48 protein-coding genes, 4 tRNA genes and 1 pseudogene (1 of these 53 running past the window's edge) are annotated in these 57,671 nt (G+C 65.1%); 14 read left to right on the forward strand and 39 right to left on the reverse strand.

Features of this window, described 5'->3' with window-relative positions; all coding sequences use genetic code 11:
* The 3 genes and pseudogenes from C6A82_RS22635 to C6A82_RS22645 all read right to left on the reverse strand — a co-directional run.
* Positions 1 to 604, reverse strand: partial view of a 3-hydroxyacyl-CoA dehydrogenase NAD-binding domain-containing protein gene (locus C6A82_RS22635; RefSeq protein WP_311101484.1) — the start only. It extends 1,553 nt beyond the left edge of the window; only the first 604 of its 2,157 coding nucleotides appear in the window; it begins with the start codon at positions 602 to 604; the stop codon falls past the left edge of the window.
* A gap of 17 nt (positions 605 to 621) precedes the next feature.
* A pseudogene (locus C6A82_RS22640) lies at positions 622 to 1,832 on the reverse strand (acetyl-CoA C-acetyltransferase).
* 203 nt (positions 1,833 to 2,035) lie between these two features.
* Positions 2,036 to 3,142, reverse strand: coding sequence for an alkene reductase (locus C6A82_RS22645; protein ID WP_105344048.1), 1,107 nt, complete (start codon positions 3,140 to 3,142; stop codon positions 2,036 to 2,038).
* Positions 3,143 to 3,196: 54 nt separating this feature from the next.
* On the opposite strand from C6A82_RS22645, the gene C6A82_RS22650 reads away from it, so the two are divergent.
* Positions 3,197 to 4,357 (forward strand): pyridoxal phosphate-dependent aminotransferase, encoded by a 1,161-nt coding sequence (locus C6A82_RS22650; protein ID WP_105344050.1) that lies wholly within the window; start codon positions 3,197 to 3,199, stop codon positions 4,355 to 4,357.
* Here the strand turns inward: C6A82_RS22650 and C6A82_RS22655 are convergent.
* From C6A82_RS22655 to C6A82_RS22665, 3 genes are all read right to left on the reverse strand, one after another.
* The gene (locus tag C6A82_RS22655; protein ID WP_311101485.1) at positions 4,354 to 5,136 is read right to left on the reverse strand and encodes a DUF559 domain-containing protein; all 783 of its coding nucleotides are present in this window, start codon (positions 5,134 to 5,136) and stop codon (positions 4,354 to 4,356) included. The two genes, C6A82_RS22650 and C6A82_RS22655, sit on opposite strands and share 4 nt — an antisense overlap.
* Positions 5,137 to 5,380: 244 nt before the next feature.
* Positions 5,381 to 5,821: an SRPBCC family protein gene (locus C6A82_RS22660; protein WP_105344053.1), complete on the reverse strand. Its 441-nt coding sequence runs from the start codon at positions 5,819 to 5,821 to the stop codon at positions 5,381 to 5,383.
* A gap of 46 nt (positions 5,822 to 5,867) precedes the next feature.
* Positions 5,868 to 6,947 carry a CaiB/BaiF CoA-transferase family protein gene (locus C6A82_RS22665; protein ID WP_105344054.1) on the reverse strand — a complete coding sequence of 360 codons (1,080 nt, stop codon included), beginning with the start codon at positions 6,945 to 6,947 and terminating at the stop codon, positions 5,868 to 5,870.
* A 417-nt stretch (positions 6,948 to 7,364) separates the two neighbouring features.
* Here C6A82_RS22665 and C6A82_RS22670 point away from each other — a divergent pair, with 417 nt between their 5' ends.
* Complete coding sequence (locus C6A82_RS22670) at positions 7,365 to 10,517, forward strand: AAA family ATPase (protein ID WP_105344056.1); 3,153 nt, start codon at positions 7,365 to 7,367, stop codon at positions 10,515 to 10,517.
* Positions 10,518 to 10,670: 153 nt separating this feature from the next.
* Here C6A82_RS22670 and C6A82_RS22675 read toward each other — a convergent pair whose 3' ends face one another.
* From C6A82_RS22675 to C6A82_RS22695, 5 genes are all read right to left on the reverse strand, one after another.
* Positions 10,671 to 12,011, reverse strand: coding sequence for a hypothetical protein (locus C6A82_RS22675; protein WP_105344057.1), 1,341 nt, complete (start codon positions 12,009 to 12,011; stop codon positions 10,671 to 10,673).
* A 185-nt stretch (positions 12,012 to 12,196) separates the two neighbouring features.
* Positions 12,197 to 13,204, reverse strand: coding sequence for an acyltransferase domain-containing protein (locus C6A82_RS22680; protein WP_311101486.1), 1,008 nt, complete (start codon positions 13,202 to 13,204; stop codon positions 12,197 to 12,199).
* A gap of 104 nt (positions 13,205 to 13,308) precedes the next feature.
* The gene (locus tag C6A82_RS22685; protein ID WP_199193641.1) at positions 13,309 to 15,882 is read right to left on the reverse strand and encodes a LuxR C-terminal-related transcriptional regulator; all 2,574 of its coding nucleotides are present in this window, start codon (positions 15,880 to 15,882) and stop codon (positions 13,309 to 13,311) included.
* A gap of 95 nt (positions 15,883 to 15,977) precedes the next feature.
* Positions 15,978 to 16,421 (reverse strand): SRPBCC family protein, encoded by a 444-nt coding sequence (locus tag C6A82_RS22690; RefSeq protein ID WP_105342961.1) that lies wholly within the window; start codon positions 16,419 to 16,421, stop codon positions 15,978 to 15,980.
* Between the two features lie 43 nt (positions 16,422 to 16,464).
* Entirely contained in the window at positions 16,465 to 16,908 is a 444-nt protein-coding gene (locus tag C6A82_RS22695) for an SRPBCC family protein (RefSeq protein WP_105342959.1), read from the reverse strand.
* A 94-nt stretch (positions 16,909 to 17,002) separates the two neighbouring features.
* On the opposite strand from C6A82_RS22695, the gene C6A82_RS22700 reads away from it, so the two are divergent.
* Together C6A82_RS22700 and C6A82_RS22705 are read left to right on the forward strand one after the other, a co-directional pair.
* Positions 17,003 to 17,356: a UBP-type zinc finger domain-containing protein gene (locus tag C6A82_RS22700; protein ID WP_105342957.1), complete on the forward strand. Its 354-nt coding sequence runs from the start codon at positions 17,003 to 17,005 to the stop codon at positions 17,354 to 17,356.
* A 33-nt stretch (positions 17,357 to 17,389) separates the two neighbouring features.
* Positions 17,390 to 17,557 carry a hypothetical protein gene (locus C6A82_RS22705; protein WP_199193640.1) on the forward strand — a complete coding sequence of 56 codons (168 nt, stop codon included), beginning with the start codon at positions 17,390 to 17,392 and terminating at the stop codon, positions 17,555 to 17,557.
* On the opposite strand, the gene C6A82_RS22710 is transcribed toward C6A82_RS22705, so the two are convergent.
* The 3 genes from C6A82_RS22710 to C6A82_RS22720 are packed head-to-tail and all read right to left on the reverse strand — an operon-like array spanning position 17,558 to position 20,797.
* Positions 17,558 to 18,538, reverse strand: a complete 981-nt coding sequence (locus tag C6A82_RS22710; RefSeq protein WP_105342955.1) for an NAD-dependent epimerase/dehydratase family protein — start codon at positions 18,536 to 18,538, stop codon at positions 17,558 to 17,560. It abuts the gene before it with no gap.
* Positions 18,539 to 18,578: 40 nt separating this feature from the next.
* Positions 18,579 to 20,138: an NAD(P)/FAD-dependent oxidoreductase gene (locus tag C6A82_RS22715; RefSeq protein ID WP_105342954.1), complete on the reverse strand. Its 1,560-nt coding sequence runs from the start codon at positions 20,136 to 20,138 to the stop codon at positions 18,579 to 18,581.
* 53 nt (positions 20,139 to 20,191) lie between these two features.
* Positions 20,192 to 20,797 carry a TetR/AcrR family transcriptional regulator gene (locus tag C6A82_RS22720; RefSeq protein WP_105342952.1) on the reverse strand — a complete coding sequence of 202 codons (606 nt, stop codon included), beginning with the start codon at positions 20,795 to 20,797 and terminating at the stop codon, positions 20,192 to 20,194.
* A 69-nt stretch (positions 20,798 to 20,866) separates the two neighbouring features.
* Here C6A82_RS22720 and C6A82_RS22725 point away from each other — a divergent pair, with 69 nt between their 5' ends.
* A complete protein-coding gene (locus C6A82_RS22725) occupies positions 20,867 to 21,346 on the forward strand; it encodes a DUF2834 domain-containing protein (RefSeq protein ID WP_105342950.1) in 480 nt (159 codons plus the stop codon).
* A gap of 13 nt (positions 21,347 to 21,359) precedes the next feature.
* On the opposite strand, the gene C6A82_RS22730 is transcribed toward C6A82_RS22725, so the two are convergent.
* A complete protein-coding gene (locus C6A82_RS22730) occupies positions 21,360 to 21,572 on the reverse strand; it encodes an isochorismatase family protein (protein ID WP_311101487.1) in 213 nt (70 codons plus the stop codon).
* Between the two features lie 311 nt (positions 21,573 to 21,883).
* On the opposite strand from C6A82_RS22730, the gene C6A82_RS22735 reads away from it, so the two are divergent.
* From C6A82_RS22735 to C6A82_RS22745, 3 genes are all read left to right on the forward strand, one after another.
* Positions 21,884 to 22,360, forward strand: coding sequence for an ester cyclase (locus C6A82_RS22735; protein ID WP_105342948.1), 477 nt, complete (start codon positions 21,884 to 21,886; stop codon positions 22,358 to 22,360).
* Complete coding sequence (locus C6A82_RS22740) at positions 22,357 to 23,154, forward strand: MBL fold metallo-hydrolase (RefSeq protein ID WP_105342947.1); 798 nt, start codon at positions 22,357 to 22,359, stop codon at positions 23,152 to 23,154. The genes C6A82_RS22735 and C6A82_RS22740 overlap by 4 nt, the downstream gene beginning before the upstream one ends.
* A 65-nt stretch (positions 23,155 to 23,219) precedes the next feature.
* Positions 23,220 to 24,767: an IS1182 family transposase gene (locus C6A82_RS22745; RefSeq protein ID WP_311101844.1), complete on the forward strand. Its 1,548-nt coding sequence runs from the start codon at positions 23,220 to 23,222 to the stop codon at positions 24,765 to 24,767.
* 152 nt (positions 24,768 to 24,919) lie between these two features.
* Here C6A82_RS22745 and C6A82_RS22750 read toward each other — a convergent pair whose 3' ends face one another.
* The 4 genes from C6A82_RS22750 to C6A82_RS22765 are packed head-to-tail and all read right to left on the reverse strand — an operon-like array spanning position 24,920 to position 29,066.
* Positions 24,920 to 25,924 (reverse strand): zinc-binding dehydrogenase, encoded by a 1,005-nt coding sequence (locus C6A82_RS22750; protein WP_105342219.1) that lies wholly within the window; start codon positions 25,922 to 25,924, stop codon positions 24,920 to 24,922.
* Positions 25,925 to 25,930: 6 nt separating this feature from the next.
* On the reverse strand, positions 25,931 to 26,791 hold the full coding sequence (locus C6A82_RS22755; RefSeq protein ID WP_105342221.1) for an SDR family oxidoreductase: 861 nt from the start codon (positions 26,789 to 26,791) through the stop codon (positions 25,931 to 25,933).
* Positions 26,788 to 27,711 carry an alpha/beta fold hydrolase gene (locus C6A82_RS22760; RefSeq protein WP_105342223.1) on the reverse strand — a complete coding sequence of 308 codons (924 nt, stop codon included), beginning with the start codon at positions 27,709 to 27,711 and terminating at the stop codon, positions 26,788 to 26,790. Before C6A82_RS22760 ends, C6A82_RS22755 begins: the two co-directional genes overlap by 4 nt.
* On the reverse strand, positions 27,708 to 29,066 hold the full coding sequence (locus C6A82_RS22765) for a cytochrome P450 (protein ID WP_105342225.1): 1,359 nt from the start codon (positions 29,064 to 29,066) through the stop codon (positions 27,708 to 27,710). Before C6A82_RS22765 ends, C6A82_RS22760 begins: the two co-directional genes overlap by 4 nt.
* 148 nt (positions 29,067 to 29,214) lie before the next feature.
* Here C6A82_RS22765 and C6A82_RS22770 point away from each other — a divergent pair, with 148 nt between their 5' ends.
* Complete coding sequence (locus C6A82_RS22770) at positions 29,215 to 29,718, forward strand: SRPBCC family protein (RefSeq protein WP_105342227.1); 504 nt, start codon at positions 29,215 to 29,217, stop codon at positions 29,716 to 29,718.
* A gap of 71 nt (positions 29,719 to 29,789) precedes the next feature.
* Here C6A82_RS22770 and C6A82_RS22775 read toward each other — a convergent pair whose 3' ends face one another.
* The 4 genes from C6A82_RS22775 to C6A82_RS22790 all read right to left on the reverse strand — a co-directional run bounded on the left by C6A82_RS22775 (position 29,790) and on the right by C6A82_RS22790 (position 31,320).
* On the reverse strand, positions 29,790 to 30,683 hold the full coding sequence (locus tag C6A82_RS22775) for a cyclopropane mycolic acid synthase family methyltransferase (RefSeq protein ID WP_105342228.1): 894 nt from the start codon (positions 30,681 to 30,683) through the stop codon (positions 29,790 to 29,792).
* 319 nt (positions 30,684 to 31,002) lie between these two features.
* Positions 31,003 to 31,076, reverse strand: a tRNA-Phe gene (locus C6A82_RS22780).
* Positions 31,077 to 31,131: 55 nt separating this feature from the next.
* A tRNA-Asp gene (locus tag C6A82_RS22785) sits at positions 31,132 to 31,208 on the reverse strand.
* A gap of 39 nt (positions 31,209 to 31,247) precedes the next feature.
* A tRNA-Glu gene (locus C6A82_RS22790) sits at positions 31,248 to 31,320 on the reverse strand.
* Between the two features lie 122 nt (positions 31,321 to 31,442).
* On the opposite strand from C6A82_RS22790, the gene C6A82_RS22795 reads away from it, so the two are divergent.
* Positions 31,443 to 31,515: transfer RNA gene (locus C6A82_RS22795), tRNA-Lys, on the forward strand.
* Between the two features lie 61 nt (positions 31,516 to 31,576).
* A complete protein-coding gene (locus C6A82_RS22800) occupies positions 31,577 to 31,717 on the forward strand; it encodes a hypothetical protein (protein ID WP_158261588.1) in 141 nt (46 codons plus the stop codon).
* 252 nt (positions 31,718 to 31,969) lie between these two features.
* Here C6A82_RS22800 and C6A82_RS22805 read toward each other — a convergent pair whose 3' ends face one another.
* The 5 genes from C6A82_RS22805 to C6A82_RS22825 all read right to left on the reverse strand — a co-directional run bounded on the left by C6A82_RS22805 (position 31,970) and on the right by C6A82_RS22825 (position 42,798).
* The gene (locus C6A82_RS22805; RefSeq protein ID WP_311101844.1) at positions 31,970 to 33,517 is read right to left on the reverse strand and encodes an IS1182 family transposase; all 1,548 of its coding nucleotides are present in this window, start codon (positions 33,515 to 33,517) and stop codon (positions 31,970 to 31,972) included.
* A 65-nt stretch (positions 33,518 to 33,582) separates the two neighbouring features.
* Positions 33,583 to 34,242 (reverse strand): hypothetical protein, encoded by a 660-nt coding sequence (locus tag C6A82_RS22810; RefSeq protein WP_158261600.1) that lies wholly within the window; start codon positions 34,240 to 34,242, stop codon positions 33,583 to 33,585.
* A complete protein-coding gene (locus tag C6A82_RS22815) occupies positions 34,149 to 34,715 on the reverse strand; it encodes a hypothetical protein (protein WP_142405888.1) in 567 nt (188 codons plus the stop codon). Before C6A82_RS22815 ends, C6A82_RS22810 begins: the two co-directional genes overlap by 94 nt.
* A gap of 9 nt (positions 34,716 to 34,724) precedes the next feature.
* Positions 34,725 to 39,089: an Ig-like domain-containing protein gene (locus C6A82_RS22820; RefSeq protein WP_105342779.1), complete on the reverse strand. Its 4,365-nt coding sequence runs from the start codon at positions 39,087 to 39,089 to the stop codon at positions 34,725 to 34,727.
* A 490-nt stretch (positions 39,090 to 39,579) separates the two neighbouring features.
* Positions 39,580 to 42,798 (reverse strand): AAA family ATPase, encoded by a 3,219-nt coding sequence (locus tag C6A82_RS22825; RefSeq protein WP_233216792.1) that lies wholly within the window; start codon positions 42,796 to 42,798, stop codon positions 39,580 to 39,582.
* Positions 42,799 to 43,398: 600 nt separating this feature from the next.
* Between C6A82_RS22825 and C6A82_RS22830 the strand changes: the two genes are divergently transcribed.
* The 3 genes from C6A82_RS22830 to C6A82_RS22840 all read left to right on the forward strand — a co-directional run bounded on the left by C6A82_RS22830 (position 43,399) and on the right by C6A82_RS22840 (position 45,892).
* A complete protein-coding gene (locus C6A82_RS22830; RefSeq protein WP_158261589.1) occupies positions 43,399 to 44,088 on the forward strand; it encodes a YcnI family protein in 690 nt (229 codons plus the stop codon).
* 185 nt (positions 44,089 to 44,273) lie between these two features.
* Positions 44,274 to 44,531: a hypothetical protein gene (locus C6A82_RS22835; protein ID WP_311101488.1), complete on the forward strand. Its 258-nt coding sequence runs from the start codon at positions 44,274 to 44,276 to the stop codon at positions 44,529 to 44,531.
* Complete coding sequence (locus C6A82_RS22840) at positions 44,528 to 45,892, forward strand: hypothetical protein (RefSeq protein ID WP_105342276.1); 1,365 nt, start codon at positions 44,528 to 44,530, stop codon at positions 45,890 to 45,892. The genes C6A82_RS22835 and C6A82_RS22840 overlap by 4 nt, the downstream gene beginning before the upstream one ends.
* 391 nt (positions 45,893 to 46,283) lie before the next feature.
* On the opposite strand, the gene C6A82_RS22845 is transcribed toward C6A82_RS22840, so the two are convergent.
* From C6A82_RS22845 to C6A82_RS22895, 11 genes are all read right to left on the reverse strand, one after another.
* Positions 46,284 to 46,493, reverse strand: a complete 210-nt coding sequence (locus tag C6A82_RS22845) for a pyridoxamine 5'-phosphate oxidase family protein (RefSeq protein ID WP_233216755.1) — start codon at positions 46,491 to 46,493, stop codon at positions 46,284 to 46,286.
* The gene (locus tag C6A82_RS22850; protein WP_142405866.1) at positions 46,490 to 46,669 is read right to left on the reverse strand and encodes a hypothetical protein; all 180 of its coding nucleotides are present in this window, start codon (positions 46,667 to 46,669) and stop codon (positions 46,490 to 46,492) included. Before C6A82_RS22850 ends, C6A82_RS22845 begins: the two co-directional genes overlap by 4 nt.
* Positions 46,670 to 46,939: 270 nt before the next feature.
* Positions 46,940 to 47,620 carry a DUF4396 domain-containing protein gene (locus tag C6A82_RS22855; protein ID WP_233216756.1) on the reverse strand — a complete coding sequence of 227 codons (681 nt, stop codon included), beginning with the start codon at positions 47,618 to 47,620 and terminating at the stop codon, positions 46,940 to 46,942.
* Between the two features lie 593 nt (positions 47,621 to 48,213).
* The gene (locus tag C6A82_RS22860; protein ID WP_199193610.1) at positions 48,214 to 49,476 is read right to left on the reverse strand and encodes an MFS transporter; all 1,263 of its coding nucleotides are present in this window, start codon (positions 49,474 to 49,476) and stop codon (positions 48,214 to 48,216) included.
* Entirely contained in the window at positions 49,476 to 50,585 is a 1,110-nt protein-coding gene (locus C6A82_RS22865) for a PLP-dependent cysteine synthase family protein (RefSeq protein WP_311101489.1), read from the reverse strand. The genes C6A82_RS22860 and C6A82_RS22865 overlap by 1 nt, the downstream gene beginning before the upstream one ends.
* Before the next feature lie 957 nt (positions 50,586 to 51,542).
* Positions 51,543 to 52,463, reverse strand: a complete 921-nt coding sequence (locus tag C6A82_RS22870; RefSeq protein ID WP_105343609.1) for a M56 family metallopeptidase — start codon at positions 52,461 to 52,463, stop codon at positions 51,543 to 51,545.
* Positions 52,460 to 52,825 carry a BlaI/MecI/CopY family transcriptional regulator gene (locus C6A82_RS22875; RefSeq protein WP_105343611.1) on the reverse strand — a complete coding sequence of 122 codons (366 nt, stop codon included), beginning with the start codon at positions 52,823 to 52,825 and terminating at the stop codon, positions 52,460 to 52,462. The genes C6A82_RS22870 and C6A82_RS22875 overlap by 4 nt, the downstream gene beginning before the upstream one ends.
* Positions 52,826 to 53,437: 612 nt before the next feature.
* Positions 53,438 to 54,223 carry an ABC transporter permease gene (locus C6A82_RS22880; RefSeq protein WP_105343613.1) on the reverse strand — a complete coding sequence of 262 codons (786 nt, stop codon included), beginning with the start codon at positions 54,221 to 54,223 and terminating at the stop codon, positions 53,438 to 53,440.
* The gene (locus tag C6A82_RS22885; RefSeq protein WP_199193671.1) at positions 54,220 to 55,023 is read right to left on the reverse strand and encodes an ABC transporter permease; all 804 of its coding nucleotides are present in this window, start codon (positions 55,021 to 55,023) and stop codon (positions 54,220 to 54,222) included. The genes C6A82_RS22880 and C6A82_RS22885 overlap by 4 nt, the downstream gene beginning before the upstream one ends.
* Positions 55,020 to 56,012 (reverse strand): ATP-binding cassette domain-containing protein, encoded by a 993-nt coding sequence (locus tag C6A82_RS22890; RefSeq protein WP_105343615.1) that lies wholly within the window; start codon positions 56,010 to 56,012, stop codon positions 55,020 to 55,022. The genes C6A82_RS22885 and C6A82_RS22890 overlap by 4 nt, the downstream gene beginning before the upstream one ends.
* An 18-nt stretch (positions 56,013 to 56,030) precedes the next feature.
* Positions 56,031 to 57,383, reverse strand: coding sequence for a wax ester/triacylglycerol synthase family O-acyltransferase (locus C6A82_RS22895; protein WP_105343617.1), 1,353 nt, complete (start codon positions 57,381 to 57,383; stop codon positions 56,031 to 56,033).
* Positions 57,384 to 57,671: the final 288 nt, after the last annotated feature.

Here is a 57,671-nt window from a genome sequence, read left to right on the forward strand (position 1 = left end):
TAGCCCTCGGCACCAGTTCCTCCACGGTCGGCAGCACCTCGTCGACGAGGCCGACCTCCTTGGCCTTGCCGGGCTTGAATCGGGTGCCCTGGGAAAGCACCTCCATGAACGCCTTCTGGATGCCGAACATCCGGACGCTGCGGGTGACGCCGCCGCCGCCGGGCAGCAGGCCGAGCGTCACCTCGGGGAACCCGACGACCGCTCCTGGCACGTCGGCGATGATCCGGTGGTGGGCCGCGAGCGCGATCTCGAGGCCGCCGCCGAGAGCCGCACCGTTGATGGCGGCGACGACGGGCTTGCCAAGGGTCTCGAGCGCACGCAGATCGCGCTTGACCGACTCGACGGTGTCGAACGCCTCGCCTGCGTTCTCCGGGCCGAGCTGGATCATGCCCTTGAGGTCACCGCCCGCGAAGAAGGTCTTCTTCGCACTGGCGATGACGACGCCGCTGATCGAATCCTTCTCGGCGACAAGGCGTTCGACCGCGTTGTGCATCGACTCGCTGTAGTGCTCGTTCATCACGTTCGCCGAACCGGTCGGGTCGTCGAGCGTCAGGGTGACGATGCCGTCGGCATCCTTGTCCCACTTGATCGTGTTCTCTGCCATTTCTGAAGGACCCTCTCTCAAACTCGTTCAATGATGGTCGCGACACCCATGCCGCCGCCGATGCACAGCGTGACGAGCGCGCGGCGCGCGTTGCGGCGCTCGAGCTCGTCGACCATGGTTCCGGTGATCATCGCGCCGGTGGCGCCGAGCGGGTGGCCCATCGCGATGGCGCCACCGTTGACGTTGAGCTTCTCGTCGGGGATGTTCAGATCCTTCTGGAACTTCAGCACCACCGAGGCGAAGGCCTCGTTCAGCTCGAACAGGTCGATGTCGTCGACGGTCAGCCCCGCGCGGTCGAGCACCTTGCGGGTGGCGGGCGTCGGGCCGGTGAGCATGATGACCGGATCGGCACCGCTGGTGGCGGTGGCGACGATGCGGGCCCGCGGGGTCAGGCCCTGCGACGTGCCTGCCTTCTCGGATCCGACGAGCACCAGCGCGGCGCCGTCGACGATGCCGGAGCTGTTGCCGCCGGTGTGCACGTGGTTGATGCGCTCGACGTAGTGGTACTTCTGCAGCGCCACATCGTCGAAGCCGCCCATGGCGCCGACGCCGTCGAACGCGGTCTTCAGCTTGCCGAGGCCCTTGAGGGTGGTGTCGGCGCGCATGTGCTCGTCGTGGTCGAGGATGACCAGGCCGTTCTGATCCTTGACGGGGACGACGGACTTGGCGAAGTAGCCGCCCGACCATGCCGCGGCGGCCTTCTCCTGGCTGCGCAGCGCGTAGCGGTCGACGTCCTCGCGGCTGAAGCCTTCGATGGTGGCGATCAGGTCGGCGCCGATGCCCTGCGGGACGAAGCCGATGCGGTAGTTGGTCTCGGGATCGGTCGCCCACGCGCCGCCGTCGGAGCCCATCGGGACGCGGCTCATCGACTCCACGCCGCCGGCGAGCACAAGGTCGTCCCAGCGGAGCGGACTTTCTGCGCGGCGGTGTTGACGGCCTCGAGGCCCGACGCGCAGAAGCGGTTGAGCTGGAAGCCGCCGGTGGTCTCGGGCAGCTTCGCGACGAGCGCCGCGGTGCGGGCGATGTCGCCGCCCTGGTCGCCGACGGGCGACACGACGCCGAGGATGAGGTCGGAGATCAGGTTCTCGTCGAGGTCGGGAAAGCGCATGCGCAGTTCGTCGATCAGACCGACGACCAGGTTGACGGGCTTGACCTCATTGAGGGCGCCGTTCTTGTTCTTGCCGCGAGGCGTACGAATGGCCTCGTAGATGAAGGCTTCTTCAGACATGAAGATAGTTCCTGTTCAGATGGGGTTAGGTGGGAGACCTGCCCGCATGGGCGGTTGTCCTCTGCGCCAGCCTACAGCCTCGGCCAACCTGTTGGTTGGGAGGTACATCACCCTCGCTTCCCCACACACCCCATAACGCCGAAACTCACGTATAGGCGGGAAAGCGCGAATGGATCCCGCCAATATGTCGATCTCGGCGCGACTCAGGCCACTTCGAGAGAGTCGGCCTCGGCGAGCGTCGGGTAGTCGATGTAGCCGACGGGTCCCGGTGCGTAGAACGTCGCGACATCCGGCTCGTTGAGCTCGGCGCCTCGGGCCAGGCGCTCGATCAGGTCCGGGTTCGCGAGATACGCGCGGCCCACCGCGACCGCGCCGACGACACCCCAGTCGACGAGGTTCTCCAGCTCGCAGAAGTTGGTGTCGATGCCCCGCGGGGTGTTGAGCACCAGCGTGGATTCCCACACCGAGCGGATGACCGCGAACGCGAGCTGTGTCGGCTCGATGACCAGGTGCAGGTACGCCAGCCCGAGCGGGGCGATGCGGTTCAGCAGCGCCTCGTAGGCCGACACCTCGTCGACCTCGCGCATGTCGCCCGCATCGTTTCCCGGCGAGATCCGTAGCCCCACCCGGCCCGCGCCTATCTCCGCGGCGACGGCTTCGACCACCTCGGCCGTCAACCGGGCCCGATTCTGCGGTGAACCGCCGTAGACGTCGTCGCGCCGATTGGTCACGTCGGAGAGGAATTCGTGCAGCAGATACCCGTTGGCCGAATGGATCTCGACGCCGTCCATCCCGGCGTCGACGGCGCGGCGGGCGGCGGAGCGGAAGTCGGCGACGACGGCAGGGATCTCGTCGGTGCGCAGCGCGCGCGGCACAGGCAACGGCTTACGACCGGTCGGCGTGTGCGCTGTCATGTCGGCGGCGATCGCCGACGGGGCGACTGTCTCCACGCCGCTGATCTCCGGATGGCCCATCCGCCCGACGTGCCACAGCTGCACGAACATGCGGCCGCCTTCGCCGTGCACGGCGCCGGCGATGTCGGCCCACCGCCGCTGATGCCGGTCGGTGAACATCCCCGGTGTGTTGAGGTATGCGCCGTTGGCTGCCTTGGAAATTGCCGTCGCTTCGGTGACGATCAGACCCGCCGACGCGCGCTGCCCGTAATAGAGCGCGGCAAGCTCCGAGGGTGTCGCATCGGCCTCTGCGCGGGAACGCGTCAATGGGGCCATGAACAACCGGTTGTCGGTCGACACGTCGCCGATCGTCGCGGGCCGCAGAAGCGCTGAATTATCGTCGAGGGTGAAAGCCATGCCGCTGACAGCGCTCGGCAGCGGGCGTTCATTCCTGCCCTACGCTTGCGACCCATGACGGTGAAGCGGCTGCAGCCCTACGCGGTGACGATCTTCGCCGAGATGTCGGCGCTGGCAGCACGCATCGGCGCGGTGAACCTGGGCCAGGGATTTCCCGACGAGGACGGCCCGCCTGCGATGCTCAAGACCGCGGAGAACGCGATCGCCGAGGGCGTCAACCAGTACCCACCCGGGCTGGGCATCCCGCCGCTGCGCGAGGCGATCGCCGCGCAGCGCAAGCGGAACTTCGGCACCGAATACGACCCCGACACCGAAGTGCTCGTCACCGTGGGTGCGACGGAGGCGATCGCGGCGTCGGTCATCGGACTCGTCGAGCCGGGCAGCGAGGTGCTGCTGATCGAGCCGTTCTACGACTCGTACTCACCCGTCATCGCGATGGCCGGGTGTGAGCGGCGCGTCGTGCCGATGGTGGCCGACGGTCGCGGCTTCGCCATCGACGTCGACGCGCTGCGCCGAGCCGTCACGCCGAAAACCAAGGCGCTGATGATCAATTCACCGCACAACCCAACCGGGATGGTGGCCTCCGACGCGCAACTCGCCGCGATTGCCGAGCTCGCGGTGGAGGCCGACCTGCTGGTCATCGCCGACGAGGTGTACGAGCACCTGGTCTTCGACGGCCACCGGCACCTACCGCTGGCCAACTATCCGGGGATGGCCGAGAGGACGATCACGATCTCAAGCGCGGCCAAGATGTTCAACGTCACGGGGTGGAAGATCGGCTGGGCCTGCGGCGCAGCTGATCTCATCAAGGGCGTGCGCGCGGCCAAGCAGTATCTGAGCTATGTCGGCGGCGCGCCGTTCCAGCCCGCTGTGGCCCAGGCCCTCAACACGGAAGAGGCCTGGGTTGCCGGTCTGCGGGGGTCGTTGCAGGCCAAGCGCGACCGGCTCGGCACTGCGCTGGACGAGTTGGGCTTCGAGGTGCACGACAGCTTCGGCACGTACTTCCTGTGCGCCGACCCGCGGCCGCTCGGCTACGAAGACAGCACCTCGTTCTGTGCCGACCTGCCGGAGAAAGCGGGCGTGGCCGCCATCCCGATGGCGGCATTCTGCGAGTCGACCGACAACCAGTGGAATCACCTGGCGCGCTTCGCCTTCTGTAAACGCGACGACACCCTCGACGAGGCGATTCGACGGCTGGCCGTGCTTCGTCGCTAGCTCACGCGTCGAACGTGAAGTTGTTGGACCCAGTCGTCGAGGAACGCGTGCATCAACGTCACGTTCGGTACCGCGCCGAGTGCCCTTGCGACGCGGTTGACAACAGATATCGGCTGATCGCGCAGCTGCACCCAGCTGAGACGAATAATCGTCCAGCCCTGCGCGGCGAGGAATTCGAGGCGTTCGATATCGCGAGCACGCTGAGTAGGATCGGTCCAGTGCTGCGCCCCGTCGTACTCGATCGCGACCTTGTGCTGCGGCCAGCCTAGGTCGAGGCGGTAGAGCGGACTCCCGTAATCGTCTGGAACGACGATCTGGGTGGCCGGCCGCGGCAGGGCCGCCATGAGAACCAGTAACCGGACTAAAGACTCCGGCGGGGACTCAGCACCTGCGTCTGCGAGGCCCAGCGCTATAGCGGCATTTCGCGTACCCCGCAGGCCAGGGTTGCGGTTCAACACCGCTTGAGCGTCGAGCGCAGAGCAGCCGCTCACCCGCAGCACCGCGTCAATTTTCGGAACTGCTACAAGCAGCGGCAGACGCCGGGCGATGTCGAAGGCGGTACGCGCAGGAGTTGTCACCCGCATATCCCCCACGCGGCAGACATCGCGACTGCAGAGCGAATCGCTGTACACACGGATCTTCTCAGGGGCCCGGCGATTGGACCGAATCAGCTCCGCCGGCTCCGACGCGTCGAGCCAACGACTGCCCAGCACGGCGGCGGCGCTGCATCCTGCAACCGTTGCCAACCTGCCAGACCACAGCCATGCTGCGACGGCCATGTCCCTCGCTGACAGCTCGGCACTCTTGTCGGCATACACATTGCGATACAGCTTCGTGTACCCGCGGCTGAGTTCGCGCCGTGTCAGCCTGCCTGAAGCGAGCGCCTCGCTCGCGACCACGATCTTGTCTCGCATGCAGGCATGGTCGGGCGGTAGACCGACACCTCGTACGACCGTGCAGAAGTTATTCACATTCCGCAGGTGAAGCGTTCAACAACTACACGCTCGTCGCCAAGGCCGAATATCAGTGGCCGATCTGCGCGACGCGCTGACGCAGGCTCTCCGTCGCAACGTCGAGCACCTGTTTCTTGGCCCGCTTGATCAAGAAGTTGGGCACCGGTGCGGCGAGTTCAAGGATGATGTCGAAGCGCACCCGCGTCCTGTCCTCACCCTCGGGCGTCAGGTTGTACTCCGCGTGCAGTCCGCGCTGTGCGGCGGTCGCCGACGAGTCCCACACCATCCACCGGTCGCCCCAGTTGTATTCGACGATCTCCTTGTCGGTGACGCCCATGATCTTCAACGTGGCCTTCACGTGGTGCGGCCTGCCGTCGGGATGGCGGTCGAGAACCTCAGCGCTTTTGTGCAGTGAGGACCAGGACGGCACCGAGTCGATGTCTGCGAGCACGTCGAGGATGGTGTCGACTGGGGCGTCGAAGACGACCTCCCGCGACGCTCGAACAGCCATGTTGGCAAATGTAATCCTCTTGCCGCGAGGCGTCAGCCGACTCGCGTCACCACCCGATTTCCTGGAGCGCGGTGGTGTTCTTCGGCGGTGTTCCGACCGGACCGGACGGAGTTCTGGAGAACCGCGGCGCAGGTGCCGCCTGCTCGACGCCGTCGTTGTCCAGCACGGTGGAACGCGCTCTGAGATGTTCGTTTTCCGCCGCCTCCGTCCAGGTGAGCACAGGCGTCACGCATGCGTCGGTGCCGGCGAAGACCTGCGTCCACTCTTCGCGGGTCTTGGTTGCGAACCGTTCGGCGAAGATCTTCTGCATCGTCGGGTAGGCACCGATCTCGAACTGACTCGGTACGTCGTCTGCGGTCAGCTCGAACCCTCTCAGCAATTCCGCGAAGAACTGCGGTTCGATCGCGCCAACGGCCATGTACCTGCCGTCGGACGTTTCATAGGTGCGGTAGAACGGCGCGCCGCCGTCGAGCAGAAACGACTCGCGCTCGTCGCGCAGTGACCCCGTCGCTTTCATCGTCCACATCATCTGCGACAGGATGCTGACGCCGTCGACCATCGCGGCGTCGATCGCCTGCCCCGTGCCGGACCGCTCGCGCTCGTAGAGCGCGGCGACGATGCCGACTACGACGAACATCGAGCCACCGCCGAAGTCGGCGACCAGATTGAGCGGGGCAACGGGCGGGCGATCGCGGTAGCCAATGGCCGACAGCGCACCTGTCTGCGACAGATAGTTGATGTCATGGCCCGCGGTCGACGCCAGCGGACCGTCCTGGCCCCACCCGGTGATGCGCGCGAAGATCAGCCGCGGGTTGACGGCGGCGCACTCCTGCGGCCCGATCCCGAGCCGCTCGCAGGTGCCGGGCCGAAAGCAGTCGAGCAGCACATCGGCCTTGGCCGCCAGGTCGAGCAGTCGTTGCGGCTGACTCTTGACGTCGAGGTCGACGATGCGCTTGCCGCGGTGCAGCAGGTCGACGTCCTCCGCGGGCATCGTCAAACCGCCCGGCCGACGGACGCGCACGACGTCGGCGCCCATGTCGGCGAGCATCATCCCCGCGTGCGGCCCAGGGCCGATGCCGCCGAGCTCGATCACCCGCACCCCTGCCAGGGGCCCAGTGTTGGCCATGCGGGTTGACGTTACTAGCGGCGCACGCACGCTCACAGGGCCGTCCTCGAGCCGTTGTGTCATCGCTGTCAATATCGTCGTTTCCAGGCATCGGTGCCGTTTCGACCCCCTACCCTGACGCCATCGGGCAGTCCGTCGGACCGCACGTTCAGCGGAGGATGCGGTGGCGTCGACTACAGCGGTGTGCCGGTCGTGCGGGACCGTGCCACAGACGCTCCTGCAGCGCGGCACACCGTCCGACCTGCACGAGTCGCGGGACAAGACCGATTGGGTGACGAACGCTGCACAGACCGGCGGCTCCGCGGCTGTGACGCATGTGGTTGACCCCTGTGTCAATTGTGCTGCTCTGTCCTGTCGAGGGTCCTATCCTGTGGACGTACGGGGGTTGGAATCGTCAAGAATCGGCGGTACTGGAAGATGGCGGCTGGCGTGATGTGCGGCTCATGCGGCACGGCGCTGCGCGCGAATGCGAAGTTCTGCGACGAATGCGGCACAGCGACGTCGAGCACTGGGGAAACCGCGAAGTACAAACAGGTGACTGTGCTTTTCTCGGACGTCGTGCAATCCATGGACATCGCGGCCCACATCGATATCGAGCGGTTACGCGAAATCATGACCGAGCTGCTCGAGGGATCGGCGGCGGTCGTACAGCGCTTCGGCGGCACTGCGGAATACAATGGTGACGGGGTGATGGCGCTCTTCGGTGCCCCAATCGCTTTGGAAGACCATGCTTTTCGAGCCTGCCTTGCGGCGCTCGCCCTCCAGGATACGGCCAAGGCGATGGCCGACGCGGTGCTGCGCCGCGACGGCGTTTCGCTTCAACTACGGGTGGGTTTGAACTCGGGACGCGTGATCGTCGGCGAGATTGGTTCGGGGGCACTGGGATACGCCGCGACCGGCGAGACGGTCGGGTTCGCTTCGCGGATGGAGTCCGCAGCGCCTCCCGGCGGCGTGCTGCTCTCGGAATCGACTTCGCGACTGGTCGAGCACGCCGCGCTGCTGTCCGACCAGGAGTGGGTGCATATCAAGGGCTCAGACAACCCGGTGCCGGCCCGCCGACTGCTGGCGATCGCCCCGCGGGACGGGCAGATCGGGCGAGCGGAAGCGGGTCTGGTCGGTCGACGCTGGGAGATGGCTGCTCTCGACGCCATCATCGAGCGGGCCGTCGGCGGACGTGGCGGCGTCGTGAATGTAGGGGGGCCGCCGGGCATCGGCAAGAGCAGGGTGGCCCGCGAAGCCGCCGCGCTGGCCGCAGAGCGAGGCGTCGACGTGTTCTGGACCTTCTGCGAGTCGCATGCCCGCGATGTGCCCTTCCACGCTGTGACGAGGTTGCTTCGCGCGGCCGTCGGTATCGCCGACCTCGACGGGCAGGCCGCCCGTCTTCGATTGCGGGAGGCGGTTCCGCCGGATGCCGATCCGCAGGATTTGTTGCTGCTCGATGACCTCCTCGGCATCGCCGACCCGGAAATACCATTGCCGCAGGTCGATCCGGACGCACGACGGCGTCGACTGACTGCGCTGATCAACTCGACATCGCTGACGCGGAGCTCACCTGCGCTCTACGTCATCGAGGACGCACACTGGATCGACGGCGCCAGTGAATCCTTGCTCGGCCAGTTTCTCACCGTCGTACCCCGAACGCCGACGGTGGTGCTCATAACGGGTCGACCCGAATACAACGGAGCGCTCAGCCGAGTCCGCGGCGGGCAGGCGATAGCCCTTGCACCGCTTGCCGACTCGGATACCGCAGTACTGATCAGCGAGATGTTGGGCTCCGACTCGTCCGTGGGCGAACTGGTGAAGATCATCGCCGACCGGGCCGACGGGAACCCGTTCTTCGCCGGAGAGATCGTGCGCGAATTCGTCCAGCGTGGCGTGCTCACCGGTGATGACGGACGGTACGTCTGTGACGCCGACATCGCCGAGATCCGCGTACCGGCCACAGTGCAAGCCGCGATCGAGGCTCGTATCGACCGCCTCGACACACCAGCCAAGCGAACGTTGAGCGCGGCGTCGGTCATCGGATCGCGCTTCAGGACGGGGCTTCTGACCGAACTCGGCATCGAGCCGGTGTTCGAGGAGCTGCTCGCCGCGGCGTTCATCGATCAGGTGCGGTTCACACCGGAGGCCGAATACGTGTTCTGCCACCCACTTATTCGCGCCGTCGCTTATGAGTCGCAGCTGAAATCCGATCGCGCAGAAACACATCGACGCCTCGCCATGATAATCGGAGACCGCGATCCGGCATCGACAGAGGAGAACGCGGCGCTGATCGCCGAGCACCTGCAGGCTGCGGGTGATCTGCACGCGGCATACGCTTGGCACATGCGCGCAGGCGCGTGGTCCATGAACCGCGATCTCGACTCTGCCCGCCTCAGCTGGGAGCGAGCACGCCAGATCGCCGACCGACTGCCCGACGACGATCCGAATCACCTCTCGATGCGTATCGCCCCCCGAACGATGCTGTGCGCCACCTCATGGCGCGAAGTCGAAGAGAGCCGGGATCGATTCGAGGATCTGAAGAAGCTTTGCGCGGCCGCAGGAGACAAGCTCTCGGTGGCCATCGGGATGACCGCCCTGGCGAGTGAACTTCTCTATGCGGGACGTTCCGCCGAAGGCCCCGGGTTGGTGAGGGAACAACTGGCGCTGCTGGATTCGATCGGCGATCCGACCCCGGCCATGGGCCTGGCATACGTGTTGTTCTGCATCTGTTTCGACTGCGGCGAATTCGCCGAGATCCTCGACCGGTCGCAGATGATCATCGATGCCGCGGCCGGTGATCCCGCCATGGGTGCCGCGTTCGGCGTCGGCTCACCACTGGCCGTGGCGTTGGCATGGCGTTCGACTGCCCGACTTTCGCTCGGCATTCCCGGCTGGCGTGCAGACCGCGACGACGCCGTCGCGATGGCCCGAAATGTCGACCCGACCACCTACGCCGCGGTTGTCACGTGGTCCAATTCGCCGGTTCACTACGGGATGATCTCCGTGGACGACTCCGCACTCGACGTGATGGAGGATGCGCTCGAGGCCGCCGAGGCATCCAGCAACGACACCATTGTCGCGATCGCTGTGTACTCGCTCGCGGGTGCCCTGCTGCGGTGCGACGACGAAACGAAACGTCAACGCGGCGTGGAGTTGATGGAGCAGACGCGCGACGTATGTGATCGCGAACGTGCCTACTTCCTGATACCCGTCGCCGACGCGTGGATCGCGCGCGAAATGGCACGACGTGGTGACCGCGATGCCGCCATCCCGGTGATGCGGGCGTCGACCGACGAGCTCTACCTGGCGGAAAGACCCGCGTACGGCGTGTTGTGCACAGAGCTTCTCGTGGAAACGCTGATCGAGCGGGGCGCCCCGGGTGATCTGGGCGAAGCGCAATCGTTGGTCGATCGCTTGGAGACACTTCGGCCGGAACGGAATTGGGCGATACGCGATGCCATCGTGCTGCGGCTGCGTGCGCTGCTGGCCGATGCCCACGGTGACCACATCGCGTGTCAGGACTTCCTTTCTCAATACAGCAGCATGGCGGAACCGCTTGGCTTCGAGGAGGTATCGCTGGTCAGGTAGTGACGACATCTGCTTAGGCGAGGACAGCCCCGAAGCCCTCGACCGGAGCTGCCCGCGTCAGTGCCTACGGTGCTTCGCTCGCGCGATATGAGCAAGGAGTGGTTCAGCGCCGACCGGTTGAGTACGCGGGCGGCGCTGAACCCGGTCAAATCCTCAGGAAGCGTCGTCTTTATCGTTTGATGTGCTGGCGCCTTCACGGTGACCGTCCCTGGAAGGATGCTTAACACCTGCGGCCGAAGCGCCTTGGCTCTCAGCCTTCTTGCCGCCGTTGGCAGACTTGGTGGTCGAACGACCCTGGACCGGATCGGCCGCTCGCTCACTGCCCTCGGTCGACCCACGCGCGACTGACGAATTCTTCGTAGGTCGGATGGCTGGCTTCTGTGACTCGGGCGACCGGATTTCCTTTGCAGGCTTGACCACATCCCCGGCGGAAGCTGTCGATTCGGTCGGGGTCTGCTCCTTCGCGGACGAGGACGCTGCCGCCGCGACAGCCGGAGGTGCCTCTTCCGTGGCCTTTTCGGTCCCTGGCGTGCCCTTCGGCTGATGCTTCGTCGTCAGCGCATCGAGGCCATAATCGCTCGGCAGCCGGTCGCTCGCCACCGCCGCGTTCGCTTCGACTATTGCGCTCGGTGCCGCGGCAGGATCCGGCGGCGGCGATATCAATTCGCTCAGGGAAAGCGCGGCCGACTGAATCCAAAAAAAGATCGCTCCTGGCAGCAGCAGAGGGAGCACAGGGATAAGGATGATGAACAGGGGCGCGAACAAGATGAGGGGCCCGATGATGGGCAGTATCGGGTCAAGTATCGAACCGCCAGTAGGCGTTTCCGCGAGAGCGGCGTTGTTCACCTGTCCGCTGTCGGGCTCCGGCAAGGTCCCCGCATCCGCTGTCAGAACTTTGTCACCCGCCGCAAGTGTTGCCGCGGCGAGGTTTTCACCAGCGCTGGAGGTAGTAGTTCCTCCGGCACCCAGCAAGTTGAGAATCGGATCGATCACGTTGTAGCCGATGAAGCCGAACACGAGGCCCGCGGGAATCGCCACACCGAAGAAAAACGCTACAAACGCAGCGGCCAACACGAACGCGGGGATAGAAACCAAGTCGTTGAGGCCCAGGGCAGATCCCACATCGGCGTTGTTGACCTCTACAGTGCTGGTCGAAGGATCGACCGTCACTCCCAATGTCTCGGGACTGGTGGTGGAGGTCGTCGTAATTCCCGAGATGTCGCCGTTGGAAGCGGACGTGGGTTTACGGGCTTGCGTAGCGACCACATTCGTCAGGAATCGCTCCACTTCGGCTGGCGACGGCAGCGCCGATGGCAGTGCCAACGACGCGTACTGCACTGTACGAAGATCGGTTCTCGCATCGTCGAAGTCCGGCGGCACCACGACCAACCCCAACGCGAGGATGCCGGCGCCTGCGACGGCGACACCAGTGGTGAACCTTCGGCGAACGCCCGGGAATGAGCCCGGCGCGACCGATGTGCCTGCGTAACTCATCGTCGTTCCTTTCACCCTGCGAAACGACGGTCACCGGATCTGGTGTAGCGCTCCGCACCTGGAAGCGTCACTCACCCGCCTCGCACAGAGCGCAGTAGAGCGCTACTGCGATCGATATCGATCGCGCCGCAGAGTTTTAGCTCGCCGTGCCCAGGGCAGCCCCGGCCCCTCCACCGGAGCAGCCCTCAGGCATGGGTGCGAGCGCTGTATCCATTCAGCGAGTCCTGAATACCCGCAGTGAGCACGGGCTCTGGGCTGGCTTCGATGAAGGTGTGGTAGCCGTGCTCATACGACCATCGAATGGCCTGCTCGAACAGCACCGGTTGGCGCAGATTGGCGAACCAGTAGTCACCGTCGAGGATCGAGGTGTCGAGTCCCGCGCCGGTGACCGAAGATATGAAAGGTACCTCGGCCGCTCGCGGCTGCAGATCCGACAACGACTCACGCAGTGTCGCTTGCAGCTCGTCGATCGCCGCGGAGTGCAGGGCGTACGCAACGGGAACCCGAGCGACCGGCACGTCATCTCGGGCGAGTGCGGCGATGAGTTCGTCAACCGCCACGGCAGCTCCGGTCACCAATGTCGACGACGGACCGTTGTACGCGGCAACGAAGATCGAATGACCCCATCGTTCGATGCGCGCCAGCACTCGATCGACGGGCCACGCGATCGCGGCCATGCCACCCGTCTTCGCCAAGGAGCCGACGGCCACGGCGCGCTGCACGACCACCGCGGCCGCGTCCCGCAGCGAGAGGCCGCCCGCGACGTAGGCGGCGGCGATCTCGCCGTGCGAGTGGCCGAGGACGGCGTCGGGATGAATCCCCAGAGCCCGCCATTGCGCGGCAAGCGAAGCCATGACAGCGAAGGAAATCGGCTGCACGACATCGATCCCATCCCGGCACCTCGGCACGCTGTCGTTGCGGATGACGTCGAGCAGTGACCGGTCGAAGTGTTCGGAGAACGCGATATCGCACCTTCGCATCTCGGCGGCGAAGGCCGGTGCCGAACCCAGGATCTCTTTCGCCATGTCGGCCCAGCGCGAGCCGTGCCCGGCAAAGACGAAAACCGTCCGTCCGGCCGCCTCAGTGGCAACCGCGCGGTGGTTGAACAATGCCGCGAGGACCCACGGCACCGTCCCCCGCAAGCGGGAAGGCCCACCGCTTGCGGGGGAAGTGCCCCCCGGTGGATCGGCCATGGGTGCTCCGTTCGACTCGGACCGCAGTTCTCACCCCGAGATCATCACTCGCTGTCTTCCGGAGGAGCGCAGTACCGCGCCACTGCAATATCAGCAAACGAGTACTACCGGTTGCCTCGCCGACGGGGCATCAGCGCGGCGAGCTGGTCGCGACTGGTCGTCCCGGTCTTCGACATGGCGCGGTAGACATAGCTCTCGACAGTGCGGACGGACAGCGTCAGCCGGTCGGCGATGGCGCGGTTGGACAAGCCCTCGCCGATCAGCATCACGATTTCGGTTTCGCGGTCGCTGAACGGCAGCGCTTCGGTCGCCTGGCGAAGGGCAGGCGTCGCAGCGCCGCACTGCGCGGCGAGGGTGTCGGCACGCGTGGAACAACCGAGCGCCGACCCCCGCTTGTCGTTCCGGCGGTGGGCGATCGCGGCGTGTGCAGCCGCATCCACGGCTGCGACCGCGTCGCCGATTGCCTCGAACTCCTGGGAGACCGACGCCAGGCCTGCCCCGTCGCCGTCAGCAAGGGCGGATGCGAATCTGGCGGCTGTCCCTGCCCGGGGTCCTTCAACGCTCGACTCGAGCTCCGACAATCGCGCCGCTCCCGACGGGTCACCGAACTGCGCGGCGGTCTGCAGGCACATCACCTCTTCGGCGAACCGCCCGAGCGCACCCGCCTTCTCGGCGACCGACAGCACGATCGCGGTCGCCTGGCTGATCGCCCCTTGGCTCGCGGCGAGCCACGCGCTGGCCAGGCCGCGTTCGAAGTCAAGCTGCCGGAAACGGCGCTGCACTCCATCAAGCAACCTCAGCTCGGCCGCCGCCTCGGCGCTCGACCCGCGCATGGCAAGTGCGGTCGCATGGGCGACCCGGTAGCGGTATCCCCAACCGCCTGCATATGACGCCGACAGCCCCTGCGCGGCCCTTGCCAACAACGGGCTCGCGTTCTGCAAGTCGCCGGCGCCGAGGGCGGCCCGTCCCGCTACCGCTGCGCCGAGAACTTCTGCCGCTCCTGGAAGGTCGTCGGCCTGCGTGCGGATGCGATCGGCCACCTCGGCTGCATCGGCGATACGTCCGGCCAGCAACAGAGCGCTGACATGCGCGTCGGCGATGTTGAATCTCATGTGCGGGGCGTCGAGAGTGCGGGTGGCAACGTCGTATCCGGCCTCCGCGACGTCGACGGCAGCGGACGTGCGGCCCGCATCCGCCGAGATCTGCGTGAGCGCCCACGCGACCTCCGCGCCGACGACGGGAATATCGTTCAGGGCAAGCGTTTTCGAGGCTTGCAGCGCCGCCTGCGGCTGGTCCATGGCGAACCAGTACACCGTGAGGAAGGCGTCGATGTACGTGCGGGCGTCCGCCGGAACGTCGCGCGCCGCCTCGTCGATGGTCGCTTTGGCCCGCACCGGGTCACCGAGGGCCCACAGCAGGTTGCTCGACCGCAGAAATGCGAATCTGGCCCGCTGTTCATCGGTCAGCTCCGCCGCGCGGATGCCGGCGAATACGGCCTCCGACTCCTGCCCGCGCCCGAGCCAGGACAATGCGTGCGCCCGGATGAGACTTGGCTCGGGGCCGCCACCCGCCCTGACGGCCGCTTCCGCCAGTCGGTCCGCCAGAGCGAGGTCGGCCAGCCAGACAGCGCCGTGTGCCGCCCTGACGAGCAGGTCGGCGTCGGGTGTGAGGTCGGAGTCGATACTCAACGCCGCGCGGCGCACGACGACCCGGACGTCGTCACCGTCGTCGGCGGCCGCGAGCTCGGTGGCGACCAGTCCGCGCAGACGTCGTAACCGCGTCGGCGCCGCTCGCCCTCGGCGCACCTCTCCGTACAGCGGATGCGCGACGCGAACCTCCACGCCGCCGCCTGCAGGTTCGAGCGTGATCAGGCCGCGTACATCGGCCTGCTCGACGGCGTCGGCTTCGGTGATCCGCGACAGCGTCGCGAGTTCGATCGGCTCTCCGACCGCCAGCACGTCGATGACGTCCCCGACTTCGGCAGGCAGGTCACCGATGCGGGTTTCGATCAATTCGGCCAGCCCCGGCCGCAACCGTGGCTCGCCGGTCCAGCGCCAACAGTCCCGCTCGCGAGCGATGCGCCCGTCTGCGATCTCCTGCTCGACGATGTTCTGCAGATAAAGCGCATTGCCGTGTGTCAGCTTCCACAGCCGCTGCGCCGCGTCCGGCGCCACCGATCCGCCCAGCGCGGCTGACAACAATGTCGCGGTGTCGTCGGGCGGCAAGGCATGCAGGTCGAGCCGGTCGAATCCACCAGCATTCGAGATCTCCTGCAGCGCAGTCGAAAGCGGCGCGCCATCGCGGACGGTCAGTATCACCTTCGCCGCGCCGCGCGTAACGATCTGGTGCACCACGAACGTCGACAGATCGTCGAGCAGGTGAGCGTCGTCGACACCGATGACCACGTCGGCACCAGGAGGAGCAGCGGTCAGCGACTCGACGACGCCGCGCACCAACGCAACGGTGTCGGCGGCACCCACCGGCGCCCATGCCGTGAACGCGCCGAGCGGAATCGCCCGAGCCGACGACGCGCCGACTGTCCAACGGGTCTCACAGCCGCGCGCCGCGGCAGCGGTCAACGCTTCGCGGGCGATCCGGCTCTTTCCGACACCAGCAGCGCCGCAGATCAGTATCCCGCCGACGCCGGGAGTGGAGATGGCGGCTTCGATGGAACGCATCTCCGAATTGCGGCCGGTCAGCGGCCACGACAGGTCCACGCACGTGAGCCTAGGAGCAGGAGCGGCCCCCCGCGTCGCTTATGCCGACTTGGCGGCTATCCGCCCTTCTTGACCTTCAGCACACGCTTGCGCAGGCCGTCGGTGGCGGTGTCCATCAGGCCCTTGGCGCCCTTCTTGATCAGGAAACCGGGCAACGGCACGACGGGGTCGACGGTCAGCTCGAAGCGCACGTCGGTTTTGTCGCCGTTCGGCGTCAATGTGTAGCGCCCCTCCTGCGCCCGTTGCTGTTTCGAGCTCACCAGCGTCCAACTCACCCCGTCGTCACGGACGGTGTAATCCAGTACCTGCTCGTCGCTGACACCGACGATCTTGACGACCTGACGCGATTTGGTCGGACGTCCCTCGTCATCGCGCTCGAGCACTTCGACTTTCTGGTGGGCCGATGACCACTCGGTCAGCGACTCGAGGTCGACCAGAACGTTCATGATCTCGTCCGGCGACGCCTCGATGGTGACGTCGCGAGCTTCGGTGATGGCCATGCAAGCACGATGCCCACGGCCGGGAATCGCGAAACCTGCCCGACTACCCCTTCTTCTTCAGCTTCAGCACCTGCTTGCGCAGTCCGTCGGTGGCCGACTCCAACCCGCCCTTCATCGCCCGTTTCAGCACGAAGCCGGGGATCGGTACGGCCGGGTCGACGGTGATCTCGAATCTGACCTTGGTCTTGTCGCCGTCGGGCGTCAGCGTGTACTTGGCGTCCTGTGCTTTCAACTGGCCGGAACTCACCAGGGTCCAGCCTGCGGAGTTGTCCGTCCACGTGTACTGGACCACCTGCTCGTCGGAGATGCCCATCGTTTTCAGCTTGAGCTTGACCCGACCGGGTCTGCCGTTGTCGTCGGTGTCCAGGATCTCGGCACCCTGGTGTTGCGACGACCAGTCCGGTGCCGACTTGACGTCGGCGATGACGTCGAGGATCTCTTCCGGCGTCGCATCGATGACGACCTCGCGTGAATCGCTTATAGCCATGGCGCGACCCTAAGCCGACTGTGTCGTTTGTTGCGGCGTTTACTCGCACTTGTCCGCAACAAACACATTTCTTGATCGCTGTAGGCTGCTCGCTATGAGCGCCGACGTCGATCCCACCGCGCCACCGAGCGGCACCGGATGCGTGGAGTGCGACGCTTCTAGCGGATGGTGGGTGCACCTGCGTCGGTGCGCGGCCTGCGGCCACATCGGTTGCTGCGACGACTCTTTGGAGCGCCACGCCTCGGCGCACTGGCGCGAGTCCGGTCACCCGATCATCCGCTCGTTCGAGCCGGGCGAGGACTGGTTCTGGAACTACCGAACCAACGAGTATTACGACGGCCCGCAGCTCGCGGCACCGGAGTGCAGGCCCACCGACGAGACCGTGCCCGGGCCGCGCGGCAGGGTGCCCGATGACTGGTCCGACCAGTTGCGCCGTCGCAGTCCCTGAGTGAAAGCCGTGGTCACCGGGTAACCCCTCGCCGTGAACAAAGAGAAGCCCGAAACCAGCGAATCGGACTCTGGCGCCGAGAACGCCGGCGACGATGTGGTCAGCGACCCGGCAAGGAGCGCGGGCGGCAGCGGCGACTGGTCCGATGAGGGCGGTGCCACGCCGGGTGGGCCCGCCGACACCGGAGACCACACCCAGTAGTCAGATCGACTCGGCGAGTCCCGACAGCGTCTCGGCGGCCGTGTACTTCGGTGTCCAGCCCAGCTGTGACTTCGCCTTGCCGGTGTCCATCACCGTCGAGGCGCGTCCGGCGTGGAGCCACTCCAGTCCCGATGGGACGAACGGCAGGCGAGCGATCAGCTCCGAGGTGATCCTCGCCGCGACATGGGGCACTTTGATCGGTCGGGCACCGAGCGCTTGGCCCACATCGGACATCGTCAGCAACCCGTCGCCGGCCAGGTTGTAGGCGCCGGGCGGCGCGGAAGTGGTTGCCGCAAGGGCGATCGCGGAAGCGACGTCGTCATGGTGGACGAGCTGAACGGGTGTCCCCGGGTCGGGAAACGGGGGCTTCAGCAGGGGCAATGCCCCCGTTACCTTGCGAACCCCGTCCGGTAGCCGGGTCCATGGCATCGCCTCGGCGAGCGCCGGCGCTTTCGGGCCTGCGACGATGCATGGCCGCAGGACGTACACCTCGAGCGACGAGTCCGCGGTCACCTCGGCGAGCGCCGCTTCGCACGCCGCCTTCTGCTCGGAGTAGTAGTGCTCCGGTGAGCCGCGGGGCGGAACATCCTCGGTGATCGGCACCGGGTTGTCGGAGTGGTATCCGTAGGCCGCGACCGACGACGTGTACACCAGCCGCCTGGTCCGCGGAGACGCCACCGCCGCCTCGAACACGTTGCGGGTGCCTGCCAGGTTGACCCGAGCGCTCTCCTCGCGCGTACCCATGATGATGAAGGCCAGGTGGACGACGATGTCGGCATCGGCGACCAACGCGTCCACGGCCTCGCGGTCGAGGATGTCACCCTGCCTGTACTCGGTCTTCGTCCAACCATAAGCGTCGGGAGAGAAGGCTCTGCGGGCCATGCCGATGATGCGGTCCACGTCGGGATGCGCCTCGAGTGCATCCACCGCCGAAATGCCGATCTCACCTGTCGGACCCGTTACTGCAACCGTCCACCCCATGTAGGAGTGGTTTCCCGCTGGCCGGCACGCGAAACGCGGATCAGACGTCGGCGAGGGCCGCCTTGGCGGCGTTGTACCCAGGGATGAAGGTGATACCAGGTCCGCCATGGCAGCCGGCGCTGCCGAGGTACAGGCCGTCAATCGGGATCGGCTGATCGACATAGCCTTTCGGGCCTGGTCGGTTCGGGCCGATCTGGTCAGGATGGATCAAGCCGTGGCAGTAGTCGCCGCCGGGAGCACCGAACATCGTGCCCATGTGCTTCGGGGTGAACGTGGTGTGCCGCATGATCAGGCTTTCGAAGTTCGGGGCCAGCTTGGTGATCTTGTCGATGACCCGCTGCCCCATCTCCACCTTCATGTCGCCGTAACTAGCCTCGCTGTACTCCACGGGAAACCATAACGAGAACGCCGACGCCGCGTGCTTACCGTCGGGGGCGAGGCCGGGATCGTTGACCGAGGGGATCTGCAGCGCGATCGACGGGTCGGCGGGCACGATGCCGCGTCTGGCGTCCTCCCACTGCTGCTGCAATTCTTCCGGGGTGCTGAAAATGCCGATGTTGGACTGCATTTCGGGCTCGTTGAGGACTTGGTAGGGCGCCGCGAACTCGGGGATGCCGTCCAGCGCGAAGTGCATCTGCAGATAGCTGCCGCGGTGGTCCGACCGGGAGAACCGTTCCCGGATGTCGGCGGGCACCGCGTTGGAGTCGATCAGGCCGTTCACGGTCAGGTCGGGTGCGATACCCGAGATGACGATCGGCGCGGTGATCGTCGAGGTGTCCTCGAGGCGAACCCCGGTGACGCGACCGTCGGACACCAGGATCTCGTCGACCTTGCTGCGCAGCCGCAGTTCGCCGCCGTGGGAGACGAACAGCTGCTGAAGATGCGCGGTGAGCGCGCCGATGCCACCCTGCAATTTCTTGACCAGCAGCGCATTCTCGTCGGGAACGGCGAACCCGTACGCCAGCGCCGCGGCAGTGCCAGGCGTAGCGGGTCCGCGGTAGGTGGTGTTGCACGCCAGAAGCGACAGCATTCCGCGCAGGGCGCCGTTCTTCTCCCTGTCCGGCAGATAGCGGTCGATCACGTCGCAGACCGATCCGAACAACATGTCGGTGATCGTCGAGCGCTCGAATTCGCTTGTCGCACAGGCATACATCTGGTCCAGCGTCTTCGGCTGCGCGCCGGCATCGAAGCGCCCGAGGGCACGCGTCGGCGCCTGGCACCACGCCATCAGGCCGGCCATGCCGTTGACCGCCTCGGCACCGTGCACCTCGTTGATGTGCGTCAGCAGCCTCACCGGGTCGGTGTAGTAGATCAGCGGCTCGTCGCCGACGCCGCGCAGGGATACCGACATGACGTCCAGGTCGACGGTCGGGAGCGTGTCGAGCCCGAGTTCGCGGCTGACGATCGCCGACGTGGGGATCTGCACCGAGCCGGCGATCTCGAACTTGAATCCGTCGAAAAGCTCGACGGTGGAGGCCATTCCGCCGGCATACAGCTTGAAGTCCAGGCACAGCGTACGCAGCCCGGCCTTCTGCAGAAGCGCGGCCGCGGTCAGCCCGTTGTGGCCCGCGCCGACGACGATCGCGTCAAAGTCCGCCATTGGCTGAGGCTGACACGGAGCGCAAGTTTTGTCAATATTGACGAAACTTGATCCTAGATGGAATCCGCGATCCCCTTCTGCAGGGTCTGCAGCGCCTCCCGGGTCAGCCGCGTCAACTCCGGCAGTGACCGGTCGTCGCCGAGCATCCACACCTCCATCGCGCCGAACACCGCGGCGGCGATGCACCGCGAGATCACGGTGATCCGCATCCGGTCGTCGGTCCCCGGTTGCGGCGGATCGTCGCCACCCAGTCGTTCCTCGATGACCTCGGCGAACTCCGTCTCGACCTGGCGGACGTGCCGCACGATCCGGCCGGGGTCAAGTTCCTGAGCGCGCAACGACGGGATCTTCGCGACGGCCCAATCGTCATAGGGCCTCGCCAGAATCGCCGATTGGACGGCCTCGATGATCGACTCGTCGGGCGATCGCTCGGCCAGCGCCGACCGGAACCAGTGCAGGCCGACGTCGTAATCGGCGAACAACAGGTCATGCTTCGATGCGAAGTGCCGATAGAAGGTCCGCAGCGACACCCCGGCATCCGCGGCGATCTGTTCGGCGGAGGTCTCCTCGACACCCTGGGCCAGGAATCGAACCACCGCCGCTTGCCGGAGCGCTTCGCGCGTGCGCTCGCTGCGCGCCGTCTGGGCAGGTCGGACCATGGCCGTAAGTTACCGCAAAGCGGTTATGTCAATATTGACAAAACTGAAAACGGCCGAAAGACTCCGCTCATGATTTCGCTGATCGTCCACGCGCTCCTCGGCATCGTCGTCGTCGCATCCGTCGTCAAACTGAATCCGACTGTGTTCAAACGCGCCGCGACAGGCCCGCAGCTGTCGGCGTTGGAGATCGCGTACTGGGTCATCGGGATCGTCTCGCTGCCGCTGTGCTGGTATTTCAATATCCGCTACGTCTACGAGTACGCACCGAATCCAATGATCGGCCAACCGAACTGGTCGGAGTTCATCGCGCTGGGGTACGCCAATCCTGCCTCCAGTTCGCAGGTGCTGGACTACACGATCATCAACGTGGTCCTGTTGCCGCTGTTCACCATCGTGGACGGCCGTCGACGCGGAATTCGCCGCCCGTGGCTGTTCTTCGTGTCCAGCCTCTTCACCAGTTGCGTGTTCGCGTTCGCCTTCTACTTCGCGACGATCGAGCGGCAGCGCAGGCATAGGCTAGCCACCTCGCCGGTCGACGCCGTGGCCTGAGTGGCGCTGGCTGTCACGAGTCATCATCGAAGCCGAGAAAGTCGACGAACTGACGCGACGTGATCACCGGGGCGAAGTATCGGTTGATCCGCTCGAACGCGGCCTTCTCCTGTTCGACCGTCTCGGCGCCGGTGGCATCGCCGATGACGATCGGCACGTAGCCGCAATCTCGTGCGGCGCGGACGTTTCCTTCCACACACCAGTCCAGATGGGTCCCGGTGATCAATGACTTCGATCCGCTTCCGTGCCGCCCGCACCGCGCGGACCGTCGCAGGCAGGCTGCCGCGCAGATCGTGGCGCTCGCCGTACAGCTTGCCGCCCGGTGTGTAGACGCAATTGTTCTGAGCGATCGACAGGAAGGCCGCAGGGCGCGACAACTACGTGGAAAAGTCCAGCCGCTTCCAGTACGGCGCCAATTCATGAATCAGATGTTCGTTGCTCATACGACAGCCGTCGCCTCGATGCTCACTGAAATTCAACACTAGTGCCGTCGATGTCCGCACCTGACGGGGTTCGGCATCGGCTTACAGTTGCAGGATGATCGCCGACGATCTGCGGCAGCGCCGCCTCGAGACCATCTCAGAGCACATGGACACCGAGGTGACCCAGGAGTTCGACCGGACCCTGGCCACCTTCAACGGCCACCCGCGCTACGAGATCATGCCGACGGGCCAGGTCTTCGACGGCGACGAGGAGGTCATGGGCTACTACCGTATGACTAGAACCGCGTTTCCCGACCAGCGCCACGACAATGTCCGCTACCACGTCACCGACGACACGGTCATCGTCGAGTTCGACTTGCTGGGAACCAATCTCGGTGAGTTTTACGGCCTCCCGCCGACGGGAAAGTCATTTCGGGTGCCGATCATCGCGGTGTTCTTCTTCGACGGCGACCGCATCGTCAACGAACGCGTGTACTTCGACTCCGCAAGCTTGGTGACACAGATCGGCCGCGGCGAAATCCTTGCCCTGGTAGGCGAGGACGGCACACGCGAGGAACCGACGATCCCATGAAGGTCCACCATCTCAACTGCGGCACCATGCATCCGCCGAAGGGGCCGGTGTGCGTATGCCACGTCCTCGTGGTGGAAACCGACGGCGGCCTCGTCCTGGTCGACGCGGGCTTCGGAACCGGTGACTGCGCCGACCCGAACGCGCGCATCGGGCCGGTGCGGTTCGTCACCCGTCCCGAGTTCCGCGAGACCGAGACCGCCGCACACCAACTCGACCGCCTCGGCTTCCGCCGCGAGGACGTCCGCCACATCGTGCTGACTCACCTGGACTCCGATCATGTCGGCGGCGCGGCGGACTTTCCGCACGCACGGCTGCACGTCACGTCCGCCGAAGCCCTCGCGGCCTTTACCGCTCCCACTCGAGCGGAGAAGGTTCGGTACGGCCGACAGCAATTGGTGAAAGATCACGACATCGTCGAGCACAGTGCCAACGGTGAATCCTGGCGCGGCTTCCCGGCCGCCAAAGAACTCACCGAGATTGCGCACGGGATCGTGCTGATCTCCCTGCCCGGCCACAGCCGCGGGCACGCGTGCATCGCGGTCGACGCGGGTCACCGATGGGTCCTGCACTGCGCTGATGCGTTCTACCACTACGGCACCCTCGACGGATCCCACATCCCGCGCACGCTGTGGACCATGGAGACGGTCGTCGCATTCGACCGGAAGAAGGTGAATGACACCCATCGGCGCCTTTCGGAGCTCTACCGAAGGCAGGAGCCGGACCTGATCATCGCCCCGGCCCACGACCTGGCGCTGTTCGAGCGCGCCAAGGAGACCGCCCAGGCCGGCAGCTAGGAGACTGCTGAATTATTGCGGCGTGGCGGGGGTGCTTGTGCTGGGGTTTTCGGGATCATTAGATGGTGCAGGGTCGATCTGATGATCAGCGAGAGTTGTTGGATGCCGAGTCGGTGGCCGGGCATCTTCTGAAGTCCGACAGTGTGTTTGCGTTCCTGTCCGCACATCGGAGTGAGTTGTTTCCTGAGGAGATGTTCGCCGATCTGTTTCCCTCGCGGCGGGGTCGGCCCAGTGTTCCGGCTGAGGTGATGGCCAGCGTGATCACCCTGCAGGCGCTGCACGGCCTGTCGGATAACGAGACCGTCGACGCGGTCACCTTTGACCTGCGGTGGAAGGCGGCCTGCGGATTGCCGATCACCGCACCGGCGTTTCACTCCACGACGTTGACCTACTGGCGGCGCCGACTGGCGGCCTCAGCTCGGCCGAACCGAATCTTTGAGGCGGTCAAAGCCGTCGTCACCGAGACCGGCGTGTTGGCCAAGAAGACGCGGCGGGCGTTGGATTCCACCGTCCTCGATGATGCGGTGGCTACTCAGGACACCGTGACTCAGTTGATCGCCGCGATCCGGCGGGTCCGCCGCGAGGTTCCCGCCGCCGCAGCGGTGATCGAACAGCACTGCACTGCTCACGATTACGACGACCCGGGCAAGCCCGCGATTGCCTGGAACGACAAGGCCGCCCGTGACGCATTGGTAGATGGCCTGGTCAGTGATGCTCATCGAGTGCTCGGGCATCTACCCGAGCACGAACTCGATCCTCGGGCTGCTGAGGCGGTGGCGTTGTTGGCGCTGATCGCCGGCCAGGACGTCGAACCGGTCGAGGGCTCCGATGGCACCGACGGGCACTGGCGTATCGCGCAGAAGGTCGCCCCGGATCGGGTGATCTCCACTGTGGATCCCGACAGCCGCCACGCCCATAAGACGGTGCACCGCCGTCAGGACGGGTTCAAAGCCCACCTCGCGATCGAACCCGACACCGGGATCATCACCGACTGCGCGCTGACCAAAGCCAGCGGATCTGACAACCACGAAGCCGTCATCGGGTTGGCCCTCCTGGAGGACGAGCCGAGCCCGGTGCGAGTGCTCGGCGATTCGGCCTACGGCACCGGTGCGACTCGCGCTGCGCTCGCCGAGGCCAAGCACACCACGATCATCAAACCGATACCCCTGCGCTCCCCGGTACCCGGCGGATTCACCACCGATGACTTCACCATCGATTTCGACGCCCGCACCGTCACCTGCCCGGCCAACCACACGCTGCCGATTCCGCCCAGCGGCGGAGTCGGTTTCACAACACGTTGCCGCTCATGCCCTTTAGCGTCTCAATGCACTACCGCGGTTAACGGACGCAAACTCACCCTCAGTGAGTACGAACCGCTGCAGCGCGCAGCCCGCAGTCGAGCACGCGACCCCGAGTGGCAAGCCGAGTACCGCCAGCATCGGCCCATGGTCGAACGCTCCATCGCCTGGCTCACCCGCAACAACCGCAGAGTCCGCTACCGCGGCGTCACCCGCAACGACCACTGGCTGCACCACCGCAGCGCCGCACTCAACCTGCGTCGCCTCATCTCACTGGGCCTGACTCACACCGGAACTACCTGGGCTATCGCCTAACACAGTTGGATTCCGGCCTTGCCGACCGCGAGATCCAGTGTCACGCTCGATTTCGGCGGGGCGACCTCTTCTGTCGACCCACGGGTCTGACTTCACACCGCCGCACGACGGCTCGAGGCGCCCCGCCCCAACGCCACTAATTCAGCAGTCTCCTAGGGCACCAGCACCACCTTGCCGACGTTCTCGCGTGCCGCCAGAATCCGGTGCGCCTCACCGGCGTTCGCGAACGGCACCGCTGCGTGCACCACCGGCACGGCGATGCCGTCGGTCAGGGCGGTGGTGAGCGGCCCGATCCACGGCTCGAGCGTGCCTCTGTCGTCCCATAGTTTGAGCATGTTCAGCCCGATGACGGCCTTGCTGTCCGACAACTGGTTGACGAGGTTGAAGCCACGAAGCATCGGCAGCAGCTGCGGCAACGCGGTGCGCAGCGAGCGCTTCTCGCCCTGCTGCATAGCCGAGAAGCCGTACGCGACGATGCGCCCGCCTGGCCGAATGAGCTCGTAGGAACGCTTGAGTGATTTTCCGCCCATCGCATCGAGCACGATGTCGTAGGGCGGCAGACCTTTCCACCAACCGTCCTTGCGGTAGTCGATGGTGCGGTCCACGCCGTACTCGACGAGCCTGGCGTGCTTCCCCGGCGAGGCGGTGCCGTGGATTTCGGCGCCAGCGGCCTTGGCCAGCTGTATCGCCGCGATCCCCACGCCGCCTGCCGCCGCGTGGATCAGCACCCGCTCTCCTGCGCGCAACGAGCCGTACCCGTGCAGTGCCGCCCACGCCGTGGCGTAGTTGACCGGTATCGCGGCGCCCTGCTCGAAACTCAGCGACTCGGGCAGCGGAATCGCGTCCTGCGCGGAGATGTTCACGATTTCGGCGTAGCCGCCGAATCGTGTTCCGCCGAAGACCCGTTCGCCGATGCGTGCTGGATCGACACCGTCACCGACCGCCTCGATGGTGCCCGACACCTCGTAACCGACGACGCAGGGCGGCTTGGGCGCGTCGGGGTAGAGGCCGACGCGTGCGAGATGGTCCGCGAAGTTCACCCCCGCGGCCCGCACGGCGATCTGCACTTGGCCCGTCGACGGTGGCGGCGGGTCCGGTCGCTGCGCGACCTTCAGTACCGAAATGTCACCGTGTTTGGTGATGACGACGGCGCGCACGATCGGTCAGACCTTCGCGTCGGCAGGCTGTTGTGCGCGACTCCGGAGGCGCCCAACGACCGCGCCGAGCAGGTCGTAGTAATGGGTGGGCGCCACCCGGGTCAGGATGTCGAAGAGATAGGCGTCGGGACCGACGAGGATGCGCGCCTTGCCGCGCTCGACCCCCTTGTGGATGATTTCGGCGGCCTTGTCCGGCTGCGTCATCGTGATTGCGGCGAACTCCTGCGCCATCTGCTCATGGGTTCGGCCGCGCCCCTCCGGATCCTTGCGGAACCGGGCATTGCGCACGATGTTGGTGTTGATGCCGCCGGGGTGGACATTGACCGCGGTCACCCCGGTGCCGCGAAGCTCCTGACGAAGCGAGTCGGTGAAACCCCGAACCGCGAACTTCGCCGAGCAGTATGCACTCTGGTTGGGCATCCCGGCCAGCCCGAACACGCTCGAGGTGTTCACGATCACCCCGGAATCCTGCTCGACCAGGATCGGCAGAAACGCCCGCGTGCCGTTGACGACGCCGTGGAAGTTGATGTCCCACAACCAGTTGTCGTCATCGACGTTGGAATCGAGAACGCTCGAGGCGACGGCGACGCCGGCGTTGTTGAACACCGCTGCCAGCGGAGCGGGTGCCCAGTCCTGCACCTCGGCCGCGAAGTCGCGCTGGGCGTCGGCATCACGAACATCGAGCACTCGCGTCAGGCTGGGACCCGAAAGGCCCGCCTCGGTCTCCTTCAATCCGACCTCGTCGACGTCGACGAGCGCAACCGGGCTGCCGTGACTGGAAAGACGGTGCGCCAGGCCGCGACCGATACCGGACGCCGCTCCCGAGATGACGACCGTGCGGCCGCTGATTCGTCTGCGAGTGCTCATGAGTGCTCCTTGAGTTCCGTGGTGTCGATGGGGGCCGACGCGACATGGTCGGTGAGGAGATCGAGCACGCGTTCCCACACCCCGCTCGGAAGATCGTGGCCCATCCCTGCGATGGTTTCCAGGCGGGCGCAGCGGATCGCACGCGCCGTTGCGTCGCCCCCGGTCGGGTTCACCATCCGGTCGCGGTTGCCGTGGATCACCAGCGTCGGAACGTCGATCTGGGCCAGTTCGCGGGTGCGGTCACCGGATCGGAAGACGGCCGCGAGCTGACGCGGGGTGCCAGCGCTCGATTGATCGCGCTCCCACGCGATCGCTGCCCGGTCGCGCACGCGTTGCTCGTCGAACGGGAAGCCGGGCGAGCCGATGTGGCGGAAGATCGCGATATCGCGTGCGATCGCCGCGTCGCGGCTACGCGGCGGCTTGGACGTCGCCAGTCGCCACCATGTCGACACGGCCGGACGGCCGATCCGCGGAGCACCGGTGGTCGACATGATGGACGTCAGCGTGCGGACCCGGCCCGGGTAGTGCGCGGCAACGGTCTGGGCGATCATGCCGCCCATCGAGATACCGGCCAGATGCGCGTCCCGATAGCCGAGCACGTCGAGCAGCCCGACAGTGTCTCGCGCCATGTCGCCGAGGTGGTACTGCTGCGGGTGATTGCCACCGCGCAGAATCGAAAGCGGCTTCGGCGGAGGGAATTTCATGTGAGTGGATCGTCCGACGTCGCGGTTGTCGAACCGAGTGACGCGGTAGCCGCGAGCGGCCAACGCCGTTACGAACTCGATCGGCCAGGAGCCGTGCAGCTGTTGCCCCAAGCCCGCGATGAGCACAATCGGCGGATCGTTCGGGTCGCCGACCTGCTCGTAACACAACTCGATGCCGCGGCCGACGTCGGCGACTGTCTGGTTGGCTTCCGTCATGCCGGCACCCTCTCCGAATCGCTGCGAGTTGTTGATGTCGATGCCACCTTTCGTCGGTAGACAACGGCCCGCCCACCGCGTGCCGGTGCTGTGGCCACGCCGCGTGAGTGAACGCGCTCGCCCGCGGCATACGTTGTGCCGAACTCGAATTCCCGCAGCAGCGTTCGCAGCGTGACGTTCAGTTCCATGTTCGCGAAGGCGGCGCCGATACACCGGCGGATGCCTCCGCCATACGGGATCCACGTGTGGGTATCGGGACTGGCCCCGAGGAAGCGGTCCGGGTTGAACGACGTCGGGTTGGCGAAGTTCTGCTCTGACGAATGCGACATCGTGATGCTCGCGATGACGGCGTGCCCCTCGGGAATGACCCACTCGCCCAGCCGAATTCGCTGGCGCGCGACCCTGACGGTGGCTTCGACGACGGGGCGGACGCGCTGCACTTCCCAGATCGTCGCCTGCAGCAGCTCGGTTCCGCCTGCGTCGGCCCCCGCGGTGAGCCGGGCGAGCAGACGCGGATGCCTGCGCAACCGCTCGACCGCCCACGCCAACGTCGTCGCGGTGGTCTCATGGCCCGCCGACAGCAGTGTGAGCAGTTCGTCCGCGATGTGATCGTCGGAGATCGGCGAGCCGTCCTCGTAGCGCGCCTGCAGCATGAGGGCGAGCACGTCGTTGCGTTCTCCGAATGCGGGATCGTTGCGCGCCTCGGCGATGAGTTCGGCGATGATCTCGTTGTAGCGCCTGCGGTACCGCTGGACCCGTCCCCATGGGCTCCACGGCCCGAGATCGCGCCGAAAAGCCGCGGGCATCACCGCCAGTCGGGAGGCGAGCGGGATCATCGAGGGAAACAGCTCCCGCAGTTTGTCGAATGCGCTGCCCTGCGCGCCGAACACCGTGCGGAGGATGGCGTTCAGCGTGATGCGCATCATCGGCTGCAACGTCTCGAACTCGCGACCCTCTGGCCAGGTCGCGATCTCGCGCATGACTTCGTCTTCGACGATCGCCTCGTAGCCGGCCATGCGCTTGCCGTGAAACGGCGGCACGAGCAGCTTTCGGCGGGCCCGGTGCTCGTCGCCGTCGAGGCTGAACGTCGAGCCGGGGCCGAGGACGGTGCCGAGGTTGGAGGCGCGGCCGACGAGGTCGCTGCTCGTGGTGAACAGGTCCTTGACCAGAGCCGGATCGCTGACCACGGCGGTTTCGCCGAAGATCGGCAGATTCACCGTGAACGCGGTGCCGTAGCGCCGGCCTATCAAGGCCACCGCACGGTGACGCGCGGTGAGGAAGGCCACGCCCATGACGGCCTTCGGTATCCGCGGTCCCGGCGGCAGCCGAACCGGGTCCTTCGTGGCCTCACCCATGTCGCCCCTTAAGTTTGGTACTCCAAGGTACCGCTTACGGTACGTGACCGTACCGGCGACGACAACCCCCCTTCTACATATGTTCAATAACGACGCTGTTGTCGGTGCGTGCGCGCATAGCCCGACCTATACGGCATGCTGATCAGCTGTGACCCGCTGGTATTCGCTCGAGCCAGCCGACGAGGACTTCCTGACGTCGGCTCCGCATGTTTTCACCTACCAAAAGCGTTTCGCCGCGCCGCCCGACGCGGTGTGGGAGCAGCTCACGTCGGACGCCTCGATCGCGGCGTGGGGCCCTGCAACGAAGGAAGTCAACTGGACTTCGCCACGGCCGTTCGGTGTCGGCACCACCCGGGAGGTCGTGGCGCCCGCCGGCGCAACCATGCGCGAGCGCTTCTTCCTGTGGCAGGAAGGAACCCGGCACGCCTTCGCGAGCTATGAGTCGACGCTGCCCATCTTCAAACGCTTCGCCGAGGACTACATCGTCGAAGCCGATGGAAACGACACGCTCTTCACATGGGTGTTGGCTTTCGAACCGAAGCACACGTTGGCATTGCCGGTCAAGGCGCTGGCACCCGTTATCAAGGCTGCTTTCGGCAAGGTGCCCAATGACGGTCAGCGCTACTGGGCCAAGCGTTCTAAGCGCGCATAGCCGGCCTGGTCACCTTCGATGTTGAAGTGCCCGGCCGAAACACGTTCCTCGGCTGAGCCCGCCCCAGTCGGTCAGCCGTTTTTCGTCAAAGTGAACTGGCATACGTCGGTGTAGCCGTCACGGAACAGGTCGGCGCAACCGGTGAGGTACTTCATGTAGCGCTGGTAGACCTCGTCGGATTGAACCGCAATCGCCTGCTCGCGGTGGCTCTGCAGCGTTGCCGCCCACATGTCCAGCGTGCGAGCGTAGTGAAGCTGCAGCGGCTGGACGCGGGCCACTCGAAAACCGGCTTTTACCGCGTGTTGCTTAACTTGGGCGACCAAGGGCAGCTCTCCGCCGGGAAAAATCTCATCCATGATGAACAAGATGAACTTCAGCAGTTTCGCCGGTAGCTTCAGCCCCCGCTTCTGGACCTCTTCCATGCTCGCTCTGACGATCGTATGCAGCAGCATCACGCCATCGGGGGGCAGCACGGAGTGGGCCATGGTGAAGAAGTCGTCGTAGCGAGCTTTGCCGAAGTGCTCGAACGCGCCGATCGAAACGATCCGGTCTACCGGTTCGCGGAACTCCTCCCAGCCGGCCAAGTACACCCGCCGGCTGCGCGTGCTGGCCATCGCTCGGAACAATCGGTCAACGGCGATGGCCTGGTTTCTGCTCAAGGTCAGGCCGACGACGTTGACGTCGTATTTCTCCACGGCACGCCGCAGCGTGGCGCCCCAGCCGCAACCGATGTCGAGCAGCGTCATGCCAGGCTGCAGCCCTAGCTTGCCCAATGCCAGGTCGATTTTGGCGATTTGGGCCTGCTCCAGAGTCATGTCGTCGCGCTCGAAGTAGGCGCAGCTGTAGGTCTGGGTCGGATCGAGGAAGAGCCGGAAGAACTCATCGGACAGGTCGTAATGAGCCTGGACGTTCTCGAAATCCGGTCGCAGGCCGGTCCTTTCCCCACCCGTAGGCACCGACGCCATGGCGCGAGATTATGCGCCGACCCACATCGACGCAATAGCCGGCGGCGATTACGGCGCTATAGTCGCCAGCCTGGTGGGGTGATCCGCCAAGCATGGTGATGACGCTGTATATCACCGGCTGCCGTCGGCTTCGACGACCTCATCGTGGATCTGCTGACCAGCAGAATGGCAAATTTATCGGAGTCGCTCAGGCGGTATGGGATGAGCTCACGTGTGCGAACCCGCGGTGTCGATGTCAACACCGACAGATCCAGTCCCTGCTTCGACGGCGACAGCTTCAATCTGCCGCGCTATACCCTCTGAGTTGCACAAAAGCTTGTGGCCAGGGCCGGGATCGAACCGGCGACCTTCCGCTTTTCAGGCGGACGCTCGTACCAACTGAGCTACCTGGCCCCACGGGCGCCGATGTTGTAACGCTTCTCGCGTGCGCGAGTACTTCGCCGCCGTTTGGCGACCCTGACGGGACTCGAACCCGCGACCTCCGCCGTGACAGGGCGGCGCGCTAACCAACTGCGCCACAGGGCCTTGCTTCCTACATCCTGCTCCGCGTTTCCGCGCAGCGTGTACCCCCTACGGGATTCGAACCCGCGCTACCGCCTTGAAAGGGCGGCGTCCTAGGCCGCTAGACGAAGGGGGCCTGCCGAATCTCTCCGGGGTACTCGCAACGTCGATGACGCTGGGAGCCTCGATAGCTTAGGTTACCGGGACCCGAATCCTCAAACGAACTTCCGTCGGCCACCCAGTATCCTTACCCATCGCGCCCCTATAGCTCAGTTGGTAGAGCTACGGACTTTTAATCCGCAGGTCCCAGGTTCGAGCCCTGGTGGGGGCACGGAGTAACAGCAGGATTATGTTGGGCTCTGGGCTCTCGCGTCCGTAACCGCGACGGCACCGTGACCACCCAGGAGGTCGGAGTCTCCTATTGCACCGAGGGCCGCATGCAGCTGGTCCAGGACCGCAAGCGGCTTGCCGGAGTGAAGGCACGTTTGGAGCGGGAGCGGGCTGTTCGTGACGACCTCTTCGGAGATCGCTGATGACTTACTCACCTCGGGAAACGGCCTCCAGGGCCGCCCACGCTCCGGATATGGCGGGCCCTAGGGATCGTCGCGCCTGCACCTACCTGTCGGCGACTAGGAGACTGCTGAATTAGTGGCGTTGGGGCGGGGCGCCTCGAGCCGTCGTGCGGCGGTGTGAAGTCAGACCCGTGGGTCGACAGAAGAGGTCGCCCCGCCGAAATCGAGCGTGACACTGGATCTCGCGGTCGGCAAGGCCGGAATCCAACTGTGTTAGGCGATAGCCCAGGTAGTTCCGGTGTGAGTCAGGCCCAGTGAGATGAGGCGACGCAGGTTGAGTGCGGCGCTGCGGTGGTGCAGCCAGTGGTCGTTGCGGGTGACGCCGCGGTAGCGGACTCTGCGGTTGTTGCGGGTGAGCCAGGCGATGGAGCGTTCGACCATGGGCCGATGCTGGCGGTACTCGGCTTGCCACTCGGGGTCGCGTGCTCGACTGCGGGCTGCGCGCTGCAGCGGTTCGTACTCACTGAGGGTGAGTTTGCGTCCGTTAACCGCGGTAGTGCATTGAGACGCTAAAGGGCATGAGCGGCAACGTGTTGTGAAACCGACTCCGCCGCTGGGCGGAATCGGCAGCGTGTGGTTGGCCGGGCAGGTGACGGTGCGGGCGTCGAAATCGATGGTGAAGTCATCGGTGGTGAATCCGCCGGGTACCGGGGAGCGCAGGGGTATCGGTTTGATGATCGTGGTGTGCTTGGCCTCGGCGAGCGCAGCGCGAGTCGCACCGGTGCCGTAGGCCGAATCGCCGAGCACTCGCACCGGGCTCGGCTCGTCCTCCAGGAGGGCCAACCCGATGACGGCTTCGTGGTTGTCAGATCCGCTGGCTTTGGTCAGCGCGCAGTCGGTGATGATCCCGGTGTCGGGTTCGATCGCGAGGTGGGCTTTGAACCCGTCCTGACGGCGGTGCACCGTCTTATGGGCGTGGCGGCTGTCGGGATCCACAGTGGAGATCACCCGATCCGGGGCGACCTTCTGCGCGATACGCCAGTGCCCGTCGGTGCCATCGGAGCCCTCGACCGGTTCGACGTCCTGGCCGGCGATCAGCGCCAACAACGCCACCGCCTCAGCAGCCCGAGGATCGAGTTCGTGCTCGGGTAGATGCCCGAGCACTCGATGAGCATCACTGACCAGGCCATCTACCAATGCGTCACGGGCGGCCTTGTCGTTCCAGGCAATCGCGGGCTTGCCCGGGTCGTCGTAATCGTGAGCAGTGCAGTGCTGTTCGATCACCGCTGCGGCGGCGGGAACCTCGCGGCGGACCCGCCGGATCGCGGCGATCAACTGAGTCACGGTGTCCTGAGTAGCCACCGCATCATCGAGGACGGTGGAATCCAACGCCCGCCGCGTCTTCTTGGCCAACACGCCGGTCTCGGTGACGACGGCTTTGACCGCCTCAAAGATTCGGTTCGGCCGAGCTGAGGCCGCCAGTCGGCGCCGCCAGTAGGTCAACGTCGTGGAGTGAAACGCCGGTGCGGTGATCGGCAATCCGCAGGCCGCCTTCCACCGCAGGTCAAAGGTGACCGCGTCGACGGTCTCGTTATCCGACAGGCCGTGCAGCGCCTGCAGGGTGATCACGCTGGCCATCACCTCAGCCGGAACACTGGGCCGACCCCGCCGCGAGGGAAACAGATCGGCGAACATCTCCTCAGGAAACAACTCACTCCGATGTGCGGACAGGAACGCAAACACACTGTCGGACTTCAGAAGATGCCCGGCCACCGACTCGGCATCCAACAACTCTCGCTGATCATCAGATCGACCCTGCACCATCTAATGATCCCGAAAACCCCAGCACAAGCACCCCCGCCACGCCGCAATAATTCAGCAGTCTCCTAGGGCGCAGGCTTCACGATCTTGAAGACCGTCAATCGGGTGGTGCCGTCGCCGGGGAAGATACTTGCAACGTTTATGGCGCGGGTGCCGTTAGCACTCACCACCGAGTACTGAGGGTCCTCCATGTAGGGCGACGCTGAGCCGATTTGCTTGCCCGTGGTCGGGTCGACCTCCGTCACCCACAAACCGTAGTTGCCCGTGCCCGTGTCGTAGACGCGTGTGGTGATCAGTGCGCGGGTGCCATCAGCGTTCAACCGCGGCGAGCCGATTTGTTCGGCATTGAAGGTGAGTGTGTCACCAATCTGGACGCCGTTGGTGGTGTCGATTACCGCGACCCGGGTGGTGTAAACGCCGGTCTGTGCGGCGTAGCTGCGAGTGGTGATCAGAACGCGGCTACCGTCTGCGTCTAACGGCAGGGAGGCAGATGGTTCGCCCGTGACTATGACGGCGTTACCAATCTGGCTGCCGGTGGTGGTGTCGACCACGGCCACCCGGGTGACGTTGTCGACGATGGCCGGGTTGTATGTCGCTGTCGCGACCACGGCGCGCTTGTTTATGGTAGTAGTCACCAGCGGTTGTGAGTTAGAGCTGTAGCCAGGGACAGTGATCGCAAGCGTTTCGCCAATTTGAGCGCCGGTCGCGTTGTCGAGAACCGCCACGTTCGTGGTGGTGCTAATCCAGCTGGGGTGTCGGGGACGTAAGCAGTCACCACAGTGCGACTGCCGTCAGAGCTCAACTGCGGATAGCCTTCTCCGAGCACCTCGAGCGTTCTGCCGATTTGGCTGCCCGTGGTGAGGTCGATGACCGCCACCTGGGTGGACGTGATCGATCCCCCGCTATTGGCGGCGTGGGTGGTAAGCAGGATGCGATTACCGTTGGCGTCCAACAGCGGCTTTGCCCTTGAGAGCTCGCCGGCAAGGGGAATGGTGCTGCCGATCTGTTTGCCGGTGGTGGTGTCGATCACCACCGCCCGACTGGTGTAGGGCGTGCCGAAGGTGCTGTCGGTGAGCACCGCACGGGAGCCGTCGGCGTTCAGCACCGGAAGGCCGCTGTACCCGTTGTCGAGGTCGAGGGTGAGGGTGCTGCCGGTCTGGGTGCCGGTGCGGAAGACGGTGGTTGCAGTGGATATCACGAACACGCGCTAAGCGATCTGGAGCACCGACACCCGGGTAGTAGTGGAGGTGGGCGTGGTGGTGATCACGGCCCGGGTGCCATCGGCGCTCAACCATGGAGAGCCTCTTAGTCCGCCTGTGAGGGTGATCGTGGTGCCGGCTTGGGTGCCTGTTGCGGTGTTGATCACCGCCACCTGGGCGCCGGTGGGGCCGTCGGTCGTGACCAGGGCGCGCGTGCCGTTGGCGCTCAGTAGTGAATAGCCGTAGCCGGTGAGGGCGAGGGTAGAGCCGACCTGCATGCCGGTGGTGGTGTCGATCACTGCCACTCGCGTAGTGCTGGTGCCGGTGACCCAGTCGTCGCTGGTTGCGCTGATTACGGCGCGGGTACCGTCGGCGGTCACAAGCGGCGGTCCCGATGCTTGGTAGCCGGTGAGGGTGACGGTGTTGCCGGTCTGAGCGCCGGTGGAGGTGTTGATCACCCTCACCTGGGTGGTGGAGGTGCTCGTGCGCCCGTCGTAAACCACGCTGACGATCAGGGCGCGGCTGCCGTTAGGGCTCAAGAACATTGAAGCAGATGGTGCGGGTTGGCCGGGGAGAGTGAGGGGAGCGAAGACTTGAGTGCCGGTGCTGGTGTCTATTACTGCCACCTGGGCGGTGTCGATGTTGTTGGCGTCCCTGAAATAGGTAGTGATCAGGGCACGGGTACCGTCGGCGCTCAACACCGGTGTGCCCGATACGGAGCCGGTGAGGGTGAGTGTGGTACCGGTCTGGACGCCGGTGATGGTGTTGAACTCTGCCACCCGAGTGGTGAATCCGGTACTTGAGTCCCCCTCGGTGGTGGTGATCAGGACGCGGCTGGCATCTGCGCTCATCAGCCGCACGCCCGATGGGGAGCCGGCGAGCGTCAAGGTGCTGCCGGTCTGGGTGCCGGTGGTGGTGTTGATCATCGTCACTTGGGTGCCGTAGGTGCTGGTCGCCGAGTCGTAGGTCTGAGTGGTGATCAGAGCGCGGGTGCCGTCGGCACTTAACAGTGGAGTGCTGTAGCCGTTGAAGGTGAGGGTGGTGCCGGACTGGGCCCCGGTGGTGGTGTCAATCACCGCCATCCGGGTGGTAAATCCGGTGGTCTGCTCGACGGTGGTGATGAGGGCACGGCTACCGTCGATGTTCAACGGTAACGCGTCTGATATGAGGCCCGGCAGCGTTTGGGTGGTGCCGATCTGTGCGCCGGTTGTGGTATTCATCACCGCTATCCGTGTGGCGTTTGTGTTGGTGACCGAGTCGTAGACGCTTGTGGTGATCATTGCGCGGCTGCCGTCGGCGCCGAACATTAGTGACCTCGATGCGGAGCCGGTGAGGGTGAGGACGGTGCCGGTCTGAGCACCGGTGGTGGTGTTGACAACCGCGACCCGGGTGCTGGTTCCGGTGGCGTCGGCGACGGAGGTGGTGACGACGGCGCGGGTGCCGTCGGCACTCAACACCGTCGAGACAGGGGAGCCGGTGAGCGTGACCGTGGTGCCGGTCTGGGTGCCTGTGGTGGTGTTGAACACCGCCACCCGGGTGGTATTGGTACTGGGCACGGAGGTGGTGACCACGGCGCGGGTGCCGTCGGCGCTCACCGCCGTCGGCGCGCCCGATGGATAGCCGGTGACGGTGGCACTGCCGATGACAGTCACGGTGCGTGCCGGCGTCACGGTGTTGGCTACGGTGACGGTCACAGACGACGTGGTGGTGTTGCCGGCGGCGTCGCGAGCTCGTGCGGTCAGCGTGTGGGTGCCGTTGGCGGCCGTGGTGGTGTTCCACGACACGTTGTAGGGCGCGACGGTATCCTCGGCGCCAAGCGCCACGCCGTCCACCAGGAACTGCACCCCGGCCACCGCGACGTTGTCGGAGGCGGTGGCGTTCAGGGTCACCGTGCCCGAGACGGTCGCGTTGGGGGCGGGTCCGGTGAGGCTCACGGTGGGTGTGATGTTGTCGACGGCGACGGTCACCAGCGACAGCGTCCGGACCTTGCGGTCGTAGGCGTCGGTGACGTAGATGTGGGTGCCGCTGACCGCGATGACGTGCCCGCCGGTCTCCGGGGTGTTCGGGTCGATGGCCACGGTGCGGACCACGGTGTTGGTTCTGGTGTCGATCACCGAGATGGTGTCGTTGCCGTTGGCGACGTAGGCGACGCTGCCGTCGGGGCTGAGCGCCACCGAACTGGGCGAGGAACCCACGGGAATCGATTGGGTTCCAGGAACATTGGGGCCGGTGTCGATCACAGTGTGGGTGGCGGGGTTGATCACCGACACGGTGCCGCTGCCGTTATTGACCACATAGACTCGACTTCGGTCAGGGCTGATCGCCAACGCGCTGGGCGCGGACCCTACTCCGATGTCCATAGACGAGCTGAGGGGGTCGGCGTCAATCCGCTGGTAGGCGTTGGTGCTGGTGTTGATGCGGATCACAGACACCGTGTTGCTGCCGCGGTTGGCCACATACAGCGTGCCCTCGAGACTGGTTGGGGTGGGTGTTGATAGCGCCAGCGCGCTGGGCGAAGAACCCACCGAAATGGATTGGGTTCCAGAGAGGTTGGGGTTGGTGTCGACCAGCTTGTTGGTGGTGGTGTCGATCACCGACACCGTGTTACTGCCGCGGTTGGCCACGTAAAGCCGAGTGCCACTGAGCAGCAGGGCGCTGGGCGAGGAACCCACCGAAATGTCCTTCGAGAAGATGCTCGGGTTGGTGTCGATCAGCTTGTAGGTGTCGGTATTGATCACCGACACCGTGCCGCTGCCGGTGTTGGCCACATACAGTCGCTTGCCATCAGCGCTCAGCGCCAGGGCGCTGGGCGAGGAACCCACCGAAATGTCGGTGGAGAAGATGCTGCTATTGGCGTCGATGCGTTGGCCGGTGGTGGCGTTGATTACCGACACGGTGTTGCTGCCGGTGTTGGCGACATACATCCGGGAGTCACCGGGTGCGGTGCTGATCACTACCGCCGAGGGGCTGCTGCCCACCGCAATCGGTGTCTTGGTTTCAAACTGGGTCGGCGAGACATAAACCGATACCGGTGCGGTAGTGGTGGTCTGGCCGTCGCTAACCGCGACGGTGAAACTGTCGGTGTCGGCCAAGGCAGTCGCCCCGGCGGCCAGCCGGGCAGCATGGGTAGGAGTGTAGGTATAGGCGCCGGTCGCCGGGTTGATCGTGACGGTGCCCTTAGCCGTGGCCCACTGCGACGGGCCCACTGTGGGCGCACCGGTCACGGTGTAGGTCAACGGGTTGTTGTCGGCATCGGCGGCGATCACCGTGCCGGTCACCAGCCCGGTCACCGCATCGGGGATACCGACGGGCTGGGCGGCAACACTCGGCGCCGAATTCGTCGCCGCCGTCGTCATCGTCATCGTCGTGGCCTCGGCGGCGATCGCGAAGCGCTGCTCGCTGGTGCTCGTGTCGACGCTTAGGCTGGTCAGCGTCGAGCTCACGGGTAGTAGGCTTCGGGTTTCCCCGTCCACCGGCTGCCGGAACTGGCGGGGACGAGTGCCCACGGCCGCCAGTGCCAACCCCAGCGGCGAGTTGACAGGTGTCAGCGGACCCAAGCCTGCCGAGGCCAGCACGCCCAACACAATCCCGCTCACGCGTGGGCGCGTTGGTTCCTCGGGGGCAGCCGAGATAGCTTGGCGGACAAGCGGTCCGGTCGGCGGCGCCGAGAAGGTGCTCGTGATCGCCGTCAACGCATTGACGGCCTGCCGTGCGGCCCGTTGGTCTACCGCGACATCGACGACCGTGCCGGCACGCGCTAACGGTTCCGGCCGTGACGGTGTCGCGTCCGCCGTAGCCGTGACCCTGTTGGCATCCAGGCGCGGGGCGCCGGTCGGCTCCTCCACCGGCCGCTGGCCCTTATCCGAGCCGCCCCTCGGGCGCTCCACGGGTGCCTTAGCGGCGGCCGGCGCCTGGTCCGTGGCCGTCGAGTCCGCGACGGGTTTGGGAGCGGCCGCGTAATCTGTCGTCGGCTCCGCGACCACATCAACCGTTGCCGGGGCCTGGCTGCTCGACTCCTCCGGCGAGCGCTTGCCACCACCGGTGGCCAGCACCTCGCCCGGCGGCGCCTGGCGCACCGAGGCGTCCGTCGACTCCGAGGCGTCTGACTTGGGCGCGTTCACCGCGCCAGACCCCCTTGCGGAGGCCTTAGCGGAGCCCGCGGCGATCGATGTGCCCGTGGTGTCAGTGGCGGTCGGGGTGCCCTCGGATTCGGCGGGTCCACCGGCAGCGCCCGCCGCGCCGGTGCTCCCCCCCGAAGTCACCGACCCGGTATCGTCGGCCCACACCACCCCCGGCGTTGTCGCGACCGCCAAGCCCACCCCCAACGCGACCGCTAATCCGCCGACACGACCGATATATATCGCGTTGCTCATGGTCGTTCCTCTCGCGAGCCGCTACGACGGTCGGCGGCCACGGCGTGGTACACCCGTTCGACGTTGCTCTCTGTGATAGGAATCCTGACTCGCGTTCCGTGGCACGGGCTCAGTAGTGCCCTACTGCATTCGCCCGACTTGTCGCGGTACTACTCAAGAATTTTGAGCTGCCGCTTGCTCTCTCCCACACGGCAACGGTCGCGCGTCGTGCGCAGTGAAGACGCTTGTCAGATTGCCTTCACTGCTGAATCGGCCCGCCATCAGGAGAGAGGATGGGCAGAATTTTCAAACGGACCGCCCTGTGCGGGGCCTCGCATCCAACGGGGTGGGGGCACCTCCGATCTTCAGCCGCACATCGAAGGCGACAACTCTCTGGTGGCCGTAATGATGGCGTGGCTCGTGCTGCGCCGTGCGCGCGGGGACCTGAAGCCAAATCCACGGCTGGATGACGATCGAAGCCAGATGCGAATAGAGGTGCCGACCGTCCGCATCACGCCATCTCTTCAGCCCACTTCATATGCCCCTCGAAGCCCAGCGATGTCGCCATGGCACGATAGCGACCCGCCAAGTCCCGGTAGGCAACATTGTCGCCGCGGGCGCGGGCTAGCAGGGCGCGCAGCCGCAGCAGCGTGATCTCGAGTATCGCCCAATCTTCCGTCGCCGTCAGGTTGGCCAACCGGTCGATCGCCTGTTGGGCTTCGGTCAGGTCGCCCTGGTCGCCACGCTCCAGCAGCGTCTCCACCAGAACGCCGGTGCACCCAACGCCAGACCCGAGCCGTCCTGCCCGGTGCAGCTCGTCCACGGCTTGGCGCATGACCGGAATGGCAGCATCGCGGTCGCCGCGCCTGGCCCTTTCCCGGGCGGCCAACAACTCGGTGACCGGGACCATGAAGGGGCCATGCTCGCGCACAAACTCGCGGAGCTGCACCATGATCTCCAGCCCGCGATCACGGTCGGGAGCGGCGTCCCGATACAGCAGCGCGACACCCAACGCGAACTCGGACAAGCCCACTGCGTGATCGTTGCTGGCCGTTCGGGCGGTCTGCACCGCCTCCTCGCTCGCGCGAACCGCGGAGTCATCGGCGCGAAGCACCCCGTAGGTTATCGCCACACCGTAGGTCCAGGAAACGACAAAGGCGACGGTTGTCGGGTCGCTGTTTCGGGCCATCGCGACGGCGTCATGGAGGTCCTGACTCCACCCAGGACGGCCCAGCCACCACCGAGCAACGCTGCGAGCTGCCAGCGCGAACGCAAGCGGTGATCCCACACCGAAGCCGGCGCCCTTGGCGGGGTCACCGGCGGCCAGGTCAACGACGGTCTGCGACCACCGCAAGATCTCGCCGAACTCACCGGCATCGACCCAGTTGACGAACCCTATGACCGCCAACGCCATGATCAGGGCGGGATCGCCGATCGACTCGAGCAGCGCCATCTGTTCGGATGCCAGCCGCGACCCCTCACGCGAACGCCCGGTGTACACGAGCTCGGTGACCAGCCCAGTCATGGCGATCGCCAGCGAGACCTTGTCCCCGGCCGCGCTGCACAACTCTCCCAGCTCCGCGAAGCGGCCCCGGCTTTCCTGGACCGCTCGGGCATAAAAGTCGGTGGCACACAGCATGGCGCGGGGGGCGATGCGCATCGACAATTGGTCGGGCTCGTCGCCGGGTAGCGCGTCGGCGATCCGACGTGCCCGCTCCCAACTGAGCCGGGCGGCGCCGAGATCGCGGTCGGTTGACCACGCGCCGGCGCGCATGTGCCAGCCGAACGCCGCGCGCAGTTCGCCCGCTGCTTCGAGGTGTTCGGCGATCAGCGCCGCGTTCTCCTCCACCAATCCAGGCTCAGACTCTTCAATCGCGGCGGCGAGGCGCCGATGCCACTCGGCGCGATCGGATTTCATCTGCGATTCATATGCCACCGCGCGGATCAGCGGATGGCGGAAGGCGTACTCGGCGCTCGGCGTGAACCCCACCTGATCGATTAGCTCAGCGGTGAGCAGCTCGTCGAACACGGGATCGATGCCCAGCGCGGCCAGCAGTCCCTCCCCGAAGCGGGCCCCGATCACCGACGCCGCGGTCACCGTCCGCTTGGCCGAGGTGCTCAGCCGGTCGATGCGCGCCTCGATGGCCGCCTGCACCGTGGCCGGCACCGCGACGTCGGCGACGTCTGCGTGACAGACGTAGTCCCCGTGCTCGCCGGCCAGCACCCCGCGCTGGGCCAGCTCTCGCACTATCTCCTCGGCGAAAAACGGGTTCCCGGCGGCCCGCTCGGCGACGATCGCCGCCAATTCACCGACCGAGGGATCGGGACCCAGCAGCTCATCGAGCAGCGTCGCGGTGTCCCAATCACTCAGTGGGGCAAGCGCTATCGTCTGGGCGCCGTGCGTCCTGGTCAGTGCTCCCTCGTACTCGGGGCGAGAGGTGATCAGCACCATCGCGGGGGTGCGCGGAATGACGGTGAGGAAGTCGGCCAGCATCGACTCGCTGACCGCATCGATCCAGTGCGCATCCTCGATGATGAACAGCGCCGGTTCGGTGCGCGCCAGCGTTGCCGCGTTCACCAGCGCGGTCAGCCGGCGCCGCCGTGCATCGGGGTCAATGGCGGGCAGCGGCACCTCGGGGTCGGCGACGCCCAGCAGATCATCCAGTAGCAGCAGATCCTGCGGGTCGGCATCGGGCACGTACGCCCGTAACCCAGCGCGGGCGGCGTCACCGTCGAGGTCCGCTACTCGGCTGCCTGCCCGCAGCAGCTGAGCCACGACAAGGAAGGGGACGTCACGAGCATGGGACTCGCAGAACACCCAAAACACCTCGACCCCGCGACCGGCCGCCAGTGCAGCGGCCTCGCGCGCCGCCCGGGACTTGCCGATGCCCGGCGGCCCCACCACATTTACGACACCACCGCGGCCACCGATCGTGCAGTTTACGAGGGCCTCCAAGGCCGCCATCTCCCAGCGCCGACCGACGAGGTCCGCCTCGGCGCGGCCGACCTGGCCATCTCGCGGGCCGATCCCCACCAGCCTTCGCACACGCACCGGCTCGTCGGCCCCCTTGATGCGCACCAACTCGCTGTCCTTCAGGACTGCGGCGTGCTCGACCAACCGTGCGGTGGCCTCCGACAGCATCACTCCGCCCGGGGGCGCCACCGATTCCATCCGCTGCGCCATCCCGACCTGCTCACCGATCGCGCCGTAACCCAAGGCCCCCGAACCGATCTCACCGGCGATCACCTGGCCAGAGTTAAGTCCCACCCGCACCTGGAGTTCCACACCCTCGCACCTTCGGACTTCGACGGCAAGCCGCTTCGCCTCCTCCTGAATGCCCATAGCCGCCAAGCAGGCGCGAAGGGCGTGATCCTCTAGCGCTGCCGGGGCGCCGAAGGTCGCCATCACCCCGTCGCCGGTGTAGTCCACGCTCCCGCCGTAGCGTTGCACCACCGCGGCCGACCGCTCCACGACTTCGGTCATGATCTTGCGGAACCGCTCCATGTCCAGCACGGCCGCGAGGTCCATCGACCGCACCACATCGGCGAACAGCACGGTCACCTGCTTGTACTCCGCGGGTTTGGCGGCAGCGACTACTGGAGCGGCGCACTCGTGGCAGAACTTGTCGCCGGACCGCAGTTCAGCCCCGCACGACCTACACGCCAAGCCGGTGGCGGTCTTGTGGTCGCCATGAATTATTGCCCCAGTGCCGTGATGAGCATCGCTCACGTCAATATCGTGTCACCGCTGGGCGGCCAACATGTGCGATATCGCCGCTGCTGCCGTTGGGATTGCACCGATTTCCGGCGCACACCGTCGAAATCTGTCAAATCCCATTTCTCCCAGGTAGGGCGGACTTTTAATCCGCAGGCCCCAGGTTCGAGCCCTGGTGGGGGCACAAGTACGTCGTATTGCTTCGGTTGATGCCTAGCATCTCGTCTTCGAGTGATGGCTGACGGTGTTTCGGCTGATGCCTTACAGCGCTTCGGTTGATCCTTGACACTTCCAAGAGCGGGACGGAATGTGGGGCAACAAGGAACGATCTCGTGACCCGAAAGTGCAGATTGATAAGGCTTTCGGTCCGGAAGCCTGTTCAGTTGAGGACGACGTGTGAGGCCGCGAACAGCCCGACACAACCGACTCGTTGATAGCGGCCGGGGCAAGTCGCGGCTGCTATTGTTCTCTGGAGCTAGTACGTACTGGCGCGGCCAGTACTTGAAGTGCACGCGGGCAAGTCAGCGATGGGGACGTGTTGCGATGCTCTTCATAGATGTGTCGGCACATTCAGGTGCGGGTCGTCGTCGGCCCAGAGTCGAAGGTGGGGGGCCGGTGGTCCGTTCTTTTCTGCGCTTTGTCGGAGCGTTGTCGGTGGTCGGGGTGGTGGCGCTGGTGGCGAGTTCACCCGCCGCCGCCCATGTCAACGCGGTCCTCGACGGCACTGCGGCGCCGGGGGACTACGCGATGATTACGCTGCGGGTGCCCACCGAGTCGGGCACGGTGGCGACCACGAAGGTGGAGATGCGCATTCCTGACGACGTCGTCCTCAAGACCGTGCTCGTGGAACCGGTGCCGGGCTGGCGCATTGACACGACGAAGAAGAAGATTCCGCCGATCATCGAGGACGACGGCGACCAGGTTACCGAGGTCGTCGACTCGGTGGCTTGGACAGCGACGGGTCCGGGCGTTCCGCTGGGGCAGTTCGTCCAGTTCGGCCTCGACGTCGGGCCGCTGCCCGACATCAGCACCCTTGCCCTCCCGACGGTACAAATCTTCTCCGACGGCACCAAGAGGGAGTTCACGGAGAAGACGACCGAAGAGAATCCCGACCCGGAGTCCCCCGAACCCACGGTGACCATCGGATCCGCACCGAGCGGAGGCGGGATGAGCTCACTCATCGCCTGGACCGCCTTGGGCCTTTCCGTCATCGCGCTGGCGCTCGGGGTGTTCGCCATCGACCGGGCCAGAGGGTCGCGTCCCACCGCGGACGCCGATACGCCGGATGCGGCCGCCGCGGAATGAGGTTCGGCGGGACGAGGACGGCAGTCAAGGATCTGCTTCTGGTCCTCCTGGTCGGCGCCGCCGTGGCGGCATGCGGGTCGGCTTCGGAACCGCCGGCCGCGACAACGACGCAAGCTCCGGAATCTGCTACTGCCTCCGGCACAACTCCGTCGAAGAGCGCGACGACGGTGCCGGATGGGACTGCCGTGGACATCACCATCGCCGGCGACCAGGTCACCCCCACCAACGACCAGGCACGGGCGGTGGCGGGGGAGCCGATAGTGCTCGAGGTGAGCAGTGATGTGGTCGACGTGCTTCACGTTCACTCGGTCCCGGAACAGAAGTTCGACGTGGAGGCGCGCCCCGACCAACGCTTCGAGTTCACCGTCGAGGTGCCCGGACGCGTCGATGTGGAGCTCCACGATCTGCACCGAACGGTTGTCACCTTCGAAGTCCTGCCTTGAGCCCTGAGATCACTTTTCTTGCGCACGGCGTGGGTGGATCGACCGATCTGCCCGTGCCGCTGTCCTACGCGCTGATCGGTGCGGTGTGGGCGTTGGTTTTCACGTTCGCGGTGGTCGCCGTCGCGTGGAAGACGCCGAAGTTCGATCCGACGAAGCCGGGACGGGCTCTGCCGCAGTGGGTGACCCGCATCGTGGACTCTCCGGCGATCCGCCGGCTCGTCGCGGCGATGGCCATGGCGTTCACCGGATGGGTCGCCGTCGCAGCTATATGGGGCCCGCAGGACGGCAACAACGCCTTACCGGGCGTGTTCTACGTCCTGCTGTGGGTAGGTCTCGTCGCCGCGTCGATCGCCGTTGGTCCGCTGTGGCGAGTCGTCTCCCCCGCGCGCACGCTGTACCGGCTCTTCGGGATTCGACGTAACCGCCACCCCGACCGTGAACCCCGCCTCGCATATCCGAACAGTTGGGGCTATTGGCCTGCCGCGCTCGGGCTGTTCGGCTTCGTTTGGTTGGAGCTGGCCAGTCCGGCCCCAGGCTCGCTGACGGCCATCAAGATCTGGATCCTCGTGTATGCCGTTGTGATGCTCGGCGGCGCGGCGGCGTTTGGAACGAGGTGGTTCGCGCGGGCCGACCCGTTCGAGGTGTACAGCGTGGCAGCGTCGCGGCTGTCGCCCTTTCGGCGTAACGGTGCGACCGGGCGCGTCGTGGTGGGCAACCCGCTCGACCATCTGCCGTCCATGCCGGTGCGGCCGGGGACTTTGGCGGTGCTGGCGGTGCTGCTGGGTTCTACCGCGTTCGACAGCTTTTCTGCGGCACCGACTTTCAGGAACTGGGTCGACCGCAATGCGGCATCGGTTCCACTCGTTGATGACACGATGGGCGGCGCCCTGCTCCGGTCCGTGGGTCTGTTGTTCTTCGTTGTCGTTGTGGGAGTGACGTTCTCGGTCGCTGCTCGGGCGACCGGCGGCGTGACTCGCGAGCAGCGGCGGCAACTGCCAGGCCGGTTGGCCCACTGCCTGATTCCGATCGTGGTGGGTTATATCTTCGCGCACTACCTCTCGTATCTGGTGGAGCGCGGTCAGGAGACCGTCGTGCGACTGGCCGACCCCTTGGGGCGCGGCTGGCACCCGCTCGGGCTGGACTCCGGCGACGTGGTGTATTTCCTATCGCTGAATCCCACGTTGCTGTGGACCATCAAGGTCGCGTGCGTCGTCATCGGGCACGTCCTCGGTGTGGTCGCCGCTCACGACCAGGCGTTGCGTGTTCTGCCGACCGGCCATCAACTCGTCGGACAGCTCGCCATGATGCTGACGATGGTCGCCTATACCTTGACCGGCTTATACCTGTTATTCGGTGGTTGAGCCCCTGCCCTGTGCGCCGTCGCGCCCCGGTCGAACTTGCCTGATGGTGATGGTGGTCGGTTACAGAGACACTTCGCTGTTGATTCTTAGCGCCCCTCGGGCAGGTGCGCTCGGCCGATGGCTTGGCGAGGTCGTCGCAGCACGTCGAGGATTGACATGCCGATGCCGTAAGTAGAGAGGGTGTGACGAGGTCGGATCGCTAGGAAGCACAGGTGTCTACCTTCGCTTATGATGTGCTGCTCGGCCTCCAGAATCCGGCGATGAAACCAAGATGACTCGAAGGCGCGAAGCGCGCGCGCGTCTTCGGCGGCCAATACTTCCGCGATACCCTGGAACTGAACTGCAGCGGGCGGGAACATCGGTAGCCGGTGTGGCACTGGGATGACGAAAGCTACCTGTGCATGGTGCGGATGTTGGCCACTTTGACTGTGGTGGTCCTGGTGGTGACATAGAGCGTCAGTGGCTGATCTGGTGGTGACACCGCATAAACCACACCGGTGGCGTGGGGCGCTCCCCTGCGGTCCAGCGTCGACAACGTCGCGAAGGTGCGTCGCCGGATTGCCCGCTCGACTTCCTCGAATCGCTGGCTTCCCTTGGTCATTGCTGACGCACCCGAGGACCACCATGCAGAATCTGCAGTCGTTCGCGGTACTCCGTATCGGTATTCTCTTCGCGGACGAAGCCTGTGGCGAGCACCTGCTCGGCCGAGGCCGGTGGTGGTGAAATTGGCCGTGTCGTGTAGCCGGCGGCGGGTCTGATCAACACGACAACGGACATTGGCCATCTCCTTCCTCTATACCCCAGGGGGGTATATGCAGTAAACGCTATCAGTCGATGCCGCAGGGGCGCAAGTACCCCCTGGGGTATTCCACGTGTCAGGGATGCCGGCCGATCGCGGGCTGCGGGGGGCGACCTTCTTCGGGTAGAAGTGCGGTCACTTTCGGCGGCCGGGCAGTTGGGAATCCGAGCAGCAACAACGAGGCCGCTGGGAGCAGAATCACCTCTGACGCCGCTCCGCTTAGGAGGCGGCGTCAGCAGGCAGTGTCATCAGTTGGATTTTTGTTCTGCAGTTGTCGTCGAGGGCTGCGCATGCTGTGTTGCAGGTTCAGGGCCGGCAACTTGATCGGCGATTGATACCACCAAGCCGCCCAACATGAACGCTGTGATCGCAGCCGCCAACCCTCCTGTGCTGAAGGCCGGAATGAATCTGCGCGCCCCCGTCGGAGTCGCACCGCCGTGGTGGTACTCGTGCGTGAGCGCATGGCCCTTGCCTCTACCTAGCAGATAGCGATTGACGGGGTAGGCCGCGATGAAGGCGACGACGAGCGCAATCATCATGCCCACCCAGAACACAACATTGACCAATCCTGCGTCCATCGCGCCGGGAATGATGGCCATGACAGCGTTGTCGACGATCTCCATCGTCAGAATCGACAACGTATCAGCGGCCAACACCACAGTCAGCGCCGTGCCCAACGCCACGCCGGCGCGGAGCAGCGGCAGCGTGGACAAGGCGTAACCGAACAGAAAAGCCAGTGCTACGGCCAGCGCGATCGTGGCGAGATTGCTCAGCCCGAGCGCGGTGCCGATGATCAGGCCGGCGATCTCGCCGATCGCGCATCCCGTTAGGCAGTGCAGCGTGGCGCTCAAGGCCATGGTGTTGACGTTTCCGCCAAGTTCAACTGCGTGGCCGCTGTGATCGTGATTGTGCGTTCGGTGGACGGTCATCATTGCGCTCCTTGCTAGTAGTCGACGAATCGGCGAAGTGCTTGGACGACGAGTATTCCCGGTTACATGCATCAGCAACGGGCGTCGACGTAGACCGTTGTGTACCTGGTGACACCTCACGGTCGACGCCAACGGTGCTCATTTCGATGAGGTCCCGGCCCAGCCGTACAGATTCCACTTCGTGCTCCTTAAGGGGGCTGCACCGGTGCGATTAACAATCACGTTGTAGCCGTTGCGCTGCTGCGAGATAACAACATCCTCCGCGGATGTAGCGGCAGAGGGTGCTGCATGGGCCGAAGGCGCGACTCCGAACCTGGATGCGCCGAACATAGCGATGGTAAGAGCTGCCACTCGTCTATTGACCATGTTCTCTCCAATCATCGAGCTCCCGCGCGAATACCCCTGGGGGGTATCACTGGCTCACCGCTGAACATACCCCCACGGGGTACCGCACGCAACCCCGGTGGTCGTGCCTCACGCCTTCGCAGTGGCCGCGCGCCACGTCGGGGGGCCCGGTATTTCCTGGATCCGCGAGGGATATCAAAAGGGTTGTGCAGGTCGAATTCAGCGCCCATGCCGACCGACAGCTGCCGTCAGGCGGCCCTTTCGCTCACTCCGACCTGCGGTACCGGCTGTAGTCGACCGGTGCGGTCGAGGCGGTATAGCGCAGCAGCTGAGGCCAGCCCAATCAGGGCGAGTGCCAACCAGATAAGCTCGCCGACGCCGGCATTGCGGGCGGCCTGCATCAGCGCTCCTGTTGCGAGGTTCCCGACCAAGATTCCGACTCCGACGATGGTGTTGTAGAAGCCGTAGTGCGTGCCGACTAGCCGATTATTGGCCAGCGAGACGACGGTATCCATCTCAAACGGGAACACGGCCGCCGAACCGACCGCTAGTACTCCCGCGGCCACTAACAGCGCGACAACCGCAGGAACGAGGCCTAAGCGCCCACTGCCCGGTACGACTATCAACGGTACGAACGCGGCCGCGAGAATTACGAGGCCGACCACCAGGGAGCGTCCCGCACCCCACCTCGCACCGAAGAATCGTGTGATGCGCATTTGGCCGAACACCGCCACCACACCGGACACGACGAACACGGCGGCCACCACGAGCGACTCCCGATGCGGCGCGAGTATTCCGGCGTGAAGCGGCAGGGCCAAGTACACCTGAAAGGACAAAACGTACGAGCCGATCATTGCTACGCCGAACAACAAAAACGATCGATTGGCGAGGACGACACGCCAGTCGGCAAGCACTGACGCTCTGCCTTCCGGCGCGCCGACGCTCCGTGCCGGCAGTGCGAACAACTGCGCGACGGTCAGGGCGGCGAACACGACCGCCGCCACCGCCGCAGTGATGCGGAAGTCGAACATCATCAGCGCCAGCCCAACCAGTGGACCGGCCAGGATTCCTGCCTGATAGAAGATATTGAACACTGCGAACGCCTCAACCCGCCGCGGGCCGGCATCCGCGGCCAGGTATGCCCGCACCGCGGGGTTGAACAAAGCACCGGCGAAACCCGTTGCAGCCGAGGCAATAAGCATCGCCGGTAACGACTCGGCCACGACCAGCAGGCCGAATCCGGCGGTACGTAGCAGGCAACCCGCCACAATCAACGGCTTATACCCGAGTCGATCCGCGAGCGTGCCGCCGACGATGAACATCCCTTGTTGGGAGAAGTTCCGCACCCCCAACACCAGCCCGACCGCCCACGCCGCCAACCCGAGCGGACCGGCCAGGTATCCCGCTAAATAGGGCATCAGCATGTAGAAGCCGAGATTGATGCCGAACTGGTTGATCATCAGCAGCCGGCTCGGCCAGCCGAAACTGCGAAACTTGGTCAGCACAGCCATCACTGCATCACCGCCACCGGGTCGACGACATTGACGCAGCGAGTCCACGACGAAACGACCTGTGCAGCCGGATCATCGATGACAGCCGGCTCATCGGACGGCGTAACGCCCAGCAGACCATGATCCCGGCAGTACTCATCGTTGTAGACGGTGTCGAAGTAGCGTTGCGGCCCATCGGGAAAGACTGCGGCGATCGTGGTAGCGGAAGGCATCGTGCGTGCCGCCCAACCGGCCACAAGCGCGACTGCCCCAACACTCCAGCCACCGCTCGCGTAATGCGTGGCCGCAAGATTGCGACAAGCCCACACCGCCTCGGAGGGAGCCACCCAGTGGACCTCGTTGAACGCGGCGTAGTCCACATTCCCCGGATAGATGCTCGATCCCAGCCCGCGCATTAGACGCTTGCTGGCGGGCTGGCCGAAGATCGTCGATCCGATCGTGTCCACGCCGATTAACCGTAGATCAGGGTTGTGCTCCCGAAGGACTCGGGCAACGCCGGATGAATGTCCGCCAGTGCCCACCGAGCACACCAGAACATCGATGTGACCGAGCTGCGCCTGCAGTTCTAACGCCAGCGGGCGGTAAGCCTCGACGTTGTCGGGATTGTTGTACTGGTCGGGGTACCACGACTGCGGCTCAGCGGCGAGAATCTGCTGCACCCGGTCGCGGCGTGCCTGCTGCCACCCACCTTCGGGATGTGGTTCCGTCACCAACTCGACGTCGGCGCCAAAGGCTGACAGCATCCGCTGGATGATCGGCTCCATCCCCGGGTCTGTGACCAGAGTGACAGGGTGCTCATAGACTGTGCCGGCCAAGGCGAGACCCAGACCCAATGTGCCGCTTGTGGACTCGACGATGCGGGCCCCTGGTCGCAGAGCACCGCTGGCCCGCCCCCGCTCGACCATGTGCATCGCGGCCCGATCCTTCATGCCGCCGGGATTGAAGCCTTCGAGTTTGGCCCAGAAGCCGCGCTCCCCAGGAGTGAATGGCGCTGAGATGCGCAGCACCGGGGTGTGGCCCACCATAGAGCCCGGCCGCTCATTTCGGCGGAGCCGGTGTTGCCGGGATAGTGCCAGGTCGGGTGTGTGGATTGACAGGACGTGGTCCATAGAATGTGTCGCTTCTCTTCGGAGCCGCGACAAGTACCGCGGCCGCTGATAACGGGTAGCTGTTGCCGACCGAGCTCGCCCTATGGCGGGCTTGGTCTGGTGCTACGCGGTCAGCGGCGCGCGATGCACAGCCGGGTCAACAGGACCCGGCCACTCTCAGATGCAAGAAGTATTCGGGGCGGGCCACGGATCCCGTTTGGCGATGCCTGTCGCCAGAACAGCACCGAAGCTGCGACTGTGGCGACCAGCACCAGCGCGACCAGAGCAACGGTGGCGCGCGGCAGAACAGCCTCCGCAATTGCATCAGGTTGTACAGGCATCGACCCTTCCCCCAAGTGCGGATGATCAGACACCACAGCAAAGCCGCCGTGTGGGCTTGCAGCCAACGCATGCGGACCGTGGGACACCTCGTCGGCAGTAGATGCCGCCCATTCGGTACCGGACACGACGATCCAAACCGCGAGTGCCAACGCCACGACTGCGCGCAGTCGCGTCCTAGGAACTAGGTCGTCGTACCTCACAATGTTTCCGACTGTAGCAGCGGATCTGAACGAATCGATCCAGCCGCCGACTTGACGCCGTGTTGTTACCGCCCCGCGATAGCGTGCAGGGTGCCGATTCGTAAAGCGTCACTGGAGTAGCGCTCACACCCGAGACGTCCTGGAATCAAAAGAGATAACAAGTCGCACCGGGTGCTCGCCGACGGTACTACGTCGAGTGTTTCACCAGCTCACCTACGGTTTTCCTACGTAGATTGGCGAGACGAGTGGACATGCGGCGAGCGCGGCCGTGGGCCTTCGCTGCTGTCCGCCTGACCATGGGTGCGTCGCGGCGCCGACACTTCGCAGCTGGTTGATTGCAGAAGGAGATGCGACGCGGCGCTTGTCAGGGTTCAAACTTGGAGATGCCGTGTGACCATTGACACACTCCAGCAGTCGCCAGTCACAGCTAACAAGTTCAGTGGTGACACAGCAGTTCTATGACCGCGGGCGCCGTCAGTGTCACCAGCATGGTGACCGCTAATGCGAGCCGCTGACACCATTGAGCCCCGCGGCCGGCGGGCGTGGTTAGTCGAATCGCGCGGGTCGCGACGGCTGTTGCGGCGGCGGCCAAACCGGTGGTTACCGGCGCGTGAGGCCCTGCCAGAGTCAGCAAGCCGCCAAGCAGGGGGCGCGCTCCGATACGGCGGGCCGCTGTGTCGTCGGCACACATCTCCAACAGCGCAGCGACCGATTCTGCTCCGCCGCGAAATAGCGGTAGACGAGGGAGGTTGGCGGCTATGGCTCGAAGCACCATGAGCAGTTGGTGATGGCGCCCTGCGATGTGAGCACTCTCGTGTGCCAGCACGGCCGCTAACTCCCGGCGACCGAGAGTTGTCAGGGCCGCGGAGGTGACGACAATCGCGTAGGGCCTACCGGCCACGCAATAGGCCGCAGGGCGGTGCGCATCGACGACCACAATGTCGGGTCGACTGGTGGAGCGACCGACCATGCGGGCAGCGTGTGCGTGCTCGTGGCTGCGCGTCCGCAGTGCGGTGATCGATCGCCAGACGCGACGAATGATCACGGTTGAAGTGAGTATGCCCACGGTCAGCAGCGCAATCGAACCAAACTGACCAGGCACCTGGGTGTGCTCAGACAATCCGAACAGCTCCAGACACAAAGTGACAGCTGAGGAATCAGTGAGGCTGTCCAGTGCCGCATCGAGTACGAGCATTAGCGCGCCCGCCCAGGCCGCAAGCGCCGCGCCTATCGCTGTGAGCCAGGCCGCCACCCCCATGCGCGGGCTGAGACCAGTGGCGGTAAGTCGCTGTAGCACCGGTGGTGCGAGCCATGTCAGTAGCCCGCCGTACACCAGAAGCCACAACGCTGTCGTCATCGCCGCCGCCCCCGGCGCAGGGCTGCTTTGAGCTGAGCGGATTCTTCCTCGCTCATTTGCTCGACGAAATGAGCCAGCACCAAGCCAGTGTCGCCGCCGGACTCGAATGCCGCTCGCATCAATCGAGCAGACCGTTCCTCCCGCGACATCGACGCCCGGTACAAATACGCCTTACCGCTCAGTTCACGTTGCAACCATCGTTTGCGGTGAAGGTTGTCCATCGTCGATAGCACGGTCGTATAGGCGATCCGGCGCTTTGTGGAGAGTTCGTCAAAGATGTCGCGAACTGTCACCGGCTCAGCGCGATTCCACACACGATCCATGATCACCGCCTCGAGGTCTCCGAACCCTCGCTGCTCCATCGTCGTACTCCTGCTCTCGACGTATTCTCCAAGCCTTGGGACGCGTCGTCAGCTAAATGTAGCGGTCCCGCGTCGGGCAGTCTTGCGGCCACGCAGTCGGTATGGATCATCTGAAGATGTGTTCTGTTCATGATCGCTACTCTGCTTGCCGGGAGTAAACATTCTTGCGGAACCCCGCGCATCTGAGCAGGTCAGACGCCAATTTGGGTTGATTGAGCAATAACACTGGACACAACATTCGCTTTGAATCTCGCGTAGGCCGACTGGGACGCTCAGCACATCAGCCTTGGGTGGGAGCATTATCACCACTTCTGCGTGCTGTCGCAGTCCGCGGGAGGTCCGCAGGACTTCCGTATTGATGGTGAAGGATCCGTTCGCAAGCCAACGCCGTCTGTCGGGGTGGAGCCACCTAACGGCCGTCGCCGAATCCAAGGCGAAATAACAAGCGCAGAAGAAAGCAGACTTTTAATCCGCAGGTCCCAGCTTCGAGCCCTGGTGGGGCACCGCGCAAATGTCCAAGTCAGGGCGTTATCTGCGGCTATCGCGTGCCAACGGGTGCACTCACAGGCGAGTCACGTCCACACCGCGTCCACATGTGGACAGAAGCGTCTGCTACCGAGTGCTGGCTTTGCGATACCCGAGGATCATCGGCACCGCGCACACGACGACGATCCCGACCGACCACAGCAAGATTCCGGTCGCCGGAGTCAGCACCGGACCACTGAGTGACAATCCCCGCATGGCGTCAACGGCGTAGCTCATTGGCTGGTGCTGGACCGCAGGCTGAATCCACTGTGGATATTCCGCCAGCGGCACGAACCCGGTGCAGAAGTAGATCAACAGCATGACCGCGACTCCTGTCGCGTCCACCAGCACGGTGTTGACCAGGTACAGGGCCGCAGTCATGACGAAGAACGAGAATGCGACCCCGAATGCTACTGGCACCGCCACCCACGCCACGCCTGCAGGGATTCCTTGCTCGAACCGAAACCCCAGCGCCACGCCGGTGCAAATCACGATCACCGTGGTGACCAGAGTCCTGGCCGCCTCGGCCACCAGGCGCGCCAGAAGACCGGAAGCGCGGTTCACCGGAAGCACCCAGAAGCGGGCAAGTAGGCCTTCTTCGCGCTCGCGCATCAGCGAGATTCCACTTGCCGTCGATCCGAAGATGGCCCCGACGAGCGCCGCCATCGGAACAGTGCCGTAGAGCGCGCTGTGACCGGTGACCGCCGAAACGGGTTTGCCGAATACGAGGTTCATGGACAGCAGGAACATGGGCGGCAAGATGAGTGCCTGGATGACCGTCTGCACATCGTGACACCACCGGATGAGTAGACGCTGCGTCTGCACCCAGGTATGCAGGTAGAGCAGTCGAGGAGAACCCTCCGAACGGCTCATCGCCGCCTCCGCTGAACCACGACGTACAACAACGCCGTGAACGCCGCTGTACCGATCAGCCACAGCAGTGCCGGCCCGACGACTGACAGTCTCGAAGGGACGGCTGAGCCGCTCGAATCGCCTGCCAAAGCGCGCAGCGCATATACGAACTGGGAAAATGGCTGATTGCGAACAAATGGCTGGATCCATCGCGGGTACAGCTCTGCAGGCTGGAATCCCACCGACAATGTCATCAAGGTGATCTGCGGGAGCAGAAGAATGTGGGTCGTCGCCTCGGGATTTGCGGCTGCCATCCCGATCAGGTCGCCAAGGACCGCCACGACCACGCCGATCAGAAGCACCAAAACGCAGAAGCCAACGGTGTTTTCGGCACCCTGATAGAACCGGAATCCGATCACATGCCCACAAACAATCGCAGTGGCCAGCGCGACCACGCACCGGTATACGTTGCCTGACATGCGGGCGGCCATTGGTGTCATCACAGGGATCGGCATGGCGCCGAATCGCCGGTTGATGCCGTGAACCGAGTCGGTCGCTGATCGCAGCGCAGCCGACATGGCTGCGAAGAAAACCGCCTGCAGCGCAATCGCGGGCATGAGGTACTGCGCATAGTTCACCTGCACGACAGTGGCCATGATCCGATTGAGGGGGATGTAGAGGCCGGCGGTGAAGCCGACGGACATCGTGATCGCGATGAGCAGCTCGCCATTGCGTACAGTCGGCGCGATTACCCGAACGGTGAGCACCCACCACTGTCGTAGTGGCGACGGGCGCGGTCGCGCCATGGTCCACGTGGTCATGACGTCACGGCGGCCGCTGCGGGGTCGCTGGTGCGCGTCGCGGACTCTTTGGTCAACGCGAAGAAGACGTCGTCGAGGGAAGGTCGCCGAAGCACCACGTCCACCAACTCGATGTTGGCCGAACCAAGCCGGCGCAGCGCCTCGACGAGGGTGTCCGCGCCGTCGCGCGCGGGCAACGTGATTCGACCGGAATCGGTGGATTGTTCTAGCCTGTGCTCGTCGGACAACAGCGAGCCCAGGGCGGCTGCCATGGCCGGCAGGTCTTGCGGGTCCTTGGGGGTTATCTCGCAGTAGCCGTCTCCCGTGCGATTCTTGAGCTCGTCAACCGGTCCCTCCGCGATGACGGTTCCATGATTGATCAAGACGATCCGGTCACAGAGCGCGTCGGCCTCCTCGAGATACTGAGTTGTCAGAAGTGTGGCTATGCCGGCGTTCTTGAATTCGCGTATCAGGTCCCAAATGCTCTGCCTGCCCCGCGGATCGAGACCGGTCGTCGGCTCGTCCAGGAAGGCCACCTCGGGGCGGACGATGAGACCGCAGGCGATGTCGATCCGTCGGCGCATCCCGCCCGAGTAGCCATCCACTCGACGATCCGCAGCATCGCTCAGGTGGAATTCCGCGATCAGCTCTGCCGCCCGTGCACGGGCATCCGACTTGCCAAGGCCCTGAAGCCGTCCGAACATCACCAGGTTCTGTCGGCCGGTCAGCATGTTGTCGATGGCCACCTGCTGACCCGTCAGCATGATGGATCGGCGCACTCTGGCAGGGTGAGAAACGACGTCGTGGCCGGCAACCCACGCATGACCGCTGTCCGGCCGCGTCAGCGTCGACAGGATGTCGACCATGGTCGTCTTGCCGGCGCCGTTGGGCCCGAGCAGACCGATCACCTCACCGCGACCAACCTCAAAACTGATGTCGCGCAACGCGACAACGTTACCGAACGACTTGCTGACCTCGTCGACGACGACACTGGAATCGGAAGCGGACATTGCTACTCCTAGCGCTGCTCAGAGACCGACCGCTCGTTCAAGGTCCTTCAGCGAGGTGTCCAACTGGCTGAGCAGATGTGCGGGATCGGGCAGGACGCAATCGGAGCCGGCGATCCCGAACTCGAGGGTTTCGGCATTGCTGTGCGTTCCGAACATCAGCGATTGTCCGAGCAGCATCGGCGCCCACCCGTAGGCGGCTTCGAATCTGGCGCCGTTGCGGTACTGCGGTTCGTCCTTCCCACGCACGTTACTGATGTAGACGTTGAACATCGGTGGGACCTTCGCGCGCAACCCGGTGCTCCCACTGATCGGAGCACAAACGAGTCCGCCCAATTGAATTGCCACCTGCCGGGGCAGCTGACGAATTATCTGCTTGTTGTATTGCATCGATGCGTGAATCGTTTCCAGCCGCTTCTCCGGCTCGTCCAGGTCGGTGGCAAGGTTGCACAGGGCGATGCCGAGGATGTTGTTGGCGTCGACGTCCTGCTCGTCGCGCAAGTCGACCGGAACCATCGCGACCAGGGGCGCCTCAGGTAGCGCGCCCAGTTCATCGAGAAACGAACGCAGTGCACCGGCTGACATCGCCAACGCCACGTCGTTGACACTCACGGCGGCAGCATTCGCGACCTTCTGTATGCGCTGCATCGGCCAGGATTGCCATCCGCGGCGCACGATGGCGCCGCTAGTGACGTTCAAGATCGTGCGTGGTGCGCGGAACGCGGGAATCAACCGCGGTTCCCGCAGTGCGGTCTTCATCAACGACGCGGATCGGCGGAAGTCCGCCGCGAATTTCGCCAGCCCCACTGGTCGCTCGGGCCGCGTCTGGGCCGGCCGGGCGGACTTCGGAGATTCGGGCTGCCGTTCCCAACCCACCCGAATCCGGCGGTCGTCGGGATCGGTACTGAGCGCCGCGTTCATCTGATTCGCCCAGGCCATGCCGTCCATCAGCGCGTGATGCACTTTGTACAACAGGGCGAAGCGTCCGTCGTTCAGGCCATCGATCAAAAAACATTGCCATAGAGGCTTACGCCGATCGAGTAACGGGGCATGCAGCTCGTCGCCCAGTGCGAGGAGTTCTCGCAGCCCACCGGGTGCCGGCAACGTGGTGTATCGCAGGTGGTAGTCGATGTCTATCTCATCGTCATTGGCCCAGCGCAGCAGCGATGTTCCGTGGCGAGTCGTCGCAGGATGCCCGGTGTAGGACGGCGCGACGTCCCGATGAGCCCGCATCGCCTCGAAGGTGTTGCGCGCGAATTCAGCATCAGCGCCGTGCGGTGGTCTGAACAGCTGCATGGCCGAGAAGTGCATCGGACGACCCTCGGCCTCAAACGACAAGAAGACCATCGCTTCAGGACGCGTGAACCGTTTCATGGCCCCCCTTTTTTTGCCACAACTCTGGCGCGCACTTTAGTCCATTTGCGCTTGCCCCTTAGCTGGATTTCCCGGGTCGTGCGATCCATAACCCCTGCGCGACCTACGGCTGGAACAACGACCGTTGCTGGCGGCGTCGAGCGTCCCCGGCGCTGCCGACAAAACCGACGGGTAGACGGCTGCTGACGGTCTCGACGAACCCGCGCCGGTTCAACAAGCCGGTCAATGGATCGTGTTCGGCGCGCATGGCGTATGGCCACGGCACAACGCCGGGTGTATCGCTTCGGT

It is taken from the genome of Mycobacterium sp. ITM-2016-00318 (assembly GCF_002968285.2).
In the GTDB taxonomy this organism is placed as follows: domain Bacteria; phylum Actinomycetota; class Actinomycetes; order Mycobacteriales; family Mycobacteriaceae; genus Mycobacterium.

Coding starts and splice junctions, on each gene's coding strand:
- C6A82_RS22850 (WP_142405866.1), bottom strand. CDS start 46,669: ATGTCCGTTGTCGTGTTGATCAGACCCGCCGCCGGCTACACGACACGG.
- C6A82_RS22895 (WP_105343617.1), bottom strand. CDS start 57,383: ATGAAACGGTTCACGCGTCCTGAAGCGATGGTCTTCTTGTCGTTTGAG.
- C6A82_RS22685 (WP_199193641.1), bottom strand. CDS start 15,882: ATGCGTTCCATCGAAGCCGCCATCTCCACTCCCGGCGTCGGCGGGATA.
- C6A82_RS22765 (WP_105342225.1), bottom strand. CDS start 29,066: ATGGGTGAGGCCACGAAGGACCCGGTTCGGCTGCCGCCGGGACCGCGG.
- C6A82_RS22675 (WP_105344057.1), bottom strand. CDS start 12,011: ATGAGTTACGCAGGCACATCGGTCGCGCCGGGCTCATTCCCGGGCGTT.
- C6A82_RS22700 (WP_105342957.1), top strand. CDS start 17,003: ATGAGCGCCGACGTCGATCCCACCGCGCCACCGAGCGGCACCGGATGC.
- C6A82_RS22690 (WP_105342961.1), bottom strand. CDS start 16,421: ATGGCCATCACCGAAGCTCGCGACGTCACCATCGAGGCGTCGCCGGAC.
- C6A82_RS22655 (WP_311101485.1), bottom strand. CDS start 5,136: ATGGCCGTCGCAGCATGGCTGTGGTCTGGCAGGTTGGCAACGGTTGCA.
- C6A82_RS22775 (WP_105342228.1), bottom strand. CDS start 30,683: ATGGCGTCGGTGCCTACGGGTGGGGAAAGGACCGGCCTGCGACCGGAT.
- C6A82_RS22665 (WP_105344054.1), bottom strand. CDS start 6,947: ATGGCCAACACTGGGCCCCTGGCAGGGGTGCGGGTGATCGAGCTCGGC.
- C6A82_RS22670 (WP_105344056.1), top strand. CDS start 7,365: ATGGCGGCTGGCGTGATGTGCGGCTCATGCGGCACGGCGCTGCGCGCG.
- C6A82_RS22860 (WP_199193610.1), bottom strand. CDS start 49,476: ATGGCTGTGCTGACCAAGTTTCGCAGTTTCGGCTGGCCGAGCCGGCTG.
- C6A82_RS22845 (WP_233216755.1), bottom strand. CDS start 46,493: ATGACCAAGGGAAGCCAGCGATTCGAGGAAGTCGAGCGGGCAATCCGG.
- C6A82_RS22880 (WP_105343613.1), bottom strand. CDS start 54,223: ATGAGCCGTTCGGAGGGTTCTCCTCGACTGCTCTACCTGCATACCTGG.
- C6A82_RS22720 (WP_105342952.1), bottom strand. CDS start 20,797: ATGGTCCGACCTGCCCAGACGGCGCGCAGCGAGCGCACGCGCGAAGCG.
- C6A82_RS22755 (WP_105342221.1), bottom strand. CDS start 26,791: ATGAGCACTCGCAGACGAATCAGCGGCCGCACGGTCGTCATCTCGGGA.
- C6A82_RS22660 (WP_105344053.1), bottom strand. CDS start 5,821: ATGGCTGTTCGAGCGTCGCGGGAGGTCGTCTTCGACGCCCCAGTCGAC.
- C6A82_RS22875 (WP_105343611.1), bottom strand. CDS start 52,825: ATGGAGCAGCGAGGGTTCGGAGACCTCGAGGCGGTGATCATGGATCGT.
- C6A82_RS22885 (WP_199193671.1), bottom strand. CDS start 55,023: ATGACCACGTGGACCATGGCGCGACCGCGCCCGTCGCCACTACGACAG.
- C6A82_RS22855 (WP_233216756.1), bottom strand. CDS start 47,620: ATGACCGTCCACCGAACGCACAATCACGATCACAGCGGCCACGCAGTT.
- C6A82_RS22760 (WP_105342223.1), bottom strand. CDS start 27,711: ATGACGGAAGCCAACCAGACAGTCGCCGACGTCGGCCGCGGCATCGAG.
- C6A82_RS22890 (WP_105343615.1), bottom strand. CDS start 56,012: ATGTCCGCTTCCGATTCCAGTGTCGTCGTCGACGAGGTCAGCAAGTCG.
- C6A82_RS22645 (WP_105344048.1), bottom strand. CDS start 3,142: ATGGCTTTCACCCTCGACGATAATTCAGCGCTTCTGCGGCCCGCGACG.
- C6A82_RS22650 (WP_105344050.1), top strand. CDS start 3,197: ATGACGGTGAAGCGGCTGCAGCCCTACGCGGTGACGATCTTCGCCGAG.
- C6A82_RS22680 (WP_311101486.1), bottom strand. CDS start 13,204: ATGGCCGATCCACCGGGGGGCACTTCCCCCGCAAGCGGTGGGCCTTCC.
- C6A82_RS22725 (WP_105342950.1), top strand. CDS start 20,867: ATGATTTCGCTGATCGTCCACGCGCTCCTCGGCATCGTCGTCGTCGCA.
- C6A82_RS22820 (WP_105342779.1), bottom strand. CDS start 39,089: ATGAGCAACGCGATATATATCGGTCGTGTCGGCGGATTAGCGGTCGCG.
- C6A82_RS22710 (WP_105342955.1), bottom strand. CDS start 18,538: ATGGGGTGGACGGTTGCAGTAACGGGTCCGACAGGTGAGATCGGCATT.
- C6A82_RS22865 (WP_311101489.1), bottom strand. CDS start 50,585: ATGGACCACGTCCTGTCAATCCACACACCCGACCTGGCACTATCCCGG.
- C6A82_RS22735 (WP_105342948.1), top strand. CDS start 21,884: ATGATCGCCGACGATCTGCGGCAGCGCCGCCTCGAGACCATCTCAGAG.
- C6A82_RS22740 (WP_105342947.1), top strand. CDS start 22,357: ATGAAGGTCCACCATCTCAACTGCGGCACCATGCATCCGCCGAAGGGG.
- C6A82_RS22715 (WP_105342954.1), bottom strand. CDS start 20,138: ATGGCGGACTTTGACGCGATCGTCGTCGGCGCGGGCCACAACGGGCTG.
- C6A82_RS22870 (WP_105343609.1), bottom strand. CDS start 52,463: ATGACGACAGCGTTGTGGCTTCTGGTGTACGGCGGGCTACTGACATGG.
- C6A82_RS22695 (WP_105342959.1), bottom strand. CDS start 16,908: ATGGCTATAAGCGATTCACGCGAGGTCGTCATCGATGCGACGCCGGAA.